At 66.2% G+C, this 47,373-nt stretch carries 49 protein-coding genes; 31 read left to right on the top strand and 18 right to left on the bottom strand.

Going from position 1 to position 47,373, the window contains the following annotated elements; all coding sequences use genetic code 11:
- On the bottom strand, nt 1-2,190 hold a 2,190-nt coding region (locus tag C666_RS08665; RefSeq protein WP_004336991.1), incomplete at its 3' end, for an Rne/Rng family ribonuclease.
- Between the two features lie 67 nt (nt 2,191-2,257).
- Nucleotides 2,258-2,686, bottom strand: coding sequence for a hypothetical protein (locus C666_RS20925; protein ID WP_245603883.1), 429 nt, complete (start codon nt 2,684-2,686; stop codon nt 2,258-2,260).
- Here C666_RS20925 and C666_RS08660 point away from each other — a divergent pair.
- Nucleotides 2,648-3,607: an RluA family pseudouridine synthase gene (locus C666_RS08660; protein ID WP_028791969.1), complete on the top strand. Its 960-nt coding sequence runs from the start codon at nt 2,648-2,650 to the stop codon at nt 3,605-3,607. The two genes, C666_RS20925 and C666_RS08660, sit on opposite strands and share 39 nt — an antisense overlap.
- Nucleotides 3,600-4,256, top strand: coding sequence for an HAD-IIIA family hydrolase (locus C666_RS08655; protein ID WP_004336989.1), 657 nt, complete (start codon nt 3,600-3,602; stop codon nt 4,254-4,256). Before C666_RS08660 ends, C666_RS08655 begins: the two co-directional genes overlap by 8 nt.
- A 10-nt stretch (nt 4,257-4,266) precedes the next feature.
- Here C666_RS08655 and C666_RS08650 read toward each other — a convergent pair whose 3' ends face one another.
- Nucleotides 4,267-5,010: an SAM-dependent methyltransferase gene (locus tag C666_RS08650; protein WP_004336988.1), complete on the bottom strand. Its 744-nt coding sequence runs from the start codon at nt 5,008-5,010 to the stop codon at nt 4,267-4,269.
- Nucleotides 5,007-5,582, bottom strand: coding sequence for a Maf family protein (locus C666_RS08645; protein WP_004336987.1), 576 nt, complete (start codon nt 5,580-5,582; stop codon nt 5,007-5,009). The genes C666_RS08650 and C666_RS08645 overlap by 4 nt, the downstream gene beginning before the upstream one ends.
- Nucleotides 5,583-5,718: 136 nt before the next feature.
- Between C666_RS08645 and C666_RS08640 the strand changes: the two genes are divergently transcribed.
- The 9 genes from C666_RS08640 (at nt 5,719) to C666_RS08600 (ending at nt 12,463) form a co-directional block, all read left to right on the top strand.
- Complete coding sequence (locus C666_RS08640) at nt 5,719-6,264, top strand: YceD family protein (protein ID WP_004336986.1); 546 nt, start codon at nt 5,719-5,721, stop codon at nt 6,262-6,264.
- Between the two features lie 30 nt (nt 6,265-6,294).
- Nucleotides 6,295-6,474, top strand: a complete 180-nt coding sequence (gene rpmF / locus C666_RS08635) for a 50S ribosomal protein L32 (protein ID WP_004336985.1) — start codon at nt 6,295-6,297, stop codon at nt 6,472-6,474.
- Nucleotides 6,475-6,576: 102 nt separating this feature from the next.
- Nucleotides 6,577-7,593 carry a phosphate acyltransferase PlsX gene (gene plsX, locus C666_RS08630; protein ID WP_004336983.1) on the top strand — a complete coding sequence of 339 codons (1,017 nt, stop codon included), beginning with the start codon at nt 6,577-6,579 and terminating at the stop codon, nt 7,591-7,593.
- A complete protein-coding gene (locus C666_RS08625; protein ID WP_004336981.1) occupies nt 7,590-8,555 on the top strand; it encodes a beta-ketoacyl-ACP synthase III in 966 nt (321 codons plus the stop codon). The genes plsX and C666_RS08625 overlap by 4 nt, the downstream gene beginning before the upstream one ends.
- A gap of 36 nt (nt 8,556-8,591) precedes the next feature.
- Nucleotides 8,592-9,521, top strand: coding sequence for an ACP S-malonyltransferase (gene fabD, locus C666_RS08620; RefSeq protein WP_004336980.1), 930 nt, complete (start codon nt 8,592-8,594; stop codon nt 9,519-9,521).
- Between the two features lie 2 nt (nt 9,522-9,523).
- Nucleotides 9,524-10,273, top strand: coding sequence for a 3-oxoacyl-ACP reductase FabG (gene fabG, locus C666_RS08615; RefSeq protein WP_004336979.1), 750 nt, complete (start codon nt 9,524-9,526; stop codon nt 10,271-10,273).
- Between the two features lie 90 nt (nt 10,274-10,363).
- Nucleotides 10,364-10,603, top strand: coding sequence for an acyl carrier protein (gene acpP / locus C666_RS08610; RefSeq protein ID WP_002930040.1), 240 nt, complete (start codon nt 10,364-10,366; stop codon nt 10,601-10,603).
- Between the two features lie 92 nt (nt 10,604-10,695).
- Nucleotides 10,696-11,931, top strand: coding sequence for a beta-ketoacyl-ACP synthase II (gene fabF / locus C666_RS08605; protein WP_004336978.1), 1,236 nt, complete (start codon nt 10,696-10,698; stop codon nt 11,929-11,931).
- 40 nt (nt 11,932-11,971) lie between these two features.
- Nucleotides 11,972-12,463 (top strand): protein YgfX, encoded by a 492-nt coding sequence (locus C666_RS08600; protein ID WP_028791968.1) that lies wholly within the window; start codon nt 11,972-11,974, stop codon nt 12,461-12,463.
- Here C666_RS08600 and nadB read toward each other — a convergent pair whose 3' ends face one another.
- Nucleotides 12,464-14,056 carry an L-aspartate oxidase gene (gene nadB, locus C666_RS08595; RefSeq protein WP_004336976.1) on the bottom strand — a complete coding sequence of 531 codons (1,593 nt, stop codon included), beginning with the start codon at nt 14,054-14,056 and terminating at the stop codon, nt 12,464-12,466.
- A 226-nt stretch (nt 14,057-14,282) separates the two neighbouring features.
- Here nadB and rpoE point away from each other — a divergent pair, with 226 nt between their 5' ends.
- The 17 genes from rpoE to uvrC all read left to right on the top strand — a co-directional run bounded on the left by rpoE (nt 14,283) and on the right by uvrC (nt 28,872).
- On the top strand, nt 14,283-14,882 hold the full coding sequence (rpoE, locus tag C666_RS08590; protein ID WP_004336975.1) for an RNA polymerase sigma factor RpoE: 600 nt from the start codon (nt 14,283-14,285) through the stop codon (nt 14,880-14,882).
- Nucleotides 14,883-14,890: 8 nt separating this feature from the next.
- Complete coding sequence (locus C666_RS08585; RefSeq protein ID WP_004336973.1) at nt 14,891-15,460, top strand: sigma-E factor negative regulatory protein; 570 nt, start codon at nt 14,891-14,893, stop codon at nt 15,458-15,460.
- Nucleotides 15,457-16,425 carry a MucB/RseB C-terminal domain-containing protein gene (locus tag C666_RS08580; protein ID WP_028791967.1) on the top strand — a complete coding sequence of 323 codons (969 nt, stop codon included), beginning with the start codon at nt 15,457-15,459 and terminating at the stop codon, nt 16,423-16,425. The genes C666_RS08585 and C666_RS08580 overlap by 4 nt, the downstream gene beginning before the upstream one ends.
- The gene (locus tag C666_RS08575) at nt 16,422-16,898 is read left to right on the top strand and encodes a SoxR reducing system RseC family protein (RefSeq protein ID WP_004336969.1); all 477 of its coding nucleotides are present in this window, start codon (nt 16,422-16,424) and stop codon (nt 16,896-16,898) included. Before C666_RS08580 ends, C666_RS08575 begins: the two co-directional genes overlap by 4 nt.
- Complete coding sequence (locus C666_RS08570) at nt 16,895-18,316, top strand: Do family serine endopeptidase (RefSeq protein ID WP_004336967.1); 1,422 nt, start codon at nt 16,895-16,897, stop codon at nt 18,314-18,316. The genes C666_RS08575 and C666_RS08570 overlap by 4 nt, the downstream gene beginning before the upstream one ends.
- A gap of 2 nt (nt 18,317-18,318) precedes the next feature.
- Complete coding sequence (locus C666_RS08565; RefSeq protein ID WP_004336965.1) at nt 18,319-18,570, top strand: glutaredoxin family protein; 252 nt, start codon at nt 18,319-18,321, stop codon at nt 18,568-18,570.
- 30 nt (nt 18,571-18,600) lie between these two features.
- Nucleotides 18,601-19,008, top strand: a complete 408-nt coding sequence (locus C666_RS20415; protein ID WP_154666123.1) for a hypothetical protein — start codon at nt 18,601-18,603, stop codon at nt 19,006-19,008.
- A 306-nt stretch (nt 19,009-19,314) separates the two neighbouring features.
- Nucleotides 19,315-21,114 (top strand): translation elongation factor 4, encoded by a 1,800-nt coding sequence (lepA, locus tag C666_RS08560; RefSeq protein WP_004336964.1) that lies wholly within the window; start codon nt 19,315-19,317, stop codon nt 21,112-21,114.
- A gap of 10 nt (nt 21,115-21,124) precedes the next feature.
- The gene (gene lepB, locus C666_RS08555; RefSeq protein WP_004336963.1) at nt 21,125-21,913 is read left to right on the top strand and encodes a signal peptidase I; all 789 of its coding nucleotides are present in this window, start codon (nt 21,125-21,127) and stop codon (nt 21,911-21,913) included.
- Between the two features lie 15 nt (nt 21,914-21,928).
- Entirely contained in the window at nt 21,929-22,291 is a 363-nt protein-coding gene (locus C666_RS08550) for a DUF4845 domain-containing protein (protein WP_004336962.1), read from the top strand.
- Between the two features lie 4 nt (nt 22,292-22,295).
- Complete coding sequence (gene rnc, locus C666_RS08545) at nt 22,296-22,967, top strand: ribonuclease III (protein ID WP_004336961.1); 672 nt, start codon at nt 22,296-22,298, stop codon at nt 22,965-22,967.
- Nucleotides 22,964-23,893 (top strand): GTPase Era, encoded by a 930-nt coding sequence (gene era / locus C666_RS08540; protein WP_004336960.1) that lies wholly within the window; start codon nt 22,964-22,966, stop codon nt 23,891-23,893. The genes rnc and era overlap by 4 nt, the downstream gene beginning before the upstream one ends.
- A complete protein-coding gene (recO, locus tag C666_RS08535) occupies nt 23,890-24,672 on the top strand; it encodes a DNA repair protein RecO (protein WP_004336959.1) in 783 nt (260 codons plus the stop codon). Before era ends, recO begins: the two co-directional genes overlap by 4 nt.
- Complete coding sequence (locus tag C666_RS08530; protein ID WP_004336958.1) at nt 24,672-25,424, top strand: pyridoxine 5'-phosphate synthase; 753 nt, start codon at nt 24,672-24,674, stop codon at nt 25,422-25,424. Before recO ends, C666_RS08530 begins: the two co-directional genes overlap by 1 nt.
- Nucleotides 25,425-25,438: 14 nt before the next feature.
- Nucleotides 25,439-25,834, top strand: coding sequence for a holo-ACP synthase (gene acpS, locus C666_RS08525; protein WP_004336956.1), 396 nt, complete (start codon nt 25,439-25,441; stop codon nt 25,832-25,834).
- Nucleotides 25,835-25,849: 15 nt separating this feature from the next.
- Complete coding sequence (nagZ, locus tag C666_RS08520) at nt 25,850-26,995, top strand: beta-N-acetylhexosaminidase (RefSeq protein ID WP_004336954.1); 1,146 nt, start codon at nt 25,850-25,852, stop codon at nt 26,993-26,995.
- A gap of 56 nt (nt 26,996-27,051) precedes the next feature.
- Nucleotides 27,052-28,872, top strand: a complete 1,821-nt coding sequence (gene uvrC, locus C666_RS08515) for an excinuclease ABC subunit UvrC (RefSeq protein ID WP_004336953.1) — start codon at nt 27,052-27,054, stop codon at nt 28,870-28,872.
- An 18-nt stretch (nt 28,873-28,890) separates the two neighbouring features.
- Here the strand turns inward: uvrC and C666_RS08510 are convergent, their stop codons facing one another.
- The 6 genes from C666_RS08510 to C666_RS08485 all read right to left on the bottom strand — a co-directional run bounded on the left by C666_RS08510 (nt 28,891) and on the right by C666_RS08485 (nt 34,457).
- Nucleotides 28,891-29,328 carry a GatB/YqeY domain-containing protein gene (locus C666_RS08510; RefSeq protein WP_004336952.1) on the bottom strand — a complete coding sequence of 146 codons (438 nt, stop codon included), beginning with the start codon at nt 29,326-29,328 and terminating at the stop codon, nt 28,891-28,893.
- A gap of 288 nt (nt 29,329-29,616) precedes the next feature.
- Nucleotides 29,617-30,705, bottom strand: coding sequence for a BMP family ABC transporter substrate-binding protein (locus C666_RS08505; protein WP_004336951.1), 1,089 nt, complete (start codon nt 30,703-30,705; stop codon nt 29,617-29,619).
- Between the two features lie 73 nt (nt 30,706-30,778).
- Entirely contained in the window at nt 30,779-31,804 is a 1,026-nt protein-coding gene (locus tag C666_RS08500; protein ID WP_004336950.1) for a quinone-dependent dihydroorotate dehydrogenase, read from the bottom strand.
- Nucleotides 31,805-31,831: 27 nt separating this feature from the next.
- Nucleotides 31,832-32,626 (bottom strand): arginyltransferase, encoded by a 795-nt coding sequence (locus tag C666_RS08495; RefSeq protein WP_004336949.1) that lies wholly within the window; start codon nt 32,624-32,626, stop codon nt 31,832-31,834.
- 30 nt (nt 32,627-32,656) lie between these two features.
- Complete coding sequence (gene aat / locus C666_RS08490) at nt 32,657-33,364, bottom strand: leucyl/phenylalanyl-tRNA--protein transferase (protein WP_004336948.1); 708 nt, start codon at nt 33,362-33,364, stop codon at nt 32,657-32,659.
- Between the two features lie 7 nt (nt 33,365-33,371).
- Nucleotides 33,372-34,457, bottom strand: coding sequence for an ABC transporter ATP-binding protein (locus C666_RS08485; RefSeq protein WP_004336947.1), 1,086 nt, complete (start codon nt 34,455-34,457; stop codon nt 33,372-33,374).
- Between the two features lie 127 nt (nt 34,458-34,584).
- Between C666_RS08485 and C666_RS08480 the strand changes: the two genes are divergently transcribed.
- The gene (locus tag C666_RS08480) at nt 34,585-36,252 is read left to right on the top strand and encodes an ABC transporter permease (protein ID WP_004336946.1); all 1,668 of its coding nucleotides are present in this window, start codon (nt 34,585-34,587) and stop codon (nt 36,250-36,252) included.
- Nucleotides 36,253-36,424: 172 nt separating this feature from the next.
- Nucleotides 36,425-38,548, top strand: a complete 2,124-nt coding sequence (locus C666_RS08475) for a sensor domain-containing diguanylate cyclase (protein ID WP_038000145.1) — start codon at nt 36,425-36,427, stop codon at nt 38,546-38,548.
- 113 nt (nt 38,549-38,661) lie between these two features.
- Here C666_RS08475 and C666_RS08470 read toward each other — a convergent pair whose 3' ends face one another.
- Complete coding sequence (locus C666_RS08470; protein ID WP_028791964.1) at nt 38,662-39,681, bottom strand: Fe(3+) ABC transporter substrate-binding protein; 1,020 nt, start codon at nt 39,679-39,681, stop codon at nt 38,662-38,664.
- Between the two features lie 127 nt (nt 39,682-39,808).
- Between C666_RS08470 and C666_RS08465 the strand changes: the two genes are divergently transcribed.
- Complete coding sequence (locus tag C666_RS08465) at nt 39,809-40,144, top strand: DUF2325 domain-containing protein (RefSeq protein ID WP_004336943.1); 336 nt, start codon at nt 39,809-39,811, stop codon at nt 40,142-40,144.
- A gap of 175 nt (nt 40,145-40,319) precedes the next feature.
- Here C666_RS08465 and C666_RS08460 read toward each other — a convergent pair whose 3' ends face one another.
- The 6 genes from C666_RS08460 to C666_RS08435 all read right to left on the bottom strand — a co-directional run.
- Complete coding sequence (locus C666_RS08460; RefSeq protein ID WP_004336940.1) at nt 40,320-40,865, bottom strand: C40 family peptidase; 546 nt, start codon at nt 40,863-40,865, stop codon at nt 40,320-40,322.
- 130 nt (nt 40,866-40,995) lie between these two features.
- Entirely contained in the window at nt 40,996-41,643 is a 648-nt protein-coding gene (locus tag C666_RS08455; RefSeq protein WP_004336939.1) for a 3'-5' exonuclease, read from the bottom strand.
- Nucleotides 41,640-43,538 (bottom strand): DUF294 nucleotidyltransferase-like domain-containing protein, encoded by a 1,899-nt coding sequence (locus C666_RS08450; RefSeq protein ID WP_004336937.1) that lies wholly within the window; start codon nt 43,536-43,538, stop codon nt 41,640-41,642. The genes C666_RS08455 and C666_RS08450 overlap by 4 nt, the downstream gene beginning before the upstream one ends.
- Nucleotides 43,539-43,670: 132 nt before the next feature.
- Nucleotides 43,671-45,155 (bottom strand): PhoH family protein, encoded by a 1,485-nt coding sequence (locus C666_RS08445; RefSeq protein WP_004336935.1) that lies wholly within the window; start codon nt 45,153-45,155, stop codon nt 43,671-43,673.
- A gap of 47 nt (nt 45,156-45,202) precedes the next feature.
- Nucleotides 45,203-45,652 carry a peroxiredoxin gene (locus tag C666_RS08440; protein ID WP_004336933.1) on the bottom strand — a complete coding sequence of 150 codons (450 nt, stop codon included), beginning with the start codon at nt 45,650-45,652 and terminating at the stop codon, nt 45,203-45,205.
- Nucleotides 45,653-45,813: 161 nt separating this feature from the next.
- A partial coding sequence (locus C666_RS08435) for an ABC transporter permease (RefSeq protein ID WP_004336931.1) occupies nt 45,814-47,373 on the bottom strand: 1,560 nt, incomplete at its 5' end.

Below are 47,373 nucleotides of genomic sequence, written 5' to 3'. Positions count from 1 at the left end.
CGAGCGGCGGCCGCGGCCGCGGCCGCGGCGGCGGCGCTTCTCGCCCGAGGCGCCGTCTTCTCCGCTTACGCCATCGCTTGCCACGGTTTCGGCAAGGCTGGCGGCCGGGTCCGCAACCAGGGCGCTGGCGGCGGCGGCCTTCAGCAGTTCGTCCGCGGCTTCGGCCGGCACGGCCTCGGCGGTGCGTTGTTCGGTGCCACGCTCGCCACGGCTGCGGCCACGGCCGCGTCCTTCGCCGCGCTCGGTGCGTTCGGCACGCTCGGCCTTCTCGGCGCGCTGCGGCTTATCGCCGCCCTCGGCGCGTTCCTGGCGCTCGCCGCGTGTTCCGCGGCCTGCCGGTGCTTCGCCGTCGCGCTCGCCACGGCGGCCACGATTGCCGCTGCTGCGGCGGCCGTCGCCACTGCGTTCGCTACGGGCGCGGCCTTCGCGCTTCGGCGCGGCTTCGGCCACGGGCTCGGGGTTGGACGCCGGTTGCGGCTGGCCGCCGGTGAACCAGCCCATGATGCGGGCCAGCAGTCCCTTCGGCGCCGGCGCTGCGGCGGTGCTCGCGGCCGGCTGTGCTGCGGCGGCGACCGGCGCGGGCTGGGCCGGTGCGATGCTCTTGACGGCGGCTTCCTGGCGCGGCGGGCGTTCGCCGGCCTTGCTCGGCAGGCGCTCCACTTCCTCGGCCGGTTTCTGCACCATCTGGTAGCTCGCCAGCGCGATGTCCTCGGCGTTGAGCTGGTCGTGGCGCAGGCGGATGATTTCGTGCGCGGGCGTTTCCAGGTGGCGGTTGGGGACGATGATGAGCTGTACCTTGTGGCGCAGCTCGATGCGGGCGATGTCGACACGCTTCTCGTTGAGCAGGAAGGTCGCGACATCGACCGGCACCTGCAGGTGCACCGCGCCGGTGTTCTCCTTCATCGCTTCTTCTTCGAGGATGCGGACGATGTGCAGCGCCGACGATTCGGTGCTGCGGATGTGGCCGGTGCCGTTGCAGCGCGGGCAGGTGATGTAGCTGGTCTCGGCCAGGGCGGGGCGCAGGCGCTGGCGTGACAGTTCGAGCAGGCCGAAGCGGCTGATCTTGCCGGTCTGCACGCGGGCGCGGTCGTGGCGCAGCGCGTCGCGCAGGCGGTTCTCGACCTCGCGCTGGTTCTTTGCCGACTCCATGTCGATGAAGTCGATGACGATCAGGCCGCCGAGGTCGCGCAGGCGCAGCTGGCGGGCGATTTCGTCGGCCGCTTCGCAATTGGTGCGGAAGGCGGTTTCCTCGATGTCGGAGCCCTTGGTGGCGCGCCCTGAGTTGACGTCGATCGATACCAGCGCCTCGGTATGGTCGATGACCACGGCGCCGCCCGAGGGCAGGCCGACCTGGCGCGAGTAGGCGGATTCGATCTGGTGTTCGATCTGGAAGCGCGAGAACAGCGGCACGTCGTCGCTGTAGCGCTTCACGCGGGCGACGTTGCCGGGCATGACGTGGGCCATGAACTGGCGCGCCTGCTCGTAGACGTCGTCGGTGTCGATCAGGATCTCGCCGATGTCGGGCTGGAAGTAGTCGCGGATCGCGCGGATGACCAGGCTGCCTTCCTGGTAGATCAGGAAGGCGCCGGTCTGGCCTTCGGCCGCGCCTTCGATCGCGCGCCACAGCTGCATCAGGTAGTTCAGGTCCCACTCGAGCTCTTCGGCGCTGCGGCCGATGGCGGCGGTGCGGGCGATCAGGCTCATGCCCTGGACCACGTCGAGCTGATCCATGATTTCGCGCAGTTCGGCGCGCTCGTCACCCTCGACGCGGCGCGAGACGCCGCCGCCGCGCGGGTTGTTCGGCATCAGCACCAAATAGCGGCCGGCCAGCGAGATGTAGGTGGTGAGGGCCGCGCCCTTGTTGCCGCGCTCGTCCTTCTCGACCTGGACGATGAGCTCCTGGCCTTCTTTCAGGGCTTCCTTGATGGAAGCCTTGCCGGCGTCTACGCCGGGCTGGAAGTAGGAGCGGGAGATTTCCTTGAATGGCAGAAAGCCATGGCGCTCGGCGCCATAGTCGACGAAAGCCGCTTCGAGGCTGGGCTCGATGCGGGTGATGACCGCCTTGTAGATGTTGCTCTTGCGTTCTTCCTTGGCGGCCGATTCGATATCGAGGTCGATCAGTTTCTGACCATCCACGATTGCGACGCGTAGTTCTTCGGCCTGCGTCGCATTGAAAAGCATGCGCTTCATTTGGATCGTTCTCCCGCGTCAGAAGCACGGGCAGGACGAGCGGCGCGCACCATCGCGCTTTCCGGGTTCAGGAGCGATTGGGTTGGGCTTCTGTTTGCATCCGGTGGGTTTGTCGGGCTGTGATGGGTCGGCTGGTCGATATTCTCTTGTTCCCGCCAGCGAGCCGGGTAGGGCCGCCGGGCCGGAACATTTGATCCTGCAAGTGCGAGTAACGCGTCAAAATCCAACCCTGGGGCTGGATGGGTGTATCGAAGTTGGCGATTGCGTTACCATCGATGCCCTTTTCGGCATTGGATGGCACGCAGCGGTGACGCCGGGAGCGCTCTTCAGGGCTCATCGCCAGCAGTTTGCCGCCGTCTTTCGGCTTCGGCGTCTGATGCATCGTTTCAACGCGCAAAGCCTCGACTTGATGCACTTGGCTGGCAGCGACCGGGTCGACCGCCCGAAAGTATATTTCATGACGACTATCGAAGGCAAAAGCATTGCGGTAAGGCATGAGCGCATCGACGAGGCTTCTGCCGGGCAGCGCATCGACAACTACCTGCTGCGCATCGCCAAGGGCGTGCCCAAGAGCCACGTCTACCGCATCCTGCGCAGCGGTGAGGTGCGCGTGAATGGCGGCCGGGTGCAGCAGACCTACCGCCTGGCGGAAGGCGACGAGGTGCGCATTCCGCCGATCCGGGTGGCCGAGCCCACCCGCACGGCGCCCGCGCCGGCCGGCAAGCCCTTGCCCGTGGTGTATGAGGACGATGCGCTGATCGTCATCGACAAGCCGGCGGGCAAGGCCGTGCACGGTGGCAGCGGCGTGAGCTATGGCGTCATCGAGCAGTTGCGGGCGCAGCGTCCGGAGGTGCGCATGCTCGAGCTGGCGCACCGGCTCGACCGCGAGACCTCCGGCCTGCTGATCGTGGCGAAGAAGCGTTCTGCGCTGACCGCGCTGCACGACATGATGCGCGAGGGCCGCGTCGAGAAGCGCTATCTGACGCTGGTGCCGGGACGCTGGAACAATCCGCTGCAGCATGTGAAGGTGCCGCTGCACAAGTACCTGACCGCCGAGGGCGAGCGCCGCGTGCGCGTCAGCGAAGAAGGCAAGCCGTCACACAGCATCGTGCGGCTGGTGAGGCGCTGGCGCGACTACAGCTTCCTGGAGGTGGAGCTCAAGACCGGGCGCACGCACCAGATCCGCGTCCATCTGACGCATCTCGGCTTCCCCTTGTGCGGCGACGACAAGTATGGCGATTTCGCGCTCAACAAGCGGCTGGAAGGCGAGGGACTGAAGCGCATGTTCCTGCATGCGGCCCGGCTCGGCTTCGAGCATCCGCTGACCGGCCAGGCGATGTCCTTCGAGGCTCCGCTGCCGGCCGAACTGCAATCCTTCATCGACGCCCTGGGCGCCGCGGAGAAGGCCCATGGCTGAAGGTTTCGATCTGATCGTTTTCGATTGGGATGGCACGCTGCTCGATTCGGCCGCGGCCATCGTCCATGCTATCCAGGCTTCGTGCCGCGACCTCGATCTGCCCGCGCCCAGCGACGAGCGGGCACGCTACGTGATCGGGCTGGGGCTGGGCGAGGCCTTGCGCCATGCCGTGCCGGAACTGCGGGAATCCGATTACCCGCGCCTGATCGAGCGCTATCGGCATCATTTTCTCGCGCGGGATCATGAACTGCGCTTGTTCGAGGGCGTGCCGCAATTGATCGCCGAACTGGCGGGCCGCGGCCGGATGCTGGGCGTGGCCACCGGCAAGAGCCGCGTCGGGCTCGACCGGGCGCTGGCGCATACCGGGCTGGGCATGCATTTTCTGGCGACGCGCTGCGCGGACGAGTGTTTTTCGAAGCCGCATCCGGCGATGCTGGAGCAACTGATGGACGAGCTTGGCGCGGACCCCGCGCGCACGCTGATGGTGGGCGACACCACCCACGACCTGCAGATGGCGAGGAACGCGGGTGTGGCCGGGCTCGGGGTGGGCTTCGGCGCACACCCGGCGGCGGCGCTGGAGGCCGAGCGTCCGCTGGCTTGCGTCCATACGCCGCGCGACATGGCACGCTGGTTGCTGGAACGCGCCTGAGCGTCCGCCCTCAGCCGAGCAGCAGGAACAGGCAGGGGCGCTTGGCGAGCGCCGGGCGCTGGGTTTGCTTCCACTCGCGCAGGTGGCGCGTCAGGATTGATTCGCTGGCGGTATTGAGTTCGCAGGCGATACAGAGGCGCGTTTCCGGTTTCAGCGTCTTGAGCAGCGCGTCGAACATGCGTTCGTTGCGGTACGGGGTTTCGATGAAGATCTGTGTGCGGCCGAGCTTGCGCGATTCATCTTCCAGCGCGCGCAGCGCCTTGTCGCGCTCGATTTCGTTGACCGGCAGGTAGCCGTGGAAGGCGAAGCTCTGGCCATTCAGCCCCGAGCCCATCAGGCCGAGCAGAATGGATGACGGGCCGACCAGCGGTACGACGCGGATGCCCCGGGCATGGGCGCGCGCCACCAGGCGTGCGCCTGGGTCGGCGACGGCGGGGCAGCCGGCGTCCGACATCAGCCCGACGTCCCGGCCTTCCAGGGCGGGGGCGAGCAGGGCGTCGAAGGCCGCGTCGTGCGCCTTGGCGGCGTCGGCCGGCAGTTCGCGGATGTCGGTGTCGCGCAGCGGGTGGGGATAGTCCAGCTGCTTCAGGTGCGCGCGTGCGGCGCGCGCGCTTTCGACGACGAAGTGGTTCAGGCCGGCGGCGACCGCCTGCGCCTGGGCGGGCAGGAAGCCGGGCCAGGGCGTGTCGCCGAGGGCGACGGGGACGAGGAAGAGCGTGCCGTGCCCTTCGGTTGCGTGTCGGCCGGCGGTCATGGCAGGGCGAGGCCTTCGGCGCGCAGCATGCGTGACAGCGCGATCAGCGGCAGGCCGATCAGGGCTGTGGGATCGTCGCCGGACAGCGCTTCGAGCAGCGAGATGCCCAGCCCTTCGGACTTGGCGCTGCCTGCGCAGTCCAGGGGGCGCTCCTTGGCGACGTAGCGGCGGATTTCGTCGTCGGCAAGCGTCCGGAAACGCACTCGGGTCGGGATGCCTTCGACCTGCAGGTGGCCGGTTCGGGTGTTGAGCAGCGCGAGCGCAGTGTGGAACACCACGGCCTGGCCGCTCATTTGCTGCAACTGGGCGATTGCGCGGGCTTCGCTACCCGGCTTGCCGAACACCTGGCTGCCGATGTGTGCGACCTGGTCGCTGCCGATGATCAGCGCGTCCGGCCATGCGTTTGCCACGGCGCGCGCCTTTTCGGCGGCGAGGCGTTCCGCGGTGGCGTCGGGGGCTTCGCCCGGGAGGGGCGTCTCGTCGGTGTGCGGGCGGGCGGTTTCGAACGGGATCGACAGGCGTTCGAGCAGCGTCCGCCGATAGGCGGAGGTGGAGGCGAGGATGAGCTTCATTGCGCGGATGGGCGGATGAGAGGCCGCGTCGGGGCGACGGGGCGGAGCGGTTGCGGCAAGGCCGACGTTCGGGCAGGCCTTCCGATGCATGACGGCTTTGACACAAAGCCAGAAAAAATAATATCATGCGCCTCTTATGTCGCAACAAAGCGCGTCGCTCGGCAAGATTGCCGACCCCTTCCGTTTCGCCAGCGAGGCTCGGACCCTGTCAGGCGAGGCCGAAGTGGCGGAATTTCCGCGTCTGGTCGATTTGCTGGCCGACAAGGAGGGCAAGGTGAGCTGGCGCGTCGAAGGCTCGCTCGCCGAGGTGGGGGCTGCAGAAGGCGGGGCTGCCTGTCGTTCGGAACCCCGGCTCAGGCTGACGCTCGGCGGCAGCCTGAATCTGCGTTGCCAGCGCTGTCTGGGTGGTTTCGATTGGCCGCTGGCGGTCGAGACGACGCTGCAGCCGGTGCGTGCCGGGCAGCCCATCCCGGACGAGGAACTCGAAGACGACGAGGTCGATGCGATCGAGGTCGATGAAGCGCTCGATGTGCTGGCCCTGGTCGAGGACGAAATCCTGCTGGCCTTGCCGATTGCGCCGAGACACGAACAATGTGAGACGCCCCGAAGTGTAAACGGGGCGAATGAAGAATCGCCTTTCGCTGCGCTTGCGTCGCTGCGAGGCAGTCATCGCGCAGACTAGGCGCATTAATTCGTATCAGGAGTATTTTCAATGGCCGTCCAACAGAACAAGAAGTCCCCCTCGAAGCGTGGCATGCATCGCGCGCACGATTTCCTGACCGCTCCGGCGCTCGCCGTCGAGCCGACCACCGGTGAAGTCCATCTGCGCCACCACGTGAGCCCGAGCGGCGTTTACCGCGGCAAGAAGGTCATGAAGGCCAAGGGCGAGTAATCCCGCTTCTCGAACGCGAAGGCGGCGCACGGCGCTCTGCGCCTGCGCCGCTTTTTTTCCGCGTATCTTTCCCATTTTTCGTCTGAATCACGCGAGATGCCGATGGGTGTCACCATTGCGATCGACTGCATGGGTGGCGATCACGGCCCGGCCGTGACCGTGCCCGCTGCGCTGTCCTTTCTGCGTAGCCATCCCGATGCAAACGTAATCCTGGTCGGCCGGGAAGAGGCGGTCCGGCCTCTGCTCGGGACGGCTCAATCCGAATTCGGCCCCCGTCTGAAGCTGCGCCCGGCTTCGGAAGTCGTCACCATGGACGACCCGCCCGCCATTGCCATGCGCAACAAGAAGGATTCTTCGATGCGCGTCGTGATGGACCTCGTCAAGGCCGGCGAGGCGAGCGCGGCCGTGTCCGCCGGCAATACCGGCGCGCTGATGGCCATCTCGCGCTTCGTGCTGAAGACGCTGCCCGGCATCGACCGTCCGGCGATCGCTACCGTGCTGCCGTCCATGAGGGGGCACACCTACGTGCTCGATCTCGGCGCCAACGTCGACTGTTCGGCCGAGCACCTGCTGCAGTTCGGCGTCATGGGCTCTTCGCTGGTGGCGGCCATCGAGCACAAGGAGCGCCCGAGCGTCGGACTGCTCAACATCGGTGAAGAAGCCATCAAGGGCAATGACGTGGTCAAGGAGGCGGCCGAGCTGCTGCGCGCCAGCGGGCTCAACTTCTATGGCAACGTCGAGGGCGACGACATCTACGAAGGCACGGTGGACGTGGTGGTCTGTGACGGCTTCGTCGGCAACGTCGCGCTCAAGACTTCGGAAGGGCTGGCGCAGATGCTGGGCGCCATGCTCAAGCAGGAGTTCAGCCGCTCGCTGCTGACCAAGCTGATGGCTGCCGTGGCCCTGCCTGTGCTCAAGCGCTTCAAGCAACGGGTCGATCATCGCCTCTACAATGGGGCGCCCCTGCTGGGGCTGCGTGGGGTGGTGCTCAAGAGTCACGGCTCTGCCGACGTGCTTGCCTTCGGCAATGCGCTTTCGCGCGCGGCCGATGCGGCGTCGAACCGGCTCATCGAGCGCATTTCCGAACGGATGGCGAGCATGAACGAGGTGAAGGCATGATCTATGCAAGGATCACGGGGACGGGGAGCTGCCTGCCTGGCAGTCCGGTGAGCAATGACGACCTGGTCGCGCGCGGCATCGATACCTCGGACGAGTGGATCGTCAGCCGTTCCGGCATTCGCAGCCGCCATCTGGCCGCGGCGGACGTCGGCGCCAGCGACCTGGCCCTGGTCGCGGCGGAGCGGGCGATCGAGGCGGCGGGATGCGAAGCCGGCGATATCGACCTGATCATCGTCGCCACGTCGACGCCCGACTACATCTTCCCGAGTACGGCCACGCTGGTGCAGGCTAGGCTCGGCATCCGTAATGGCGGGCCGGCGTTCGACGTGCAGGCCGTATGCTGCGGTTTCGTGTATGCGCTGTCGATCGCGGAGAAGTTCATCTGCTCCGGCAATCACAAGCGCGCGCTGGTGATCGGCGCCGAGGTGTTCTCGCGCATCCTCGATTGGTCCGACCGCGCGACTTGCGTGCTGTTCGGCGACGGCGCCGGCGCCGTGGTGCTCGAAGCCTCGGCGCAGCCGGGCATCCGCGCTTCGGCGCTGCATGCCGACGGCAGCCATCATCCGATCCTGTGCGTGCCCGGCGGCGTCGCAGCCGGCCAGGTCATCGGCGACCCCTTCCTGCGCATGGACGGGCAGGCGGTGTTCAAGTTCGCGGTCAAGGTGCTGGGCGAGGTCGCCCATGAGGTGCTCGATCTGGCGGGTGCAAGCGCGGACAGCGTCGATTGGCTGATTCCGCACCAGGCCAACATCCGCATCATCCAGGCCACGGCGAAGCGGCTGGGCCTGCCGATGGACAGGGTCATCACCACGCTCGACCACCACGGCAACACCTCTGCGGCCTCGATCCCGCTGGCGCTGGATGAGGCCGTGCGCAGCGGCAAGCTCCGCTCGGGCCAGCGCATCGTTATCGAAGGCGTCGGCGGCGGCTTCACCTGGGGCGCAGCCCTGATCGATTTCTGATTCCTCACCTTCATTTCTGACAACCGGAGAGCAGGCATGGCATTTGCGCTGGTTTTTCCCGGGCAGGGTTCGCAGTCGGTCGGCATGATGGCCGCCTATGGCGAATCTGCGGTGATTCGTGAAACCTTCGCCGAAGCGTCCGATGCGCTGGGCGAGGATCTATGGGCCATGGTGTGCGACGGCCCGGCTGAGCGCCTGGCGCTGACGGTCAATACCCAGCCGCTGATGCTGACGGCGGGCGTGGCGGCGTACCGTGCCTGGCTGGCTGCGGGCGGTCCGAAGCCCGCGCTGGTGGCCGGCCACAGCCTCGGCGAGTATTCCGCGCTGGTCGCCGCGGGCGCGCTGGCCTTCGGGGATGCCGTGCCGCTGGTGCGTTTTCGCGCCCAGGCCATGCAGGAGGCGGTTCCCGCCGGAGAAGGCGCGATGGCCGCGGTGATGGGCCTGGAGGCCGACGCTGTGCGCGAAGCGTGTGCCGAGGCAGCGCAGGGGCAGGTGGTCGAGGCTGCCAACCTGAACGCACCGGGGCAGATCGTCATTGCCGGCGCCAAGGCCGCTGTCGAGCGCGCCGGCGAGATCGCCAAGGCCAAAGGTGCCAAGCGCGCCGTGCTGCTGCCGGTTTCCGCGCCTTTCCACTGCGCGCTGATGCGTCCGGCCGCCGAGCGCCTGGCCGAGCGCCTGGCCGGAGTGAGCATCACCAGACCGGGTATCGACGTCATCAACAATGTCGATGCCGAGGTCTACGATGATCCCGAGAAGATTCGCGATGCGCTGATACGCCAGGCCTACTCGCCCGTGCGCTGGATCGAGCTGGTGCAGGCGATGGCGGGGCGGGGCATGAGCCATGTCATCGAATGCGGGCCCGGCAAAGTGCTGGCCGGCATGACCAGGCGCATTGCCAAGGAAGTGGAAGGCGGTTCGGCGCACGATGCGGCGAGCCTCGAACAGTCGATTGCGGCGGTGAGGTGAACATGAGTTTTTCGCTTGAAGGACAGCTTGCGCTGGTGACCGGCGCGTCGCGCGGCATCGGCCGCGCCGTGGCGCTGGAACTGGGGCGCCTCGGCGCCACGGTGATCGGCACGGCGACTTCCGAGTCCGGCGCAGCCGACATCCAGAAGGCGCTGGACGGGGCGGGCTGCAAGGGCGTGGGCATGGCGCTCGACGTTACCGATGCGGCGTCCTGTGAGGCACTGGTCGGTGACATCGAAAAGCGCTTCGGCGCGATCGCCATCCTGGTGAACAATGCGGGCATCACCCGTGACAACCTGGCGATGCGGATGAAGGACGACGAGTGGGATACGGTGCTCGATACCAATCTGCGCGCGGTCTTCCGCATGAGCAAGCTGGTCATGCGCGGCATGATGAAGGCGCGCGCGGGCCGGATCATCAACATCACCTCGGTGGTGGCGAGTGCCGGCAATCCCGGCCAGGCCAACTATGCGGCAGCCAAGGCCGGGGTGGCCGGCATGGCGCGCGCGCTTGCGCGCGAGCTTGGCAGCCGCAACATCACGGTCAATTGCGTGGCGCCCGGCTTTATCGATACCGACATGACGCGCGCCCTGCCTGAGGCCGCGCGCGACGCCTTGTTGGGCAACATCGCACTGGGCCGCCTGGGCCGTCCGGAGGAAATTGCCGGCGCCGTGGCCTTCCTTGCTTCGCCTGCTGCTGCATACGTGACCGGGACCACCCTGCACGTGAATGGCGGCATGTACATGTCCTGATCGGTGGTCAGGATAGCGGTTCAGCCCGGTTTTGGTAGAATACGCCGGCTTTTTCAATACACCCGTTACCCTCAGGGAAGGAGTTAGTTCATGGAGAACATCGAACAGCGCGTCAAGAAGATCGTCGCTGAGCAACTTGGCGTGAACGAATCGGAGATCAAGACCGAATCTTCGTTCGTCGATGATCTTGGCGCGGATTCGCTGGACACCGTGGAGCTGGTCATGGCGCTCGAGGAAGAGTTCGAGTGCGAGATCCCGGACGAAGAGGCCGAGAAGATCACCACCGTCCAGCAGGCGATTGACTACGTCAACGCCCACCTCAAGAAGTAATTCGCTTCTCTTGAGTGCATGCGGTCCGGATGCCGCTGTCGCGGTGTCCGGCTGCGCTTATTTTCATCTCATTGATTTCAACGGAGTTGCCCGTGTCGCGTCGTAGAGTCGTCGTCACCGGTCTGGGTGTGATTTCGCCGGTCGGCAATACTGTTCCCGAGGCCTGGGAAAACCTGCTTGCCGGCAAGAGCGGCATCGGACCGATCACCCGTTTCGACGCGAGTGCATTCTCGGCCCGGATCGCCGGCGAAGTGAAGAACTTCGACGTCACCGAATACCTGTCCGCCAAGGATGCGCGCCGCATGGACGTGTTCATCCATTACGGCATGGCGGCAGGTATCCAGGCCATTCGTGACTCCGGTATCGAGGTCAATGAGACCAACGCCGATCGTATCGGCGTGAATATCGGTTCCGGCATCGGCGGCTTGCCGATGATCGAGGAAACCCACGACGACTATCTTGGCGGCGGTCCGCGCAAGATTTCGCCGTTCTTCATTCCCGGCACCATCATCAACATGATTTCGGGCAACCTGTCGATCATGTACGGCCTGAAGGGGCCGAACCTGGCCGTGGTCACCGCCTGCACGACCGGGCTTCATGCGATCGGCATGAGTGCGCGCATGATCGAATACGGTGACGCGGACGTCATGGTATGCGGCGGCGCCGAGTCTACGGTGACCCACCTTGCGATCGGCGGTTTTGCGTCGGCCAAGGCGCTGTCGACCCGCAATGACGATCCGGCGACGGCCAGCCGTCCCTGGGACAACGGCCGCGATGGCTTCGTGCTGGGCGAAGGCGCCGGTGTGATGGTGATCGAGGAGTACGAGCACGCGGTACGTCGTGGCGCCCGAATCTATGCCGAGCTGGCCGGTTTCGGAATGAGCGGCGACGCCTACCACATGACTGCGCCGGATACGGACGGCCCGCGCCGCAGCATGCTCAATGCCATGAAGAACGCCGGCGTGAGTTCCGACCAGGTTCATTACCTGAATGCGCACGGTACTTCGACCCCGCTTGGCGACAAGAACGAAACCGAGGCGATCAAACTCGCATTCGGCGCCGAAGCCGCAAAGAAGCTGGTCGTCAACTCTACCAAGTCGATGACCGGCCACTTGCTGGGGGGCGCCGGTGGGCTGGAGTCGGTGTTTACCGTGCTTGCAGTACACAACCAGATTTCTCCGCCGACGATCAACATCTTCGAGCAGGATCCGGAGTGCGATCTCGACTACTGCGCCAACGTCGCCCGCCCGATGAAGATCGATGTCGCGCTGAAGAACAACTTCGGCTTTGGCGGTACCAACGGCACGCTGGTGTTCCGCAAGATCTGAGGTAAGGGCCGCATGGTGAGGTCATGCCACGGGTGAAGCCATTCACTTTCCGCTGACGATCCCGCTGTGGCCTTCCAGGGTCGTGATGGCGTCAATCTCCGCTGTGCATGCCGCGGCGGGATTGGCGCTTTTTCATGTTCCCAGTCTGTCCGTGCTGCAGCCTGCTCCGTTGCGCACGCTGGGGCTTCTGCTCTGGATCGCGCTGCTGGGCTCGCTGCTGCATGCGCTCCGGCGGGAGCGCGCCAAGCGGGGCCTTGCACTCGTCCTGCACGGTGACGGCGGCCTGGGCCTGGGTTGCGGCAATGAGAGCCGTGGCGGCTGGGCCGGCGACTATTGGCTGGGGGCAGGTGCAGTCGATTTCGGCTGGGCGGTGTGGCTGCCGCTGCTCGGCCCGGCGGCGGAGGGCGAACGGGCTTCAAGGCGGCCGCGGCGCCGATTGATGCTGCTGCGGGCGAACATGGCGGCCGCGCATTGGCGGCCGCTGCGGATATGGCTGCGGCACAAGGCCGCTTCCCCGCCCGGCAGCGCCTGATCAGCTCTTGGGTTTGCGTGGCGGACGCAGGATCGTTTCGCGCGCGCGCGGCAGCAGTTCGGGATAGTCCCGCGAATGATGCAGGCCACGGCTTTCCTTGCGCTTGAGCGCGCAGGAGACGATCAGGTCGGCGGTGACCACCAGGTTTCGCAGCTCGATGAGGTCGTTGGTGACGCGGAAATTCGAATAGAACTCGTGGATTTCGCGCGCAAGCAGGCGGATGCGGTGCTGTGCTCGCTTCAGGCGTTTGGTGGTGCGCACGATGCCGACATAATCCCACATGGCGCGGCGCAATTCCGCCCAGTTGTGTGAGATCACGACTTCCTCGTCAGCGTCGGTGACGCGGCTTTCGTCCCAGGCGGGCAGGACGGGGGCCGGCCGCTTCGGCTTGGCCAGGATGTCCTGTGCGGCAGCCTCGCCGTAGACCAGGCATTCGAGCAGCGAGTTGCTCGCGAGGCGGTTGGCGCCGTGCAGGCCGGTATAGGCCGACTCGCCCACCGAATACAGGCCAGGGACGTCGGTGCGTGCCGCGAGATCGGTGACGATGCCGCCGCAGGAGTAGTGCGCCGCGGGCACGACCGGAATGGGTTCACGCGTGATGTCGATGCCCAGCTCAAGGCAGCGTGCGTAGATGTTGGGGAAGTGCGAGCGCAGCCACTCGGCCGGCTTGTGGCTGATGTCCAGGTAGACGCAGTCGAGGCCGCGCTTCTTCATCTCGAAGTCGATGGCACGGGCGACGATGTCCCGGGGGGCGAGTTCTTCGCGCGGATCGTGCTCGGGCATGAAGCGCGTGCCATCGGGCAGTTTCAGCAGACCGCCCTCGCCCCGCACCGCCTCGGAAATGAGGAAGGACTTCGCTTGCGGATGATAGAGGCAGGTCGGGTGGAACTGGATGAATTCCATGTTCGCCACCCGGCAGCCGGCCCGCCACGCCATGGCTACACCGTCGCCGGTGGCAACGTCGGGGTTGGTCGTGAACAGATAGACCTTGCCCGTGCCGCCGGTCGCCAGCACGGTGTTGCGCGCGGCGAAGGTCACCACCTTGCCGGCCTCGATGTCGAGCACATAGGCGCCGAGGCAGCCTTCGTCCGGCTGGCCGACCTTGTCGCCAAGGACGAGGTCCACCGCGATATGGTGTTCGAAGATGTCGATGTTCGGGTGGGCGCGCACCTGTGCGGACAGCGTCGACTGTACCGCGGCGCCGGTTGCGTCGGCGGCATGGATGATGCGGCGGTGCGAGTGGCCGCCCTCGCGGGTGAGGTGGTAGCCCAGTTGGGAATCGGCTTCACGGGTGAAGGGCACGCCGCGGCCGATCAGCCATTCGATGGCGCGCTTGCCGTTCTCGACGACGAAGCGCGTCGCCTCCGGGTCGCACAGGCCCGCGCCGGCGGTGAAGGTGTCCTGGACGTGGGCCTCGATGCTGTCTGCGGTATCGAGCACCGCGGCGATGCCGCCCTGCGCCCAGTTGCTTGCGCTGTCGGACAGTTCGCGCTTGGTTACGAGGGCGACACGCAGGCTGTCGGCGAGCCTGAGTGCCATGGACTGGCCAGCCGCACCGCTGCCAAGAATGAGTACGTCGTACTGTTTCAGCAAGATGACGCTCGGGCTCGTTGGAAAGATTAAAAATATAGCATGCGGGGCCCCGCCTACGGCAGCCCGAGGGGTCGGCGCGGCGATCGGAGGATGCCCTTTCCGGCGTATGAACTAATCCGGGGGGGCTGTGTCTGTCCCTGTGTCTTCGATCTTTGGTGAGAGCTGGGGTGCTCGCTTATAATCCGGCTGCTTTGTCATTCGAATATCCGGAAAGAACGAACACTCCATGACCGATCGTGAAATCGATCAGCAGCTCGTCGAGCGCGTGCAGCGCGGCGACAAGCAGGCTTTCGGCTTGCTGGTATCGAAATACCAGCGCAAGCTCCATCGCCTGCTGTCCAGACTGATCCGCGATCCAGCCGAAGTCGAAGATGTGGCGCAGGAAACCTTCATCAAGGCTTACCGTGCGCTGGGTTCGTTCCGCGGAGACAGTGCCTTCTATACGTGGTTGTACCGCATCGGTATCAATACCGCGAAGAACTGGCTGGTTTCGCAGGGACGCAGGGCACCGACTTCGACGAGTTTCGACTCGGAAGAGGCGGAGACCTTTGAAGACGGCGATCAACTGCGCGACATCAACACGCCCGAGCGGCTGCTGATGACGCGCCAGATTGGCGAGACCGTCGAGGAGGCGATGGCAGCTCTACCCGAGGAGCTGAGGACAGCCATCATGTTGCGCGAGCTCGAGGGCCTCAGTTACGAGGAGATCGCCAACATCATGGAATGTCCGATCGGTACGGTGCGCTCGCGGATATTCCGTGCGCGCGAAGCGATTGCAGAACGTCTGCGGCCGTTGCTCGACACGGCCCCGGACAAACGTTGGTAGGTGTAGGCATGAAGGACAAACTGTCGGCCCTGATCGATGGAGATCTCGACCAGAACGCGATACGCCCGGTTTTCGACGGGCTGCGACGTGACGCATCGCTCAGGAAGGATTGGGATGCGTATTGCTTGATCGGCGATGTCATCCGCGGAGAGCGTGCCGGGTCGGCGGATTTCGTCGCCCGGGTCATGGCAGGCCTCGATGAGGAGCCCATCGTGTTCGCGCCGGCCGTGTCCGCGGCGGCTTCCGCGCGGCGCAGCGTCTTGCGGACATTGATGCCGATCGCCGCATCGGTGATGGGCGTGGCGGCGGTGGGGCTCGTCGCGGCGACGCTCTATTCGCAGGAGGCGCCCACGCCTGCGACCCTGGCTGTGCAGCGTATCGCCGCGCAGCCGGTCGTCGCCAGCGCACCGGCGTCCGGCGTGCTTGCCCGGGTCCAGGGCGGAGGGGGGCAGAATGTGGCGGACGACCCCTTGCGCGAGTATGTCTTTGCCCACCAGGGCGTCAGCGGCGGGCCGATGCCGGCCGCGGTGCAGTATGTGCGGACGGTTTCCGCGTCGTCCGAGGGGCCGGGTCGATGAGGCGGCTGGCCGCCGTTTTCGGCGTTTGTGCCGCCTTGCTTCACGGGTCAGCAGTCGCCGAGGCGCCTGGCGATCCCTTGTCCTGGATGGGGCGCATCGCATCGGCCGGACAACGGCTCAACTATGTCGGCACCTTCATGTACCAGTCCGGCACCCATGTCGAGACATCGCGCATTGCGCATCGGGTCGATGCCGGCGTGGAGTACGAGCGCCTGGAAGCGCTGGACGGCAGCCCGCGCGAGGTGATCCGAAAGGGAACGGAAATCCGTTGCGTGCTGCCGGATCAAAAGCTCGTCATCATCGATGAAGCCGCGGGCCGGCGAGCCTTCCCGGCCCGGCTCCCGGTTTCGCCCGTCGGTCTCGCCGAAAGCTATCGCATCCGCAAGGGCGACGTCGTGCGGGTGGCCGGCATGGAGGCCCAGGCGCTCGTCCTCGAGCCGCGGGACGATCTGCGCTATGGGCACACGCTGTGGGCCGAGATCCAGTCGGGCCTGCTGCTCAAAGCGCGTACCGTCAATGAAACAGGGCAGCTCATCGAGCAGTTCGCCTTCAGCGATGTGCGCATCGGCGGCGAGGTGGGGGACGAATTGCTTGCCCCGCGCTTCCAGGACGTCGATGGCTGGCGCCTCGTGAATGCCCGTGGCAGTGACCTGGCAAGGGCAGACAGCGGCTGGGCCGTCGGCGAGGACGTTCCCGGATATGCGCTGACATCCGTGATGCGCAGGCCGCTCGGTCCCGAGCGCGGCCAGGCGGTGCATATGGTGTTCAGCGATGGCCTGGCCTCTGTGTCGGTGTTCATCGAACCGATTGCCGACGGCGCCTCGATCGGCCTCGGCCCGCTCGCCAGCGGCGCCATCAATATCTACAAGCGCTCGCTCGATGGCCATCTGATCACCGTGCTCGGCGAGGTGCCCGAACGCGCGGTCAAGCGCATCGGTGATGCCATCCGCCCTGCGGTGCAATGATGCAGGCTTGGGGGCAGGTCCTGCAGATCGAAGCGGGGCGTGTCTGGCTGCGTGTATCCGATACCGGGGGAGGCTGCGGGCGCTGCGATGAACCAGGCGGATGCCGCTCGGTGCAGATTACGCAGGCCTTCGGCTTACCGAAGAGCGAGTTCGCCTTGCCCACCCGGCTCGAGCTGAAAGCGGGAGACAGGGTCGTCATCAGCACGCCTGACGGTGCCCCGCTCAAGGCGGCCATGGCCAGCTACGGTCTTGGGGCTGTCCTGCTCGTCGCCGGCGCGGCGTGCGGCGGCATCGCGGCGGCAAACGATCTTGGCGTGGCGGCCGGTGGCGCCGCCGGCCTGCTCCTGGCATTCGCGCTCAATCGCCTGCTGGCGCGCAGCCGCGGCTGGCGCGCACAGTTGCACATGGAACTTGCCCCCCAGGAACTTGCATCCCAGGCCGCCTGCCTGCGGCCGCTTCAGGAATCCCGATGAGTTTCCTCTCCCTTCGCCATGCTTTCCTGTTCGCAGCGTCCCTGCTGCTGACGCCGGCTTCGCCTGCGGCGAGCCTGCCTGATTTCACCGCCCTGGTCGAAAAACAGGGCGCCGCGGTCGTCAACATCAGCGCCATCCAGACGCGCGGCGAAAAGACGCAGCTGCCCGTGCCGTTTTCCGGTATCGACGAGTCGGACCCGATGTTCGACTTCTTCCGCAAGTTCATCCCCCGGCGGCACGAGTTCCCGGGCGCGGACCCCGACAACCAGTCGCTGGGCTCGGGTTTTATCATCGGCGGCGACGGCTATATCCTGACCAATGCCCATGTCGTGGAAGAGGCCGAGGAGATTCTCGTCCGCCTTGCCGACAAGCGCGAATACATGGCCAAGGTGATTGGTGCCGACGTGCGCAGCGATGTGGCCTTGATCAAGATTGAGGCAGACGGCTTGCCGCGCGTTGTGCTCGGCGATCCGGCGCGCCTGAAGGTGGGCGAATGGGTGGTGGCGATCGGCTCGCCGTTCGGTTTCGACCAGTCGGTGACGGCGGGCATCGTCAGCGCGAAGGGCCGTTCGCTGCCCGATGAGAACTTCGTGCCCTTCATCCAGACCGACGTCGCGATCAACCCGGGGAATTCCGGCGGACCGCTGTTCAACCTCAGGGGAGAGGTCGTCGGCATCAATTCGCAGATCTACAGCCGCACCGGCGGCTTCATGGGACTGTCGTTCGCGATTCCGATCGATGTCGTCATGGACGTGCAGCACCAGCTCCGCACCAAGGGGCGCGTGCAGCGGGGCCGTATCGGGGTTGCGATCCAGGAGGTGACGCGCGATCTGGCCGACGGCTTCGGCCTGCCGCGCGCCGCGGGCGCGCTCGTCAGTTCGGTGGAACCTGAAGGGCCGGCGGCAAGGGCCGGCCTGCAGCAAGGCGACGTGATCGTGCGCTTCGCGGGCAAGGGCGTGGATGCTTCCAGCGACCTGCCGCGCATCGTGGCCGCCGTCCAGCCGGGCACGGATGCCGAGGTGGATGTGTACCGGGACGGCAAGCCGGTGGCGTTCAAGGTGAACGTCGGCGAGTGGCAAGACCCGAAGGAAGCGCCGGTGGCCGGCGCCGCGCCGCGTGGCCTGTCCGCTCCCAACAAGCTCGGGCTCGTGCTGTCGGCGCCGACTCCGGCCCAGCGGCGCGAGCGCGGCATCGAAGGCGGGCTCATCGTCGATCGCGCGCAAGGTGCGGCTGCGCGGGCCGAGATCCAGCAGGGCGATGTGGTGCTCGCCGTCGTGCTGGAGGGCAGGCAGATCAAGCTCGCGTCGGTCGCCGAATTCAACCGCCTCGTGGGCGGCGTCGAGGTGGGGCAGAAGGTGACGCTGCTGGTTCAGCGTGGCGACACGAGCTCTTACGTCAGCCTGCGCGCCGGAAAATGAGCATGCCTGACGGGCGCCGCACATTCACCGTCCTCAGCCGCGAATGGTGCCACCTGTGCCACGACCTCGTCGCCGCGCTCGAACCGATCGCGCAAGAGTACGGCTGGGCGATCGACGTCGTCGATGTCGACCAGCACCCCGAACTGGAGGCGCGTTGGGACGAACTGGTGCCGGTCGTGCTGGCGGGAGAAACGGAGCTTTGCCATTACCATCTGGACGAGGCGGCGGTGCGTGCCCATTGCAGCGGCGGATGACGGTATTGATAGCTGTTCTTTTTTGAAGGATTGTCAGCAGTACCTCAGATTCCCGCTTCTGTCTCGCTGCTCGTCGCCTTCGAAGAGCACTACGACGGCATCATCACCTGCCTGCGCAGGCAACTGGAATGGCGCGATGTCTGCGTCCCGCCATCGCGACCGAAATCGGCGTCACCCGCAGCGCCGCGCAGGCGCAGGCCGTGCGTCCTGCCCCGTCAGTCTGCACCGCAGGTGTTGGACAAGGGGCTCAACGCGCTCGCTCTGCAATTGGGCACCCGCATCGTGTTCTCTACCGAACTTACCGAAACCAGGCGTTCTGCCGGCGTCAGCGGCACCCCGGACGTGGTGCGGGCCCTTGATCAACTGTTGGCTGCTGGTGCCGAACGCAACCTGCCAGCCTCACTGAAGTACTGCTTCCGAAGAGACATCTTCCCTTGAACCGGCCCCGCTCGTTCAGGGGGCCGCCAATGACACATTCCAGAGATTGACCAGGCGCACGCCGGTGGCCACGCCCGGGGGGTGCAGGGGCAAAGCTCTTCGCTGCCGGGTTCGAGCCTGCGGCGCCAGATTCCAGCGTCGTGCCGATTCCAAGCGCTCCCTCCAGCGGATGTAGAGGCGGCCGGGCCGGCCAGGGCAGCATGGGCAGCGGTTTTCCGCTAGAATCCGGCGCTCAGCCCGTGTCCGGTCAGCTTCCGGTTTTCCAGTTCAACAGGGTGCCGCAAGGCGCCCTTTCTGTTGGCATCCATGCAGCGCGCTATTCGAAATTTCTCCATCATCGCTCACATCGACCACGGTAAATCGACCCTGGCCGATCGACTCATCCATTTCTGCGGCGGCCTTTCCGACCGCGAGATGGAGGCTCAGGTACTCGACTCGATGGACATCGAGCGCGAGCGCGGCATCACCATCAAGGCGCAGACGGCCGCGCTGAGCTACAAGGCGAAGGATGGGCAGGTCTACAACCTGAATCTGATCGACACCCCGGGGCACGTCGACTTTTCCTACGAGGTCAGCCGTTCGCTGTCCGCCTGCGAAGGTGCGCTGCTGGTGGTCGATGCGTCGCAGGGCGTCGAGGCGCAGACCGTGGCGAACTGCTATACTGCGCTCGACCTCGACGTCGAGGTGGTGCCGGTGCTGAACAAGATCGACCTACCGGCCGCGGACCCCGACAATGCGCGCGGCGAGATCGAGGATGTCATCGGTGTCGATGCGTCCGAGGCCATCCTGTGTTCGGCCAAGACCGGCCTGGGCGTGCAGGACGTGCTCGAGGCCATCGTCGCGCGCGTGCCGCAGCCCACGGGCGACGCTGCCGGGCCGCTGAAGGCGCTGATCATCGATTCCTGGTTCGACAACTACGTCGGCGTGGTGATGCTGGTGCGGGTGGTCGATGGCGTACTCAAGCCCAAGGACCGCATCCTCCTGATGTCGACCGGCGCGCAGTATCCGTGCGACCAGGTCGGCGTGTTCACCCCGCGTTCGGTTGCGCGCGAGCAGCTTTGTGCGGGCGAGGTGGGCTTCATCATCGCCGGCATCAAGGAGCTGGAGGCCGCCAAGGTGGGCGACACGGTGACGCTGGCGAGCCGTCCGGCCGCCGAGCCACTGCCCGGTTTCAAGGAAATCAAGCCGCAGGTGTTCGCCGGTCTGTATCCGGTCGAATCGTCCGAATACGACCAGTTGCGCGATTCGCTCGAAAAACTGCGCCTCAACGATGCATCGCTGCAATTCGAGCCGGAAGTCTCGCAGGCGCTGGGCTTCGGCTTTCGCTGCGGCTTCCTCGGCCTGCTGCACATGGACATCGTGCAGGAGCGGCTGGAGCGCGAGTTCGACATGGACCTCATCACTACCGCGCCGACGGTGGTGTACGAGGTGGTGCTGAACGATGGCACGGTGATCCATGTGGAGAACCCCGCCAAGCTGCCTGATGTGGGCAAGTACCAGGACATCCGCGAGCCCATCATCACCGCGACCATCTTTCTGCCGCAGGACTACGTCGGCCCGGTGATCACGCTGTGCAACCAGAAGCGCGGCGCCCAGATCGACATGCGCTACCACGGCCGCCAGGTGCAGTTGATCTACGAACTGCCGATGAACGAGGTCGTGATGGACTTCTTCGACAAACTCAAGTCGGTGTCGCGCGGCTATGCCTCGCTCGACTACGATTTCAAGGAGTACCGCTCGGCCGACCTGGTCAAGCTCGACCTGATGGTGGGCGGCGAAAAGGTCGATGCCCTGTCGGTCATCGTGCACCGCGCCAGCGCGCAGTATCGCGGCCGCGAACTGGCGGCCAAGTTGCGTGGCCTGATCCCGCGCCAGATGTTCGACGTGCCGGTGCAGGCGGCGATCGGCTCGCACATCATCGCCCGCGAGACGATCAAGGCGCTGCGCAAGAACGTGCTCGCCAAGTGCTACGGCGGCGACATCACGCGCAAGAAGAAACTGCTCGAAAAACAGAAGGAAGGCAAGAAACGCATGAAGCAGGTCGGCAACGTCGAGATTCCCCAGGAAGCCTTCCTGGCGGTGCTGCGCACCGACGAAGGCAAGTGACGGACAGCATATGAACTTTGCCCTCATCCTTTTCCTGCTGCTCGTCGCCAGCGGCGTCCTGTGGTTCTTCGACCGTTTCCATGCCCGCAAGCGGCGCGCAGCCAACGCGCCGGCGCCGTGGTGGGTCGAGTACGGCGCAAGCTTCTTCCCGGTGATCCTGGTCGTGTTCGGCCTGCGTTCCTTCATCGTCGAACCGTTCAAGATCCCGTCCGGCTCGATGATCCCGACCCTGCTGGTGGGCGATTTCATCCTCGTTAACAAATGGACCTACGGCATCCGCCTGCCGGTGATCAACAAGAAGATCATCGACGTCAATCTGCCGCAGCGCGGCGACGTGATGGTGTTCCGCTATCCGGCCGATCCCTCGCTGGACTACATCAAGCGTGTCGTCGGTCTGCCGGGCGACCGCGTCGAGTATCTCAACAAGCGGCTGACCATCAACGGCGAGGCCGTGGCCATCGCCGAGGCGGGCAGCTACCTGCATCCGGACCGGCTGTACTACTCGCCGCAATTCTCCGAGAAGCTGGGTGCGGCCGAGCATTCCGTGCTGATCGAACGCGATGCGCCGGCCTTCGTGCCGCAGGTGATGAACTTCCCGCAGCGCGAGAACTGCACCTACACCAGCAGCGGCGTCGCGTGCACCGTGCCGCCGGGCCACTACTTCGTGCTGGGCGACAATCGCGACGCGAGCGCCGACAGTCGCGTGTGGGGCTTCGTGCCGGAGGAGAACATCGTCGGCAAGGCCTTCTTCATCTGGTTCAACTTCAATGACATGAAGCGCATCGGCGGCTTTCACTAGGAGTTGGGGGAAATCATGGGCTTCAGGCATCAACGTGGCGTAAGCCTTGTCGGCGTGCTGCTGATCGGGGCCATTGGCGTGTGCGTGCTGCTGATGGCCTTCCGCTCCGTGCCCGCCGTCACCGAGTACATGGCGATCCAGCGCACCGTCGGCGTCCTTGCCGCCGAAGGCGACAATGGCGCGAGCGTGGCCGAACTGCGGCAGGGCTTCGGCCGCCGCAGCGAGGTCGACGACATTTCCTCCGTGACCGCCGCGGATCTCGAGATCACCAAGGAAGGCAACCAGACCGTCGTAGAGGTCCATTACGAGCGTGTGGTGCCCATGGTGGCCAATGTGAGCCTGCTGATCGATTTCCACGCCAGCAGCAAGGCGCGTTGACGGTATGGCACTGGAAGCCTTGCAGGGCAGGCTGGGATACCGTTTTGCCGACACCGGGCTATTGGTCGAGGCGCTGACGCATCGTAGCTTTGGCCAGCCCAACAACGAACGCTTCGAGTTCCTCGGCGACAGCATCCTCAACTGCGTGATGTCGATGGCGCTTTTTGCGCGCTTCGGCCAGTTGCGCGAGGGCGAACTGTCGCGGGTGCGCGCCTCGCTGGTGCGGCAGGACGCCCTGTATCGCATCGCGCGCGATCTCGATCTCGGCGAGGCCCTGCGCCTGGGTGAGGGCGAACTGAAGTCCGGCGGCGCGGGCCGCCCCTCCATCCTTGCCGATGCGCTCGAAGCCGTGTTCGCCGCGGTGTTCCTGGATGCGGGCTTCGATGCCGCCAGATCGGTGATCGACCGCCTGTACGCGCCGCTGCTGGCCGAGATCGACCCGCGGCGGCCGAGCAAGGACCCCAAGACGGCCTTGCAGGAATGGCTGCAGGCGCGCAAGGTTGCGCTGCCGACCTACTCGATGGTGCAGGCGTTGGGCGAGGCGCATGCGCAGGAGTTCGAGGTGGCGTGCGAAGTGCCGAAGTTCGGCATTCGTACTCTTGGGCGCGGTCCCAGCCGCCGTGTGGCGGAACAGCAGTCGGCCGAGCTCGCATTGGCGGCCTTGAGGACGAAATGAACGAACAGCACCCGGACAACCCGGCCCTTGGACAAGCGGCAGAGGGCGCTTTCCGCGCCGGCTTCGTCGCCATCGTCGGCCGCCCCAACGTCGGCAAGTCGACCCTGCTCAACCGCCTGATCGGGCAGAAGATCAGCATCGTCTCCAGCAAGGCGCAGACCACGCGCCATCGCGTCACCGGCATCCTCACCGAAGCGGGCGCCCAGTTCGTGTTCGTCGATACGCCGGGTTTCCAGACGCATCACCGCAACGCGCTCAACCGTTCGATGAACCGTACCGTGTCGCAGGTGCTGGCCGACGTCGATCTGGTGTTCTTCGTCATCGAGGCGGGCCGCTTCACCGACGACGACCGCAAGGTGCTGTCGGTGATTCCCGAGTCGTCCAGTGTCATCCTGGTCATCAACAAGGTCGACCAGCTCAAGGACAAGACGCGTCTGCTGCCCTTCATCGACCAGGTGCGCCAGGCGCGCGATTTCACCGAAATCGTGCCGTTGTCGGCTGAAAAGGGCCGCCACGTCGACGAACTCGTCAAGGCCGCCACGCCGCTGCTGCCGTTGGGCACGCCGCTGTACGAGGAAGACGAGGTCACCGACCGCAGCGAACGCTTCCTCGCTTCCGAGTTCCTGCGCGAAAAGCTGTTCCGCCTGCTCGGTGACGAACTTCCCTACGGCATCGCCGTCGAGATCGAGAAGTTCGAGGTCGAGGGCAACCTGCGCCGCATCCATGCCGCGGTGATCGTCGACAAGCCGGGCCACAAGTCGATGGTGATCGGCCGTGGCGGAGAAAAGCTCAAGCGCATCTCGTCCGAGGCCCGCGTCGAGCTCGAAAAACTGTTCGACGGCAAGGTCTTCCTCGAAGTCTGGGTCAAGGTCAAGAGCGGCTGGGCCGACGACGAGCGCGCGCTGAAGAGCCTCGGCTACGAGTGAGCCGCGCGCCGAAACAACGTGTCGAGCAGCAGCCCGCCTGGGTGCTGCATACCTATCCCTGGCGCGAGACCAGCCTGATCGTCGAAGTCTTTTCGCGCGACCATGGCCGCGTCGCGCTCGTCGCCAAGGGCGCGCGGCGGCCGTACTCGCAATTGCGCGGCGTGCTGATGGCCTTCCAGCCGCTGGCCATGGATTGGTCGGGCGGCGGCGAGGTCAAGACCCTGGTGCGGGCCGAATGGCAGGGCGGGCAGCCCTTGCTGACCGGGCGTGCGCTGATCTGCGGCTACTACCTCAACGAACTGCTGGTGCGCCTGACCGCGCGCGAGGACGCCCATCCACGGCTGTTCGCGGCCTATGCCGACGCCACCCGCGCGCTTGGCCGCGGCGAACCGGAATCGCCGATCCTGCGCCGCTTCGAACTCGCGCTGCTGCAGGATCTCGGCTATGAAGCCGGCCTGGCACACGAGGCCGACAGCGGCGACGCGGTACGGCCGGAGGCGCGCTACCTTTATATAATCGAACGCGGCCCGGTGCGGCTGGAGGCCCTGGAAGAGGAACACCGCGCAGGCGAGGACGCCGGAATGCCGGCTGGCAGGGCCGACCTTGGCGACCAGCCGGTGCTGGCGGGGCAGACACTGCTCGACATGGCGGCCGATGATTTTTCGCGCGCGGAGACGCTGGCCCAGTCCAAGCTGCTGCTGCGCATGTTGATCAACCACACCCTGGGCGGCCAGCCGCTGCAATCGCGCCGGGTGCTGAAGGAACTGCAGGAGCTCTGATGATCGAACTCGGCGTCAACATCGACCACGTCGCCACGCTGCGCCAGGCGCGCCGCACCTGGGAGCCGGACCCGGTGTGGGCCGCGGTGGAAGCTCATCTCGGCGGCGCGGACGGCATCACCATCCACCTGCGCGAAGACCGCCGCCACATCAACGACGACGACGTGCGCAGGCTGCGTGAGCTGACCCAGGTCAAGCTCAACCTCGAGATGGCGGCGACCGACGAAATGGTCGTCATTGCCTGCCGCACCCGGCCCGAGATGGCGATGCTGGTGCCTGAGGGGCGCCACGAGATCACCACCGAAGGCGGGCTGGACATCGTCGCGCAGGAGGCGCGCCTGACGGACGCCGTTGCCCGCCTGGCCGAGGCCGGCATCGTCACCAGCGTGTTCATCGACGCCGAAACCGAGCAAATCGAAGCCGCCGCGCGCATCGGCGCGCGTGTATGCGAGATCCACTCCGGCCCCTATGCCCATGCCTTCCATGCCGCGGGCCGCGACGCCGAGGCCCCGGCGGTGCTGACCGAGCTCGCCAAGGTTCGCGATGCCGGCGAGGCCGTGCGCCGGCTGGGCATGCGCTTCAATGCCGGCCATGCGCTCAACTACTACAACGTCGGTCCGATCGCCCGCCTGCACGGCATCCGCGAACTGCACATCGGCCACGCCATCGTCAGCCGCGCGGTCTTCGTCGGCCTGCGGCAGGCCGTGGCCGAAATGAAGCGGCTGATGCGTGAAGCGGCACAGGCGGCCTGAGCGGGCAGGGCGGCGTGATCCACGGCATCGGCACCGACATCGTGCGCATACAGCGTGTCAGCGAAGCGCTGGCGCGCCATGGCGAGCGCTTCGCCTTGCGCGTCCTCGCCGCCTCCGAAATCGACGCCTGGCGCGCTCATCGCGATCCGGCACGCTTTCTCGCCAAGCGCTTCGCCGCCAAGGAAGCCTTCGGCAAGGCGCTCGGCACCGGCGTCGCCGTGCCCGCCACGCTGCACGCGGTCGCCGTCGCGCACGACACGCTCGGCAAGCCCGGCTATCGCTACGACGAGCGGCTGGCGGCCCATATGCGCGACAGCGGATTGCGGGCGCACCTGAGCATCAGCGACGAGGCCGACACCGTCGTCGCCTTCGCGCTGATCGAGCGCACGGCCGATGTGCGCCCCGGCTGACATGAGGTTCTCCCGATGACGCTCCCCGTTTCCCGCCCGCGCGGCCCCGTCATGATCGATGTCGCCGGCACCGTGCTTACCGAGGATGAGCGCGCGCACTTGCTCGACACGCTGGTCGGCGGGGTGATCCTGTTCGCGCGCAATTTCACCGGCTCCGAACAATTGCGCGCGCTGGCCGCCGACATCCGCGCCCTGCGCGACCCGGCGCTGCTCATCGCGGTCGACCACGAAGGCGGCCGGGTGCAGCGCTTTCGCGGTGACGGCTTCACCCGCCTGCCGTCCATGCGCAGTCTCGGTGCGTTGTGGGAGCAGGATCATTTTGCCGCGCTCGACGCCGCGCATGCGGCCGGCTTCGTGCTGGCCGCCGAACTGCGCGCGCACGGCGTCGACCTCAGCTTCGCGCCGGTGCTCGATCTCGATTACGGCGCCTGCCGCGCCATCGGCAACCGCGCCTTCCACCGCGATCCGCAGGCCGTCGCGGCGCTGGCGCAGGCGGTGGTTGCCGGCATGGCGCAGGCCGGCATGGGCGCGATCGGCAAGCACTTTCCTGGCCATGGCTTCGTCGAGGCCGATTCGCATCACGACGTGCCGGTAGACTCGCGCGACTTCGACACTCTCTGGAACGAGGACATCGCCCCCTATCGCCACCGCCTCGGCCGCCAGCTCGCCGGCGTGATGCCCGCCCACGTCATCTACCCCAAGGCCGACCCCGGCCCGGCGCCGCAGCCGGCCGGTTTCTCGCCGTTCTGGCTGAAGGAGGTGCTGCGCACGCGTCTCGGCTTCCAGGGCGTGATCTTCAGCGACGATCTGAACATGGAGGGCGCCCGTGTCGCCGGCGACATCGTCGGCCGCGCCAGGGCCGCTTATGCAGCCGGCTGCGACATGCTGCTCGTCTGCAACCGGCCCGACCTCGCCGCCGAACTGCTCGACCGCTGGGCACCGGTGCCCGACCCGGAAAACCTCGCCCGGCTGGCGTCGATCGTGCCCACCGTGGCGTGTCCTGCCTGGCTGGCCGATCCGTTCGCGCTCGAACTCCATCCCGCCTACGTCCAGGCACGACAGGCCGTGGCCGCGATCGCCGACGATGCCGGCACCGCGCCGGCGATGACCGCCGCCACCATCGGCGAGCAGCGTACCGAAATGCTGCGCAAGGACGGATAATCCCGAAGCGCCCTTCTTGTCGCCCGTCGAACACCTCTGGCGCTTGAGCCACCCGCATGACCGATCCGACGCCCGCCCCGCCCGCCTTCGACGCCAAGCCCTTCCTGCGCACCCTCACCGAGGAGCCGGGCGTCTACCGCATGATCGGCGCGGACGACAAGGTGCTCTACGTCGGCAAGGCCAAGAACCTCAAGCGCCGCGTCTCCAGCTATTTCCAGAAGACCCTCTCCAGCCCGCGCATCGCGATGATGGTCGCGCAGATCCAGCGTGTCGACGTCACCGCCACGCGCTCGGAGGCCGAGGCCCTGATCCTCGAGAACAACCTCATCAAGAGCCTCGCCCCGCGCTACAACATCTTGTTCCGCGACGACAAGACCTACCCCTACATCGAACTGTCCGCCGACGCCTTCCCGCGCCTGGCCTACCACCGCGGCGCCTTCGCCAAAGGCGCGCGCTACTTCGGGCCATTCCCCAACGCCTGGGCGGTGCGCGAGAGCATCCACCTGCTGCAGAAGACTTTCCAGCTGCGCACCTGTGAGAACACCGTCTTCGCCAATCGCTCACGCCCCTGTCTGCTGCACCAGATCAAGCGCTGCACCGCGCCCTGTGTCGGCCTGATCGAGCCCGAAGCCTATGGCGCCGACGTCAGGCTCGCCGCTGGCTTCCTCGACGGCCAGGCGAGCAAAGTCATCGACGACCTCACCGCGCGCATGCAGGACGCGTCCGAGCGCCTGGCCTTCGAGGAAGCTGCCGCCTGCCGCGACCAGGTGCGCATGCTGCAGGCCGTACTACACAAACAGTTCGTCGACAGCTGCAAGGACGAGGACGTCGACATCCTCGCCGCCATCGAGGAAGACGGCCTCACCTGTGTGAACATCGCCATGGTGCGTGGCGGCCGCCATCTTGGCGACCGGCCGCAGTTTCCCAGCGGTGCGGCGGTATCGGGCGCGGCCGACAGCCTGCTCGCCTTCGTCGAACAACACTACGGCCAGCATCCGATCCCGGCCCGCATCCTGGTCAATCTCGCGCCGCCGCCAGTGCGCGAGACACTGGCCGAGATCACCGAGCGCCCGCCCGGCGTGGTGTCGCCGCGCTTCACCGCCGAAAAAGCCTGGATGGAAATGGCCGAGAAGAACGCCCGGCTCGCGATCCAGGCGCGGGCGCGCGACACCGGCCGCATCGAACAGCGCCTCGATGCCCTGCGCGTCGCGCTCGACCTGGACGAAGCGCCGCAGCGCATCGAATGCTTCGACATCAGCCACACCATGGGTGAAGCCACGGTGGCCTCGTGCGTGGTGTGCGAGGCGGGCGCCATGAAGCGTGCCGAATACCGCCGCTACAACATCAGCGGCATCACCCCCGGCGACGACTTCGCCGCCATGCGCCAGGCGCTTGAGCGGCGCTATGGCAAGGTCGCCGCAGGCGAGGGCGTGTGCCCCGACCTGATCCTGATCGACGGCGGCAAAGGGCAGGTCGGCGCCGCGCGCGAAATCCTCGCCGAAGTCGGGCTGGAATCGGTGGCGATGGTCGGTGTGGCGAAGGGCGAGGGGCGCAAGGCGGGGCTGGAGACGCTGATCTTCCCCGATGGCCGCGAAGGCCTTGCGCTGGGCGGAGAATCGGCAGCGCTGCACCTCATCGTCGAAATTCGCGACGAGGCCCACCGCTTTGCCATCACCGGCCACCGCGCCAAGCGCGGCAAGGCGCGCATCGGCTCCAAACTGGAAGACATCCCCGGCGTCGGCCCTTCGCGCCGCCGCAACCTGCTCGCCGCCTTCGGCGGGCTGGACGGCGTGCGCGAAGCGACGGTGGAGGATCTGTGCCGCGTGGATGGCGTCAGCCGCAAGCTCGCCGAGCAGATCCACGCCGCATTGCATTAGCCCAGGGCGGGCAGGGGCTCAGCCCAGCGCTTCCTTCACCCAGGCATTGGCCTGCTTGGCGTCGAAGCTGGTGCCGAACTTCGCTTTCAGCGCGCCCATCACCACGCCCATCTGCTTGGGCGAGCGGTCGGCCAGCCCGGCCACGGCGCCGGCGATGAAAGCCTTCACTTCTTCCTCGGTCGCCATCGGCGGCAGGTAGGCGGTCAGGATGGCGGATTCCTGTTCGAGCACGGCGCGGCGGCCGGTGTCCTTGATCACGCCCAGCGCCTCCTGGTTGTTCTTCAGGAACTTGCGGATGGTCTGCTGCACCTCGTCGTCGGTGCTTTCACGGTTGCCCGCGTTCTTGCCAACCATCTCGGCCTCGCCGATCAGCGTGCTCAGCAAGGTGGCGCGCACGCTGTCGGCGGCCTTGCGTGCAAGCAGGGAATCTTTTTTCAGTTGGGCCAGCAGGCTCATCGGGGGCTCCGGTTGCAGTGGGTTGCGATGCGCGGGAGTTTACCGCAGTCGATGGCCGCCATCGCTCGCGTCCCTGCCGTTCGAAGCCTTATGCAGCAAGTTGAAACAAACTGTAAGTTGATGTCCCTTTTTGGGCCGCTCGAACGACATGTACTATGAGAGCGCAAGAAAACGCCGGGGCCACGAATGCGGCTCCGGCGTTTTTGTGGCCAGGCGATGGATTCGCGGGGCCAGACCGCCCGGCGCTGCTTTCGACATCCGGCGCGTTCGGTCCGGGGCCTCGCCGGCTTATCGCGCGTTGGGCAGGCGGGAAGATACGCCCTGAACGAAGTAATCCATCTTGCCGAGCGTGGCGTCGTCCATGACCATGGCCCGAGCCAGGCGTTCCCGGCCGGCCTGGTCGAGCAAGGGGCCGGTGAAGGGGTGGAGGCTGCCGGCCGTCATGCGTGCCTCGAGGTCCTTTGCCATGGCCTGGACTTCGGCCGGCACGGCGGCGTTGAATGGCGCGAGGCGGATCATGCCTTCCCTGAAGCCACCCCAGATGCCGGCCGGCTTCCAGGTGCCGGCCAGGACTTCGTTGACGGTCCGGGTGTAGAAGTCTCCCCAGTGGTGGGTGGTGCCGCTGAGCTGCGCGCGGGGGCCGTACTTGCTCATGTCCGAATGGTAGGAGAAGGCGTGGACGCCTTTTTCTTCCGCGGCTTGTACCGTCGCGGTGGAGTCGGTGTGGTGCGTCAGCATGTCGGCGCCCTGCGAGATCAGCGTCATCGCGGCTTCGCGTTCCTTGCCCGGGTCGTACCAGCTGTTTATCCAGATGACGCGGACTTCGGCGTTCGGGTTGACGCTGCGCGCGCCCAGGGTGAAGGCGTTGATGCCCTGGAGCACTTCGGGAATCGGAAAGGCGCCGACGTAGCCGAGTACGTTCGACTTGCTCATCTTTCCGGCGATGACGCCATTGATGTAGCGGCCTTCGTAGAAGCGGGCGTTGTAGTTGGCGAAATTCTTGCCGGATTTGTAGCCGGTGGCATGCACGAAGGTGACGTTCGGGAACTGCCGCGCAACACGCTCGACGTAGTTCATGTAGCCGAAGCTGGTGGCAAATACGATCCGGCTGCCGCTGGCGGCGAATTCGCGGATGACGCGTTCGGCGTCTGCGCCTTCGGCCACGCTCTCGACGTAGCGGCTGTGAACCTTGCCGCCGAGGGCCTTTTCCATTTCCTTGCGGCCTTCGTCGTGCTGGAAGGTCCAGCCGGCGTCGCCGATCGGGCTCACGTAGACGAAGCCGAGCTTGGCCGGCTCCTGAGCGAGGGCGGAGAGCGGCAGGCCGGCGGTGACGGCAAGCACGGCGCTGGACAGGAGGAACTGGCGGCGTGGATTCATGCGAAGGCTTCCGAGGCGAATGGAGAGTCGTGTGGGGACGATCGGCGGAGGGGTTTCCCGTGGGCTGCCGCCCTCACTGTGCGGCCGGCTTCCAGTCGTGCGTGGCGCGTACGCATTCGCGCACCAGGGCCGGGCCGCGGTAGACCAGGCCGCTATAGACCTGTACCAGCCTGGCTCCTGCATCGAGCTTGGCACGTGCATCGCGCCCGTCAAGCACGCCGCCGGCAGCGATGATGGGGAGTTCCCCCGCGAGCGCAGCGGCAAGCTGGCGTACGACGGTGGTCGAGGCTTCGAACACCGGCGCGCCGGACAGGCCGCCCTGTTGTTCGCCATAGCGGATGCCCTGGACTTTGTCGCGCGCGATCGTGGTGTTGGTGGCGATGACGCCATCGATGCGGTGGCGGCGCAGCGCGTCGGCGATGTTGATGACCTGGGCTTCGTCGAGGTCGGGGGCGATCTTGAGCGTCAGCGGCACGTAGCGGCCGTGTGCGTCGGCCAGCCGGGTCTGTGCGGCCTTGAGGCGGCCGAGCAGGTCGTCGAGTTCGGATTCGCCTTGCAGCTGGCGCAGGTTCTTGGTGTTGGGCGAGGAGATGTTGACAGTGACGTAGCTTGCCAGCGGATAGACCTTGTCCAGGCAGGCGAGGTAGTCGTCAGCGGCGTTTTCGATGAGCGTATCGAAATTCTTGCCGATGTTGATGCCGAGAATGCCGCGGAAGCGGGCTGTCTTGACGTTGGCGGCGAGGACATCGACGCCGTGGTTGTTGAACCCCATGCGATTGATGATGCCGCGCACCTCGGGCAGGCGGAACATGCGCGGGCGCGGGTTCCCGGGTTGCGGGCGGGGCGTGATGGTGCCGATCTCGATGAAGCCGAAACCCATGCGGGCGAGGCCGTCGATGGCTTCGCCGTTCTTGTCCAGGCCGGCGGCCAGGCCGATACGGTTCGGAAAACGCAAGCCCATGACTTCGGCCGGTTCGGCCGGTTCCGGGCGACCGGCCGGCAGCATGCGGCCGGCGAAGTTCAGCGAGTGGAGGGCGAATTCATGGGCTGTCTCGGCGTCGAGCGTAAACAGCAGCGGGCGGACGATATCGTAGAGCATCGCCGGATTGTAGCGATTCGGCGACTGTCAGGCGATGGAGCCAGGGCCGGGATCGGATCTGGCGGAGGGCGCGCACGGGGAGAGTCCGCTGTCGGCGTGGCTTGCGGTCTCCAGCGGCCCCCATTGGCCGGCATGCAGCGCCTGCAACGGGCGGAAGCGTGATTTGTAGGCCATCTTCGGGCTTTCTCCGATCCAGTAGCCGAGGTAAACGTAGGGCAGGCCCATGCGGCGGCAGGCTTCGACCTGCCAGAGAATTCCGTAGGTGCCCAGCGCAGCCGGGGAAAGGTCGGGGTCGTAGAAGGTGTAGACGCTGGACAGGCCGTCTTCGAGCCGGTCGATGACGCTGACCATGCGCAACGCCTCTCCATCGCGGAACTCGACCAGGCGCGTATCGACATGGCTTTGCAGCAGGAAGTGCGAGTACTGCTCGCGATTGTCCAGATCCATGCCGCCTCCGGCGTGGCGCGCGGATTGGTAGCGCTGGTACAGCCTGTAGTGTTCCTCGATGAAGGCGAGCGGGCGCTCGATGGCCTGCAGCCCGGCGTGGCGTGCCCACGCGCGCCGCTGGCTGCGGTCGGCGCAAAACTCCTGCACGGGGATGCGTACCGGCACACAGGCGCGGCAGGTGTCGCAATGGGGGCGGTAGGTGAAGACGCCGCTGCGGCGAAAGCCGCGCCGCACCAGTTCGCCATACACCTGGGTATCGATCAGGTGGCCGGGGGTGGCGACCTGCGATCGCGCGTTGCGCCCGGAAAGGTAGGAGCAGGCGTAGGGTGCGGTCGCATAGAACTGTATGAGTGCGTAGGGGTAGTCTTTCTGCATTTTTGCCCGCCAGCGAAGCCCGGCTGTTATCTAGCCCCAGTCGATGTCCTGCGCGGCGTCGGCCCGCCATCGGGTGGTTGCCGTGCCGGTAGAGGCGTGTTCCGCCAGCATGCTGCAGAATTGCCGGCGCGAAATCTCGTGTGCGCCCATCGACACCAGGTGCGTCGTCGTCATCTGGCAGTCGATGATGGCATAGCCTTGCGTGTGGAGGAAACGGGCAAGATGGGCGAGTGCGGATTTCGACGCGTCCGATTCGATCGAGAACATCGATTCGCCGAAAAAAATACGCCCCAGGGCCATGCCGTACAGTCCGCCCACCAGGCGGCCGTCGCGCCAGCTTTCGACACTGTGGGCATAGCCGAGTTCGTGCATGCGCTGATAGGCGGCGCGGACCTCGGGGGTGATCCAGGTTCCGAGGCCGGGTGCGCGCGGTGCGGCGCAGGCATCGATGACCGCTTCGAAGCGGGTATCGAAGCGGATCTCGAAATGCCGCCGGCGCAGGACCTTGCGCAAGGAGCGGCTGATGCGGATCAGTCCCGGCGCCAGCACGAGGCGTGGGTCGGGACTCCACCACAGGATGGGCTCGCCGGGGTTGAACCAGGGGAAGATGCCTTGCCGGTAGGCAGCGAGCAGCCATTCGGGGCTCAGTCCGCCGCCGGCGGCGAGCAGGCCATTGGGTTCGTCGAGCGCCTGTTCGACCGGTGGGAACCCGGGTGGATCGTCCAGCCAGGGGATCATGCCATGCTCAGGCCGCAGCCCTTGCCGCGGATTCGTCCTGGAAAGTGATCACATGGTCGGCATCCAGGCGGATGCCGATGCGCTCGCCGACCGCGTGGTTGTGATGGCTGGGGACCAGCGACAGCACCCTGGCGCCGCTGGCTAGCTGCAGGGTGTACAGAATGTCGGCGCCGCGGAAGGCCTTGTGCAGGACTTCGGCCTTGAGTGGGCTGGTGTCGTCATGGACCACGTCGTCGGGCCGCAGCAGCACGTCCACCGCATGGTCGGGTTCGCAGGCCCGGCGGTTTTCGCCGCACGACAGCGGGGTGTGGCTGTCGAGCACGCCGAGTTCGATCTGCACGCGGCGCTCGTCGAGCATGCGCCCCTCGATGAACACGCCCTGGCCGATGAAGTCGGCCACGAAGCGGTTGGCGGGCTCGTGGTAGAGGTTGTAAGGCGTGTCCCACTGCTGGATGCGGCCTTCATGCATGATGCCGATCTCGTCGGCCACGGCGAAAGCCTCATGCTGGTCGTGTGTGACCAGGATGGCGGTGGTGCCGGTGGCCTTGATGATGTCCCGCACCTCGTGGGACAGGCGTTCGCGCAGTTCCACGTCGAGGTTGGAGAAGGGTTCGTCGAGCAGCAGCAGGCTGGGGCGGGGGGCCAGTGCGCGCGCCAGCGCAACCCGCTGCTGCTGGCCGCCGGACATCTCGTGCGGATACTTGTAACCCTGATCGCTGAGGCCGACGAGCTTCAGGAGTTCGGCGACGCGGGCCTTGCGTGCGTCGGTGCTTTCCTTGCGCAATCCGAATGCGATGTTGTCCGCGACCGACAGATGGGGGAACAGCGCGTAATCCTGGAACACCATGCCGATGCGCCTGAGTTCGGGCGCGAGATGTTCGCTGGGCGTGCTGACGACCCGGCCGTCGAGCAGGATCTCGCCCGCAGCCACGCGCTCGAAACCCGCGATGCAGCGCAGAACGGTGGTCTTGCCGCAGCCCGACGGGCCCAGCAGACAGCCGATCCGGCCCTTTTCCAGGCTGAACGACAGCTTCTGGACGATCCGCTGCTGGCCGAAGGCGAGATCGATATCGATGAGCTGAAGGTGGGACATGGTGGGCGGGGGGATTGTGGGAGGGGAATTATTGCATTGCAGCGTATCAAATGCGATCAATTATAATTCTCCCCTTCGACACAGGGCCACACGGCTGAAGGCCAGGCCCGATAACAACGGAATCCGAATGGAACTCAAGGGAGGGCGGGCCGCCTGGGGTCTGCGCTGGTCGTCATTGACCGTGGCTGCGGTGGTCATCGCGGCATTGATCGCCGCGCCGGTGCTGTCGGTGTTTTCCAATGTCTTCACGGGGGGCACCAGCGACACCTGGGCGCATCTCAGTGAAACGGTGCTGGGCGAATTCGTTTTCAACACCGTGGTGATGTGTGTCGGCGTGGGCCTGGGCGTGGCCTCGATCGGCGTCACCACGGCCTGGCTCACGACGATGCTGGATTTTCCCGGGCGGCGCTTCTACGAGTGGGCGCTGGTGCTGCCGATGGCGATGCCGGCCTACGTGATGGCCTACGTCTATACGGACTTCCTGCAGTTTGTCGGTCCGGTGCAGAGCGGCCTGCGCGAGCTTTTCGGCTGGCGCGCGGGAGACTACTGGTTTCCGGACGTGCGCACGGTGGGCGGCGCGGTGACGATGTTCATGTTCGTGCTCTATCCCTATGCCTACATCCTGGTGCGGGCAGCTTTTCTCGAACGGGCGGGGGGCATGCTCGAGGCCGGGCGCTCGCTGGGGCTTGGCCCATGGGGCTGCTTCCTGCGCGTATCGCTGCCGCTGGCGAGGCCCGCGGTGGTGGCAGGCACGGCACTGGCCCTGATGGAAACCCTGGCCGACTTCGGCACGGTGTCGTATTTCGGCGTACAGACCTTCACCACCGGCATCTACCGTGCCTGGTTCTCGCTTGGTGATCGCGTCGCCGCCGCCCAGCTCGCGGCCGCGCTGCTGGCTTTCGTCGTCATCGTGCTGAGCCTGGAGTTCGCCAGCCGGGGACGGGCGCGCTTCAACAATACCTCGCGCCAGCAAGGGGCGCCGGTGCGCAAGCGCCTGTCGCTGGGGCTGGGGCTGCTGGCGAGCCTGGCGTGCTTCATGCCGTTGCTGCTGGGCTTCCTGCTGCCGGCAGCGTTGCTGCTGCAGATGGCTTTCGTCGATGGCGACGCCCAGTTCGGCCCGCGCTTCGTGCAACTGGCGCGCAACAGCTTCGTGCTCGCGGCGGTGACCGCGGCGATTGCGGTGGTGCTGGCCGTCCTGCTGGCCTATGCCGCGCGGCTTGCCCGTTCGCCCTTGCCGGCGGCACTGAACAGGATCGTCGGGCTGGGGTACGCGGTGCCGGGGTCGGTGATCGCGGTCGGCGTGCTGATCCCGGTCACGCGGCTCGACGCCTGGCTGGCACAGGCCTGGCTGACGGCCTTCGACGTCAATCCGGGGTTGATCCTCACCGGCGGCATCGCGGCGCTGGTGTATGCCTATCTCGCGCGTTTCCTGGCCGTTGCGCTGCATGCGGTCGAATCGAGCCTGGGCAAGATCACGCCCAGCATGGACGATGCTTCGCGCAGCCTGGGCTTCGGCAAGTGGGCGACCCTGCATCGCGTGCATGTGCCCATCCTGCGCGGCAGCCTGCTGTCTGCGGCCTTGCTGGTTTTCGTCGACGTGATGAAGGAGCTGCCGGCCACGCTGGTGATCCGCCCCTTCAATTTCGACACGCTGGCGACACAGGCTCACACGCTGGCGGCGGACGAGCGCCTCGCCGAGGCGTCCACCGCGGCGCTGATCATCGTCGCCGTGGGGCTGCTGCCGATGATCGTGCTCTCGCGCCAGATTCTGAAGAGCGGACGGCGGCCTGACTGACCGGGTGAGTAGCGGGGGGAATCCCTCGGGCGCCGTGCTGAAGGCCGCAGCACGGCGAGATTCCGCTGCCTTTCCCGGCCGGCTTCGGGAATAATCGCGCCGACACGAACAGCCCCCTTGGAAGCGCTTTGCGCCTGCGATGCACGGCAGCCGCAGAAACATGCAGATCGCCATGAAACCTACGCCGGTTGCCATTCCCCTTGCCAGTTCCGTCGCGGAGGCGCTCAGGCTCGCGCCGGTTCGCTGGGCCGCCATTCTCGGCATGTTGTTCGTCGCGGGCAGTCTGCTGCCTTCATGGACGCTGTTCGCGTCGCCCGAGCACTATCTGGCTCCGCACACTGCGCTGGAGGTGTTCTCGATCACGGTGTCGGCAATGGTGTTCGCGCTGGGCTGGAATCTGCGCCGCACACCGCAGGGCGGTCCTTTCGTGTGGCTGGGTACGGTCTTTCTCGCGGTTGCGCTGTCCGATTTCTTCCACGCTCTTTCGTACCCCGGGATGCCGTTGTTCGTGACGCCGAGCGACCCGGAGAAGGCGATCGGGTTCTGGCTCGCGGCGCGGGTGTTCGCGGCCGTCGGCCTGCTCGTCCTGGCCTTTCTTCCCGTCCGCCGTTGGTCCGCGGCACAGGCCCGTGTGATGCTGCTGGCCGCGCTCGCCATGGCGTCGCTGGTGGCGTGGGTGGTCCTTTTCCAGCGGCAGGCCTTGCCACGGGCTTACATCCCCGGCGAGGGCGGCACCGCGCTGAAGATCGCGATCGAGTACGCCCTGTCGGCCACTTATGCCCTGTCGGCGCTGCTGCTGTTCAGGCGCGGCATTCGTGATGGCGCTCCGTCGCTCGCGTGGCTGGCCTGCGCCGCATGGACGATGGCGCTGGCCGAACTGTATTTCACCCTCTACGTCCAGTTGTCGGACGTGTTCGACCTGCTTGGCCATCTCTACAAGTTTGCCGCGTCGATCATGATCTACAAGGCCGTGTTCAGCGCCGGAGTGCGCGAGCCCCATTCCGCCCTGGCCCACGAACGCGCCTTGCTGCGGGCGATGATCGATTCGGTGCCCGACCTGATCGCCTTCAAGGACACGCGCGGCGCCTACCTGGGCTGCAACAGGGCGTTCAGCCGCTGCTACGCTGTTGGCGAAGAGGCTCTGATCGGGCGTACCGATACGGAATTGTTCGGTGCGGGCATGCGGCAGTCGCCGGATGCGGTTGGGGCACCGGTCGTGAGCGTGCTCGAACGCCACGAGGAATGGGTGGAAGGCGCCGATGGCGGCATGCGTCTGCTCGATACCCTGCGCATTCCTTTTCATGGCGAAAACGGTGAATTGCTCGGCGAGGTCGACATCAGCCGTGATTTTACCGAGCGGCGGCGGGTACGTGAGCAGATCGCCGAGCGCGAGCAGCGTCTGCTGATGGCGCTGCAGGGGGCGTCGCTGGGCGTCTGGGACTGGGATATCCCCAGCGGCAGGATGTCGTTCAGCCCCCTGTGGGCGGAGATGCTCGGGCGCAGGTCCGAGGACGTCGTTCCGGACATCTCGTCCTGGGAGGCCCTGGTCCATCCGGATGACTGGAACGACATCCAGGCCGCGCTCGAGCCGCACCTGCGGGGCGAGACCGAATCCTATACGGCCGAGTACCGCCTGCGTCACAGCGACGGCCATTGGGTGTGGGTGCAGGACGCCGGGCGGGTGCTCGAACGCGACGAGGACGGCAAGTCCTTGAGAGCGGTCGGTCTGCACCAGGACATCAGTTCGCGCAAGGCGATGGAGGAGAGCCTGCTGCACCTGGCGACCAGCGATCCGTTGACCGGCCTGTGGAACAGGCGCCACTTCACCGAGATGGTCAATGGCGAGCTCGGGCGTGTGCGCCGTCACGGTTCGAATGCCGGGCTGCTGCTGCTCGACCTCGATCACTTCAAGCGCATCAACGATACTCGCGGGCACGCGGCAGGCGACGAAGTGCTGCGGCATTTCTCCGGGCTGGTCACCCGCCACCTGCGCGAAGTGGACGTCTTCGCCCGCTTGGGCGGAGAGGAATTCGGCGTGTTGCTGCCCTGCGTCGGGGACGCTGCAGGCGCGCTGCGCGCCGCCGACCGCCTGCGCGAGCTCATCGCGCTGAACCCCGCCATGCTCGGCGAGGATCCGCTGCCGTTCTCCGTGAGCATTGGCGTGGCGATGCTCGATCCGGACGACAGCGGCTTCGACGCGGTCTTCACCCGTGCCGACGAGGCGCTGTACGAAGCCAAGCGCACCGGGCGCGATCGTGCGGTGCTGGCGAAAAAGGCGGATGTCGCGGAGATCTGAGCGCCCGGAGAGGGGCTGTGTCGACAAAAAACGGGCTCCGCGCCTCGTCGACGCGGAGCCCGCTTGGCACGTGCCCCGAAATGCGGGGCTGTCCCTACCGGGTGTTTCGAGTATCAGCGATAGCCGGCACGGTCGTAGATCTTCTGCGCCTCGGCGACGGTGTCGGCCAGTTCGCCGATCTGGATCGAGTCGGCCTTGAATTCGCCGAGCTTGTCGAGTGCGGCATTGGCCACCTTGACCGAGGGGACCACCGGCCACTCGTTGTTGCCGTTGGCGAAGTAGGTCTGGGCCTCGTCGGAAGCCAGGTATTCGAGGAACTTGACTGCCGCTTCCTTGTTCGGCGCGCTCTTCAGCATGCCGGCGCCGGACACGTTGATGTGGGTGCCCCAGCTTTGCTGGTTGGGCCACACGGCCTTGACGTTCGCAACCACTTCCTGGTCGGCCGGTCGGGGTGAATTCATCAGGCGGGCCAGGTAGTAGCTGTTGGCGATGGCGACGCCGCATTCGCCGGCCGCGACGGCCTTGATCTGATCGGTGTCGCCGCCCTTCGGCGCACGCGCGAAGTTGGCCACGACGCCGCTCGCCCACTTGGCGGTTGCTTCCTCGCCATTGTGCTTGATGAGGGCTGCGCCCAGCGACAGATTGTAGGGGTGGCTGCCCGAGCGGGTGCAGACCTTGCCCTTGAGCGCCGGATCGGCGAGTTGTTCGTAGGTCTGGACCTGTTCGGCCTTAACCAGTTCGGGGTTGTAGACGATGATGCGCGCGCGCTGGGAGAACGAGAACCAGCGTTCGGTGCGCAGATTGGCCGGAATCCGCTGTTCGAGGACTGCCGACTTCACCGGAGCGAAGATGCCCATCTTGTCGGCGTTGGCGAGACGCGAAATGTCTACCGTGACGAAGATGTCCGCCGGGCTGTTGGCGCCCTCGTTGCGGATGCGCTCCAGCAGTTCGTCTTCCTTCGCCTCGATGCGGTTGACCTTGATGCCGGTCTGTTTGGTGAAATTGCCATACAAGGCCTCGTCGGTCTGGTAGTGGCGCGCGGAGTAGATGTTCAGTTCGGTGTCGGCAGCGTGGGCAGACAGGGCGGCGATGCCGAACGCGGAGAGCAGGGCGGTGACTGTGGCTTTCTTCATCATCATGTGCGGCGACCTTCCGTTGGTGTCGGTTGAGGTGCAGATATTAACGAGAAGAGTTCGCAGTTGCAAAAGGATCACATTCTGTGTCTTAATATTGAGAATCATTCTCAGTGTGAGGCAAAGCATGGATGCACTACTTGTTGGCGCGGACCGTCTCGGCAACATTCCCGATATCCTGTCGAACTTCGGCATCCGCATCGCGGGCCATGTCAGCGGACGCGATACCACCCACCAACGGCGCAGCAGCGCCCTGCCTGCAGGCATCGGCATGGTGATCCTGTTTACCGACTTCATCGGCCATAACGTGATGCAGCGCTTCCGCGAGGCGGCGAACCGCGAAGGTGTGATGTTCGTATGCTGCCGGCGTTCGACGTGTGCCCTGCAGCAGGCACTCGGTCAGCGGATGGCGGAAAAGTGTTCTACATGCACTGAAGCAAAGAAATGTCGACGCAAACAGTGATGTCTGCCGCCTGGGGCCTGCACCGCCTCTAACGCCGGCCGCGGGGCCGGGAAGGCGCTGCGTCCACATTGCTGCACGATGACGGCGTGCGATTACTGCATGCGTGGCAAGCAGGTGCCGTCCGGTGTGTGCACGGCAGGTGCCGTCGATGGATCGAGCAGGGGACAGGTGCTGATCAGCGGATGATGCCCAGTCCGTCCGTTGCCGTGTCGCTGCTGTCGTCGACCAGGCGGCGGGCGCCGTTGAAACGCTTGGACCAATAACTGCTCGAGATCGCCTCGATGCGCACCCTGCCGCCGCTGGACGGCGCATGGACGAATTTCCCGTCGCCCAGATAGATGCCGACATGGGAAAAGGTGCGGCGCATCGTGTTGAAGAAGACGAGATCGCCGGGCTTCAGATCCTGGCGGCCGATCTTGTCGCCCATTCTGGACATTTCCGCTGCTGTTCGCGGCAGATCGAATCCGATCGCATTACGAAATACGTTCAGCACCAGGCCGCTGCAGTCGAGGCCGGTTTCGGGCGAAGTGCCGCCAAAGCGGTATCGCACGCCGAGGTATTCGAGAGCCTGATCGACAAGCTGCTCGGCGGCCGAGCCGTAATCGTCGATTGCCGAAAGCTCGGGTTCCACCGCCACCTGCCGGGCCGGCTCTTTCGCGAAGGCGGTCTGGGCCCCGGAAAAGGCGAGCGTCAGCGCGAGGAGGAAGGGGCGGATTTGCATTCGGCGGAATATACGCAGGCGTAACCTGCTTGTAAACCGGGAGTTCCGGGGCCTGCGAAGCGGATGACGGGCGGGCGCGACAGGGTTTGGAAGGTGCGGGTGTGGTCTTGGCGGCTGGCGGCCCCTGCCTTCAGAGCCGGCTGCGGTACTGGCGGTGGGTGCGCTCGATATCTGCCAGAGCGCGTGGCGTGTGCGCGCCCTGTTCGGACGCTCTGGCCTGCGCCGCGAGAAAGAGCTGGGCGATGGCCCAGGCGTCGCCAAGGGCATGATGGCGCTGGAAGGTCTCGATGCCGAAGCGCTCCATCCAGGTTGCGAGCCTTGCCGGCCGTTCGTTGCGTTCTGGAAACAGCGCTGGAAGCAGGAAGTAGAGGTCGATCCACAAGGTCTCCGATTCGATGCCCAGATGCTCGTCGAACGCATGTTCGAGCAGGGTACGGTTGAATGCGGCATTGAACACGATCAGCGGGGCCTTGCCGGCCACACCGAGCAGTTCGGCGAGTGTCGATGCGGGGTGGCTTGCGAGCGTACCGTAGTAGCTGTCGTGAGGGGCGAGCAATCCGCCATCGACGGCCAGCGCCGCAACGGCGAGCAGGCGGTCCTTTTCCAGATCCAGGCCGGTGGCCTCGGTATTGACCACCACGTAGCGGGTTTCGAAATGCGCACGGCCGGTATCGGCGGGTGCCTGCTCGGCCCAGCGCCGCAGGGCGGTGGCGGCTTGGTCCGGCAGCGGGGCATCGTTCGTGGGCGATGACAGGAAACGGCTTAGCCACTTGCTCATAGCTGATAGTCGAGCTTGATGCGGATCTGCAGTTTGCGCGCCTGGCGGAAGGCTTCCTTCAGGATGCGGCGGTCGAGTTCGTTGAGCGTGTCGGGATTGACGTGGTTGTCGCCGGGCGCATCGTGTTCGGTCTCGAGGTGCTGTGAGCGCAGGCGCAGCAACTGGACGAAGTGGAAACCATCGATGATGGCCGACACTTCGTCGGCCGAGACGCCCATCTTGCCGCTGGCCTGGCGCAGGCGCTGGGCGGTGCTGCTGGAATCGACGCCGGTGCGCAGCGCGAGGATGCGCGCGACGTCCACGAACAGCCGCGCCCCCGATTTCTTGAGGTCGATGCTGCCGTTGTCCTCGACGACGAAGTCGCGCAGGCGGCCGAGCGGGGGGGCGACGGACAACGCGTTGCCCGCCATCATGCGCAGGAAGGCGGAATTGCCGCGCACCACCTTGTTGAGCCAACTGCGAAGCTGGTCGCCGAGACGCTCGTTGCCGTACAGCACGCGGAAGTCGAAGAAGATCGACGCATTCAGCAATGCTTCGGGGTCGGGTTCGCGAATCCACGCGCCGAAGCGCGACTTCCATTCGTCCAGCGTCAGGCACAAGTCCGGATTGCTTGCCATGATGTTGCCCTTGCACAGCGGGAAGCCGCAGGCCGCCAGGCTGGCGTTGACCTCCCGGGCGAAGGAGATGAGCCTGTTGCGGATGGATACCGGGTTTTCCCACTCGGCGCATTGCCAGATGATTCCGTTGTCCTGGTCGGTGGATAGCGTCTGTTCGTGCCGGCCCTCCGAGCCGAAGGCCATCCAGCCGAAGTCGACGCCGAGCAGGTCGTGCGTTTCGAGCGCAAGCTGGATGATGCGGCGGGTGAGCGCATCATTGAGGGTGGAGATGAACTGCGTGAGCTGTTCGGCGCCGATGCCTTGCGCGATGAGGTTGAGGGCAAGCTGGCGGATGTCCTTGCTGGCGCGCTGCAGGGCGCTGACGTCGGCCGCGTTCTCGATGCTGGCCCGGATCTGGCGCAGGCCGATGCGCTGCAGCGAGAACAGGTCGCGCTCGGACACGACTCCCTTGAGCCGGCCCTCGGCATCGACCACCAGAAGATGGCGTACGCCGTGCGTCGCCATCGCCAGCGCCGCGTCGTAGGCCGAGGCGGTGGCGGCGAGCTGATGCGGGTTGGCCGTCATCAGTTCGCTGACCGGACGCTCGAGATCGAAAGCGGCGAGGATCACGCGCGGCAGCAGGTCGCTTTGCGTCAGGATGCCGACGGGGTGGCGCTCGTCATCGACCACCACCACGCAGCCGATGTGCTGCGCGTTCATCTGCTCGAGTACCGCGCGCGTCGGTGTCGCAGCGGTCGCGCAAACCGGCTCATGCTTGATGAGCTGCCCCAGGACCGTGGTCATCGTCTGCTGTTCGGCCGCGCGCTGCGAGAAGGTGGTCTGCAATTGCTGGCGCGACTGGCTGAGCAGGCTGGCGATGTATTGCGTGCAGAACAGATGAAAGACCGGGCTCATCTGCATCAACTGCAAGAACTCCTCGGCGCCTATCTGGAAGCAGAAACTGTCTTCCAATGCCACATAGGCATTGGTCGACGGGCGCCGGGCCGAGATCGCGCCGATCGGGAAGCACTCCCCCGGCCCCAGGGGCAGGCTGGCGTACTCGGTGACCGCTGCGGGGCCGGCCTGGCGGGCCTGGACCTTGCCGCGCTGAATGATGTGGAAACGGCGCGGCACGCCCATTGCGGGCGTGAGGATGTCGGTTCCGCGTGGATGGAAGGCAAGCACGGCGCGTTCGGCGAGGAAGGCGAGCGCGTCGGCCTCCATGCGGTTGAACGGGGAGAAATTGCGCAGGAAGTCCGTGCTGGCTCCCACCAGCAGGTCGGCGGCGATGGCGGTCATGACGGTTCTGTCGTCGGTCGGGTGCGCCGATTATAGGGCGCCGCCAGCGCAAAGGCTTATCCCGCGCAAAACCCCGCCTGCCGGCAGGATCTTGCGCGCGGATGGCACGACTTGCGGAACGCGTCCCGCGACCTACAGCACGTCGGCGGCGTAGTCCGCCAGGCGCGAACGCTCGCCGCGCTGCAGTGTGATGTGGCCCGAGTGTGCCCAGCCCTTGAAGCGGTCCACCACGAAGGTCAGCCCCGATGAGCCTTCGGTGAGGTAGGGGGTGTCGATCTGAGCGATGTTGCCCATGCAGATCACCTTGGTGCCCGGGCCGGCGCGGGTGATCAGGGTCTTCATTTGCTTGGGCGTCAGGTTCTGCGCCTCGTCGATGATCAGGAACTTGTTGAGGAAGGTGCGGCCGCGCATGAAATTCAGGCTCTTGATCTTGATGCGGCTGCGGATCAGGTCGCGCGTGGCCGCCCGGCCCCAGTCGCCGCCTTCACCCGCAGTGCCGTTGAGCACGTCGAGGTTGTCCTCGAGCGCGCCCATCCACGGCGCCATCTTCTCTTCCTCCGTGCCGGGCAGAAAGCCGATGTCCTCGCCCACCGATACGGTGACGCGGGTCATGATGATCTCGGAGTAACGCTTGCTTTCCAGCACCTGGGTCAGGCCGGCGGCAAGCGTCAGCAGGGTCTTGCCGGTACCGGCCTGGCCGAGCAGGGTGACGAAGTCGATGTCCGGGTTCATCAGCAGGTTCAGCGCGAAGTTCTGCTCGCGGTTGCGCGCGATGATGCCCCACACGTTGTTCCTCTGGTGGCTGTAGTCGACCAGCGTCTCGAGCAGCACCTTGCGGCCGTCGCGCTCCTTCACCCAGGCCTGCAGGGGGTTGTCTCCGCTGTTTTCGTAGACGAACTCATTCACCAGCATGTCGGGCGCGAGCGGCCCGGACAGGCGGTAGTAGGTATGGCTTTCCTCCTTCCAGGATTCCATGCCGCGGCCATGGCTTTCCCAGAAGTCGGCCGGCAGTTCGCGGGTGCCGGTGTACAGCAGGTCGCTGTCCTCGAGCACCTTGTCGTTGAAGTAGTCCTGCGCGGCAAGTCCGAGCGCGCGGGCCTTGATGCGCATGTTGATGTCTTTCGACACCAGGATGACTTCACGCGCGGGATGGCGCTCTGCCAGGTGGGTCACGACGGCCAGGATCTGGTTGTCGCCGCGCGCGGTGGGAAGGGCCGCGGGCAGGACGATGTCGATGGCCTCGGTCTGGAGGAAGAGGCGGCCGGTGGCCAGACCATGCGAGGGCAGGTCGAGTGCGATGCCTTCGTCGATGCCGTTGGGAGACGTGCTGACGATCTCGTCCAGCATGCGGCTGGCCTGGCGGGTGTTGCGCGCGACCTCGGTCGTGCCCTTCTTGTTGTTGTCCAGCTCCTCCAGCGTCATGATCGGCACGTAGAGATCGTGCTCTTCGAAGCGGAACAGGCTGGTGGGGTCGTGCATCAGCACGTTGGTGTCCAGCACGAACAGCTTGCAGGCGCCTTTCTTCACCGCCTTGGTGCGCTTGGCAGAGGCGGATGTGGCGGCTTTGGGTGTCTTGGCTTGCGCTTTTGGCGTCTTGGTCTTGGCGGTCGTGGACATGGTCTGGGCTCGGGTGGGAGGCGGAAAGGCGCGTTGCGGGGTGTATGTCAGAGTGACTGCACGACGGCGAGAACCTCGGCTGCGTGACCGGCCACTTTCACGCCGCGCCACGTGTGCGCGATCCGGCCTTCGGCGTCGATCACGAAGGTGCTGCGCTCGATGCCGCGCACCTGCTTGCCGTACATGTTCTTGAGCTTCATCACGCCGAACGCTTCGCAGGCCACTTCGTCCGGATCGGAAATCAGCTCGAAGGGCAGTTCGAGCTTGGCCTTGAAATTCTCGTGGCTCCTCAGGCTGTCGCGGCTGATGCCGAACACCTCGCAGCCCGCAGCGGCGAATTCGCCATGCAGTGCGCCGAAATCCTTGGTTTCGTTGGTGCAGCCGGGCGTGTTGTCCTTTGGATAGAAATAGATCACGAGCTTGCGCCCGCGCAGTTCGGACAGGGTGATGCTGCGGCCGCCTGTGGCGGGCAGGGTGAAGTCGGGAGCAAGGCTCATGCGGTCTCCGATGCGGGTATATGAAAATCGAGTGCGCGTGGAGCGGGGTGTATTCCGCACCATGATCGGATGGCGACGCGCACATACGCTTCGACTCAGGGTAGCGGAGCAAGGTTTCTGCCGCAATCGCCCGTGCCGACATTGCCTCCGCGCAAATGCCCTCACTCCCCTGCCAGGGCCACGACGGGCTCGAGCCTTGCGGCCTGCCGTGCGGGCATGAATCCGAAGAGCAGCCCGGTGGCCAGGGCGCAGCCGAAGGCCAGCAGCAGGCTGCGCACGGTGAAGACCACCGGCACCGCCCACCACGCCAGCACGGCCCCGATCAGCAGCCCGATCGCGACCCCGGCGACGCCGCCGGCCAGCGACACCACCACCGCCTCGGCCAGGAACTGCCACTGGATGTCCCGCTGGCGCGCCCCCGTCGCCATGCGGATGCCGATCTCGCGCGTGCGCTCCTTCACGCTCATCAGCATGATGTTCATCACCCCGATCCCCCCCACCACCAGCGAGATCCCCGCGATCAGCGCCAGCAGCAGCGCCTGCTGCCGGCTCGCCGCATTCTGCGCCCGCACCCGCGCCGGGTTGTTGAACACCCGGAAGTCCTTCGCCCCCCGCGCGCGCTCCAAGGCCTGCTCGATCGCCCGGGCGGTCTCGTCGATCCGTCCCAGATCGGCCACCCTGAGCTGCACCCCGCCGGCGTGCGGCGAGCCCCACAGGCGCAACGCCCCGGTGGCGAAGGGGATCATCGCCGTATGGTCCTCCTCGTCGTCGCCGGTCTCCTCGAGGACGCCGATTACGCGAAAGGGCAGGCCGTTGATCTGGATGTACTCTCCCACCGGACGGGTGCGCGGCTCCGGGAACAGCCGCTCGCGGGTACGCGCGCCCAGCACCACGACCGGGGCCAGCGTGCGCTCGTCCTCCGCGTTCAGATAGCTGCCCGCCGCCAGCTTCAGGTTGAAGACCTTCTCCCCGTCGGCCCCGGTCGCCAGCACCCAGGTCGTGAAGCGATGCGCCCCGGCCACCAGCGTGCCCTGGCGGGGATTGAACGGCACCACCGCCTCGACGTTGGCCACCGCCCGCACGGTGCCGACGTCGGCCTCGCTCAGCGTGCCGCGCCGGGCGCTGAGCGGATCCTCGTCGGGCCAGATCTCGACCCGGTTGATGCTGCCGAAGGCGGCCAGATTGGCCAGGGTACGTTCGCTCGCTCCCAGCCCCACCGCCATCAGCACGATTACCGAGGCCACGCCGATGACGATGCCGAGCAAGGTCAGCAGGGTTCGGAAGCGGCTCGCCCACAGGCTGCGCCAGGCACTGGCCAGCGTCTCGCGCAGATCGATCTGCGCGGTGCCCCCCGCCTGCCCGGTGGGGTGGGGGAAGCGGGGCTCTCCGGCGAGGGGCGCGGCGGCGGCAGTCCGCTCGTCCGCGACGATGCGCCCGTCGTGGAGGCGCACCACGCGCGCCGCCTGGGCGGCGACGCCGGCGTCGTGGGTGATCAGGATCACCGTGTGCCCGGCCGCGGCCAGCTCCCGCAGCAGCGCCATGACCTCGGCGCCGCTCTGGCTGTCGAGCGCGCCGGTCGGCTCGTCGGCGAGGATCACCCGGCCGCCGTTGATCAGCGCGCGGGCGATCGACACCCGCTGCTGCTGGCCGCCGGACAGCTGGCGCGGCCAGTGCCCGGCGCGATTGCCCAGGCCGAGGCGCTCGAGCAGTGCCCGCGCCCG

It is taken from the genome of Thauera linaloolentis 47Lol = DSM 12138, from assembly GCF_000310205.1.
GTDB lineage: Bacteria > Pseudomonadota > Gammaproteobacteria > Burkholderiales > Rhodocyclaceae > Thauera > Thauera linaloolentis.
The sequence above is the reverse complement of the archived record's forward strand: the minus strand, read 5'-3'. Positions and strand labels throughout refer to the sequence as shown.

Bases quoted from the DNA above. Each gene is read 5' to 3' on its own strand.
- C666_RS08660 (WP_028791969.1), top strand. From the start codon at position 2,648: ATGACGACTATCGAAGGCAAAAGCATTGCGGTAAGGCATGAGCGCATC.
- C666_RS20925 (WP_245603883.1), bottom strand. From the start codon at position 2,686: ATGCCTTACCGCAATGCTTTTGCCTTCGATAGTCGTCATGAAATATAC.
- C666_RS08655 (WP_004336989.1), top strand. From the start codon at position 3,600: ATGGCTGAAGGTTTCGATCTGATCGTTTTCGATTGGGATGGCACGCTG.
- C666_RS08650 (WP_004336988.1), bottom strand. From the start codon at position 5,010: ATGACCGCCGGCCGACACGCAACCGAAGGGCACGGCACGCTCTTCCTC.
- C666_RS08645 (WP_004336987.1), bottom strand. From the start codon at position 5,582: ATGAAGCTCATCCTCGCCTCCACCTCCGCCTATCGGCGGACGCTGCTC.
- C666_RS08640 (WP_004336986.1), top strand. From the start codon at position 5,719: ATGTCGCAACAAAGCGCGTCGCTCGGCAAGATTGCCGACCCCTTCCGT.
- rpmF (WP_004336985.1), top strand. From the start codon at position 6,295: ATGGCCGTCCAACAGAACAAGAAGTCCCCCTCGAAGCGTGGCATGCAT.
- plsX (WP_004336983.1), top strand. From the start codon at position 6,577: ATGGGTGTCACCATTGCGATCGACTGCATGGGTGGCGATCACGGCCCG.
- C666_RS08625 (WP_004336981.1), top strand. From the start codon at position 7,590: ATGATCTATGCAAGGATCACGGGGACGGGGAGCTGCCTGCCTGGCAGT.
- fabD (WP_004336980.1), top strand. From the start codon at position 8,592: ATGGCATTTGCGCTGGTTTTTCCCGGGCAGGGTTCGCAGTCGGTCGGC.
- fabG (WP_004336979.1), top strand. From the start codon at position 9,524: ATGAGTTTTTCGCTTGAAGGACAGCTTGCGCTGGTGACCGGCGCGTCG.
- acpP (WP_002930040.1), top strand. From the start codon at position 10,364: ATGGAGAACATCGAACAGCGCGTCAAGAAGATCGTCGCTGAGCAACTT.
- rpoE (WP_004336975.1), top strand. From the start codon at position 14,283: ATGACCGATCGTGAAATCGATCAGCAGCTCGTCGAGCGCGTGCAGCGC.
- C666_RS08585 (WP_004336973.1), top strand. From the start codon at position 14,891: ATGAAGGACAAACTGTCGGCCCTGATCGATGGAGATCTCGACCAGAAC.
- C666_RS08580 (WP_028791967.1), top strand. From the start codon at position 15,457: ATGAGGCGGCTGGCCGCCGTTTTCGGCGTTTGTGCCGCCTTGCTTCAC.
- C666_RS08575 (WP_004336969.1), top strand. From the start codon at position 16,422: ATGATGCAGGCTTGGGGGCAGGTCCTGCAGATCGAAGCGGGGCGTGTC.
- C666_RS08570 (WP_004336967.1), top strand. From the start codon at position 16,895: ATGAGTTTCCTCTCCCTTCGCCATGCTTTCCTGTTCGCAGCGTCCCTG.
- C666_RS08565 (WP_004336965.1), top strand. From the start codon at position 18,319: ATGCCTGACGGGCGCCGCACATTCACCGTCCTCAGCCGCGAATGGTGC.
- lepA (WP_004336964.1), top strand. From the start codon at position 19,315: ATGCAGCGCGCTATTCGAAATTTCTCCATCATCGCTCACATCGACCAC.
- lepB (WP_004336963.1), top strand. From the start codon at position 21,125: ATGAACTTTGCCCTCATCCTTTTCCTGCTGCTCGTCGCCAGCGGCGTC.
- C666_RS08550 (WP_004336962.1), top strand. From the start codon at position 21,929: ATGGGCTTCAGGCATCAACGTGGCGTAAGCCTTGTCGGCGTGCTGCTG.
- rnc (WP_004336961.1), top strand. From the start codon at position 22,296: ATGGCACTGGAAGCCTTGCAGGGCAGGCTGGGATACCGTTTTGCCGAC.
- era (WP_004336960.1), top strand. From the start codon at position 22,964: ATGAACGAACAGCACCCGGACAACCCGGCCCTTGGACAAGCGGCAGAG.
- C666_RS08530 (WP_004336958.1), top strand. From the start codon at position 24,672: ATGATCGAACTCGGCGTCAACATCGACCACGTCGCCACGCTGCGCCAG.
- nagZ (WP_004336954.1), top strand. From the start codon at position 25,850: ATGACGCTCCCCGTTTCCCGCCCGCGCGGCCCCGTCATGATCGATGTC.
- uvrC (WP_004336953.1), top strand. From the start codon at position 27,052: ATGACCGATCCGACGCCCGCCCCGCCCGCCTTCGACGCCAAGCCCTTC.
- C666_RS08510 (WP_004336952.1), bottom strand. From the start codon at position 29,328: ATGAGCCTGCTGGCCCAACTGAAAAAAGATTCCCTGCTTGCACGCAAG.
- C666_RS08505 (WP_004336951.1), bottom strand. From the start codon at position 30,705: ATGAATCCACGCCGCCAGTTCCTCCTGTCCAGCGCCGTGCTTGCCGTC.
- C666_RS08500 (WP_004336950.1), bottom strand. From the start codon at position 31,804: ATGCTCTACGATATCGTCCGCCCGCTGCTGTTTACGCTCGACGCCGAG.
- C666_RS08495 (WP_004336949.1), bottom strand. From the start codon at position 32,626: ATGCAGAAAGACTACCCCTACGCACTCATACAGTTCTATGCGACCGCA.
- aat (WP_004336948.1), bottom strand. From the start codon at position 33,364: ATGATCCCCTGGCTGGACGATCCACCCGGGTTCCCACCGGTCGAACAG.
- C666_RS08485 (WP_004336947.1), bottom strand. From the start codon at position 34,457: ATGTCCCACCTTCAGCTCATCGATATCGATCTCGCCTTCGGCCAGCAG.
- C666_RS08480 (WP_004336946.1), top strand. From the start codon at position 34,585: ATGGAACTCAAGGGAGGGCGGGCCGCCTGGGGTCTGCGCTGGTCGTCA.
- C666_RS08475 (WP_038000145.1), top strand. From the start codon at position 36,425: ATGAAACCTACGCCGGTTGCCATTCCCCTTGCCAGTTCCGTCGCGGAG.
- C666_RS08470 (WP_028791964.1), bottom strand. From the start codon at position 39,681: ATGAAGAAAGCCACAGTCACCGCCCTGCTCTCCGCGTTCGGCATCGCC.
- C666_RS08465 (WP_004336943.1), top strand. From the start codon at position 39,809: ATGGATGCACTACTTGTTGGCGCGGACCGTCTCGGCAACATTCCCGAT.
- C666_RS08460 (WP_004336940.1), bottom strand. From the start codon at position 40,865: ATGCAAATCCGCCCCTTCCTCCTCGCGCTGACGCTCGCCTTTTCCGGG.
- C666_RS08455 (WP_004336939.1), bottom strand. From the start codon at position 41,643: ATGAGCAAGTGGCTAAGCCGTTTCCTGTCATCGCCCACGAACGATGCC.
- C666_RS08450 (WP_004336937.1), bottom strand. From the start codon at position 43,538: ATGACCGCCATCGCCGCCGACCTGCTGGTGGGAGCCAGCACGGACTTC.
- C666_RS08445 (WP_004336935.1), bottom strand. From the start codon at position 45,155: ATGTCCACGACCGCCAAGACCAAGACGCCAAAAGCGCAAGCCAAGACA.
- C666_RS08440 (WP_004336933.1), bottom strand. From the start codon at position 45,652: ATGAGCCTTGCTCCCGACTTCACCCTGCCCGCCACAGGCGGCCGCAGC.